Source organism: Streptomyces sp. NPDC059499, assembly GCF_042749285.1.
Lineage (GTDB): Bacteria > Actinomycetota > Actinomycetes > Streptomycetales > Streptomycetaceae > Streptomyces.
On sequence record NZ_JBHYTT010000004.1, the window covers coordinates 421,210 to 476,689 of the forward strand.

The 55,480-nt window shown below is 69.4% G+C and carries 56 protein-coding genes and 3 pseudogenes (2 of these 59 running past the window's edge); 33 read left to right on the top strand and 26 right to left on the bottom strand.

Annotated elements, in window-relative coordinates; all coding sequences use genetic code 11:
- A protein-coding gene (locus tag ACFW9O_RS13625; protein ID WP_384608652.1) for a metallophosphoesterase crosses the window boundary here: on the top strand, positions 1-238 show its 3' portion. It extends 503 nt beyond the left edge of the window; 238 of the gene's 741 nt are visible here — the last part of the coding sequence; the start codon falls outside the window, past its left edge; its stop codon occupies positions 236-238.
- A 94-nt stretch (positions 239-332) separates the two neighbouring features.
- On the opposite strand, the gene ACFW9O_RS13630 is transcribed toward ACFW9O_RS13625, so the two are convergent.
- The 3 genes from ACFW9O_RS13630 to ACFW9O_RS13640 form a co-directional block, all read right to left on the bottom strand.
- Positions 333-944, bottom strand: a complete 612-nt coding sequence (locus tag ACFW9O_RS13630; RefSeq protein WP_384608654.1) for a dihydrofolate reductase family protein — start codon at positions 942-944, stop codon at positions 333-335.
- A gap of 106 nt (positions 945-1,050) precedes the next feature.
- Complete coding sequence (locus tag ACFW9O_RS13635; protein ID WP_384608657.1) at positions 1,051-1,215, bottom strand: hypothetical protein; 165 nt, start codon at positions 1,213-1,215, stop codon at positions 1,051-1,053.
- Between the two features lie 62 nt (positions 1,216-1,277).
- The gene (locus tag ACFW9O_RS13640; protein WP_351168191.1) at positions 1,278-1,772 is read right to left on the bottom strand and encodes a PaaI family thioesterase; all 495 of its coding nucleotides are present in this window, start codon (positions 1,770-1,772) and stop codon (positions 1,278-1,280) included.
- A gap of 94 nt (positions 1,773-1,866) precedes the next feature.
- Here ACFW9O_RS13640 and ACFW9O_RS13645 point away from each other — a divergent pair, with 94 nt between their 5' ends.
- From ACFW9O_RS13645 to bla, 3 genes are all read left to right on the top strand, one after another.
- Positions 1,867-2,364 carry a winged helix-turn-helix transcriptional regulator gene (locus ACFW9O_RS13645; protein WP_384608660.1) on the top strand — a complete coding sequence of 166 codons (498 nt, stop codon included), beginning with the start codon at positions 1,867-1,869 and terminating at the stop codon, positions 2,362-2,364.
- A 178-nt stretch (positions 2,365-2,542) separates the two neighbouring features.
- Positions 2,543-3,733, top strand: a complete 1,191-nt coding sequence (locus ACFW9O_RS13650; protein WP_384608661.1) for an MFS transporter — start codon at positions 2,543-2,545, stop codon at positions 3,731-3,733.
- Positions 3,734-3,840: 107 nt separating this feature from the next.
- Positions 3,841-4,779 carry a class A beta-lactamase gene (gene bla / locus ACFW9O_RS13655; protein ID WP_384608664.1) on the top strand — a complete coding sequence of 313 codons (939 nt, stop codon included), beginning with the start codon at positions 3,841-3,843 and terminating at the stop codon, positions 4,777-4,779.
- Positions 4,780-4,846: 67 nt separating this feature from the next.
- Here the strand turns inward: bla and ACFW9O_RS13660 are convergent, their stop codons facing one another.
- Both ACFW9O_RS13660 and ACFW9O_RS13665 read right to left on the bottom strand, forming a co-directional pair.
- Entirely contained in the window at positions 4,847-5,560 is a 714-nt protein-coding gene (locus ACFW9O_RS13660) for a histone-like nucleoid-structuring protein Lsr2 (RefSeq protein WP_384608667.1), read from the bottom strand.
- A 225-nt stretch (positions 5,561-5,785) separates the two neighbouring features.
- A complete protein-coding gene (locus ACFW9O_RS13665) occupies positions 5,786-8,350 on the bottom strand; it encodes a polysaccharide lyase family 8 super-sandwich domain-containing protein (RefSeq protein ID WP_384608669.1) in 2,565 nt (854 codons plus the stop codon).
- Positions 8,351-8,742: 392 nt separating this feature from the next.
- Here ACFW9O_RS13665 and ACFW9O_RS13670 point away from each other — a divergent pair, with 392 nt between their 5' ends.
- The 4 genes and pseudogenes from ACFW9O_RS13670 to ACFW9O_RS13685 all read left to right on the top strand — a co-directional run bounded on the left by ACFW9O_RS13670 (position 8,743) and on the right by ACFW9O_RS13685 (position 13,135).
- On the top strand, positions 8,743-9,570 hold the full coding sequence (locus ACFW9O_RS13670; RefSeq protein ID WP_384608671.1) for an inositol monophosphatase family protein: 828 nt from the start codon (positions 8,743-8,745) through the stop codon (positions 9,568-9,570).
- 38 nt (positions 9,571-9,608) lie between these two features.
- Positions 9,609-10,019, top strand: a pseudogene (locus tag ACFW9O_RS13675) (DUF664 domain-containing protein); the annotation flags it as partial.
- Positions 10,020-10,496: 477 nt separating this feature from the next.
- Positions 10,497-11,207 carry an NPP1 family protein gene (locus ACFW9O_RS13680; protein WP_384608926.1) on the top strand — a complete coding sequence of 237 codons (711 nt, stop codon included), beginning with the start codon at positions 10,497-10,499 and terminating at the stop codon, positions 11,205-11,207.
- Between the two features lie 257 nt (positions 11,208-11,464).
- Entirely contained in the window at positions 11,465-13,135 is a 1,671-nt protein-coding gene (locus tag ACFW9O_RS13685) for a cellulase family glycosylhydrolase (protein WP_384608674.1), read from the top strand.
- A 131-nt stretch (positions 13,136-13,266) separates the two neighbouring features.
- Here ACFW9O_RS13685 and ACFW9O_RS13690 read toward each other — a convergent pair whose 3' ends face one another.
- Positions 13,267-14,217: an aminoglycoside phosphotransferase family protein gene (locus ACFW9O_RS13690; protein ID WP_384608676.1), complete on the bottom strand. Its 951-nt coding sequence runs from the start codon at positions 14,215-14,217 to the stop codon at positions 13,267-13,269.
- Positions 14,218-14,412: 195 nt separating this feature from the next.
- Here ACFW9O_RS13690 and ACFW9O_RS13695 point away from each other — a divergent pair, with 195 nt between their 5' ends.
- The 12 genes from ACFW9O_RS13695 (at position 14,413) to ACFW9O_RS13750 (ending at position 25,211) form a co-directional block, all read left to right on the top strand.
- Positions 14,413-15,042, top strand: coding sequence for an alpha-ketoglutarate-dependent dioxygenase AlkB (locus ACFW9O_RS13695; RefSeq protein WP_384608678.1), 630 nt, complete (start codon positions 14,413-14,415; stop codon positions 15,040-15,042).
- Positions 15,039-15,188 carry a hypothetical protein gene (locus ACFW9O_RS13700; RefSeq protein ID WP_384608680.1) on the top strand — a complete coding sequence of 50 codons (150 nt, stop codon included), beginning with the start codon at positions 15,039-15,041 and terminating at the stop codon, positions 15,186-15,188. The genes ACFW9O_RS13695 and ACFW9O_RS13700 overlap by 4 nt, the downstream gene beginning before the upstream one ends.
- A 108-nt stretch (positions 15,189-15,296) precedes the next feature.
- Positions 15,297-16,397, top strand: a complete 1,101-nt coding sequence (locus ACFW9O_RS13705; protein WP_384608683.1) for a M20 family metallopeptidase — start codon at positions 15,297-15,299, stop codon at positions 16,395-16,397.
- Between the two features lie 195 nt (positions 16,398-16,592).
- Positions 16,593-16,937: a hypothetical protein gene (locus tag ACFW9O_RS13710; protein ID WP_384608686.1), complete on the top strand. Its 345-nt coding sequence runs from the start codon at positions 16,593-16,595 to the stop codon at positions 16,935-16,937.
- A 302-nt stretch (positions 16,938-17,239) separates the two neighbouring features.
- The gene (locus ACFW9O_RS13715; protein WP_384608689.1) at positions 17,240-18,199 is read left to right on the top strand and encodes a DUF1152 domain-containing protein; all 960 of its coding nucleotides are present in this window, start codon (positions 17,240-17,242) and stop codon (positions 18,197-18,199) included.
- Between the two features lie 259 nt (positions 18,200-18,458).
- Positions 18,459-19,163, top strand: coding sequence for a DUF6000 family protein (locus tag ACFW9O_RS13720; RefSeq protein ID WP_384608692.1), 705 nt, complete (start codon positions 18,459-18,461; stop codon positions 19,161-19,163).
- Between the two features lie 192 nt (positions 19,164-19,355).
- Positions 19,356-19,835: a hypothetical protein gene (locus tag ACFW9O_RS13725; protein WP_351168219.1), complete on the top strand. Its 480-nt coding sequence runs from the start codon at positions 19,356-19,358 to the stop codon at positions 19,833-19,835.
- An 88-nt stretch (positions 19,836-19,923) separates the two neighbouring features.
- Positions 19,924-20,895, top strand: coding sequence for an SMI1/KNR4 family protein (locus ACFW9O_RS13730; protein WP_384608695.1), 972 nt, complete (start codon positions 19,924-19,926; stop codon positions 20,893-20,895).
- Between the two features lie 503 nt (positions 20,896-21,398).
- Positions 21,399-22,256, top strand: coding sequence for an aldo/keto reductase (locus ACFW9O_RS13735; protein WP_384608929.1), 858 nt, complete (start codon positions 21,399-21,401; stop codon positions 22,254-22,256).
- Between the two features lie 291 nt (positions 22,257-22,547).
- Complete coding sequence (locus tag ACFW9O_RS13740; RefSeq protein WP_351180029.1) at positions 22,548-22,922, top strand: PadR family transcriptional regulator; 375 nt, start codon at positions 22,548-22,550, stop codon at positions 22,920-22,922.
- Complete coding sequence (locus ACFW9O_RS13745; protein ID WP_384608698.1) at positions 22,919-23,515, top strand: HAAS signaling domain-containing protein; 597 nt, start codon at positions 22,919-22,921, stop codon at positions 23,513-23,515. Before ACFW9O_RS13740 ends, ACFW9O_RS13745 begins: the two co-directional genes overlap by 4 nt.
- 622 nt (positions 23,516-24,137) lie before the next feature.
- On the top strand, positions 24,138-25,211 hold the full coding sequence (locus ACFW9O_RS13750; protein WP_384608701.1) for a hypothetical protein: 1,074 nt from the start codon (positions 24,138-24,140) through the stop codon (positions 25,209-25,211).
- A gap of 291 nt (positions 25,212-25,502) precedes the next feature.
- Here ACFW9O_RS13750 and ACFW9O_RS13755 read toward each other — a convergent pair whose 3' ends face one another.
- Positions 25,503-25,907 (bottom strand): hypothetical protein, encoded by a 405-nt coding sequence (locus ACFW9O_RS13755; protein WP_384608703.1) that lies wholly within the window; start codon positions 25,905-25,907, stop codon positions 25,503-25,505.
- A gap of 99 nt (positions 25,908-26,006) precedes the next feature.
- On the opposite strand from ACFW9O_RS13755, the gene ACFW9O_RS13760 reads away from it, so the two are divergent.
- Positions 26,007-26,312, top strand: a complete 306-nt coding sequence (locus ACFW9O_RS13760) for a barstar family protein (RefSeq protein WP_384608706.1) — start codon at positions 26,007-26,009, stop codon at positions 26,310-26,312.
- A gap of 27 nt (positions 26,313-26,339) precedes the next feature.
- Here ACFW9O_RS13760 and ACFW9O_RS13765 read toward each other — a convergent pair.
- The 4 genes and pseudogenes from ACFW9O_RS13765 to ACFW9O_RS13780 all read right to left on the bottom strand — a co-directional run bounded on the left by ACFW9O_RS13765 (position 26,340) and on the right by ACFW9O_RS13780 (position 29,755).
- Positions 26,340-26,871: pseudogene (locus tag ACFW9O_RS13765) on the bottom strand (transposase).
- A gap of 40 nt (positions 26,872-26,911) precedes the next feature.
- Positions 26,912-27,418, bottom strand: coding sequence for a DinB family protein (locus ACFW9O_RS13770; protein ID WP_384608709.1), 507 nt, complete (start codon positions 27,416-27,418; stop codon positions 26,912-26,914).
- Between the two features lie 142 nt (positions 27,419-27,560).
- Positions 27,561-28,088 (bottom strand): GNAT family N-acetyltransferase, encoded by a 528-nt coding sequence (locus ACFW9O_RS13775; RefSeq protein ID WP_384608711.1) that lies wholly within the window; start codon positions 28,086-28,088, stop codon positions 27,561-27,563.
- Between the two features lie 143 nt (positions 28,089-28,231).
- Positions 28,232-29,755, bottom strand: coding sequence for a hypothetical protein (locus ACFW9O_RS13780; protein WP_384608932.1), 1,524 nt, complete (start codon positions 29,753-29,755; stop codon positions 28,232-28,234).
- Between the two features lie 291 nt (positions 29,756-30,046).
- On the opposite strand from ACFW9O_RS13780, the gene ACFW9O_RS13785 reads away from it, so the two are divergent.
- Both ACFW9O_RS13785 and ACFW9O_RS13790 read left to right on the top strand, forming a co-directional pair.
- Positions 30,047-30,679 (top strand): LysE family transporter, encoded by a 633-nt coding sequence (locus ACFW9O_RS13785; RefSeq protein ID WP_384608714.1) that lies wholly within the window; start codon positions 30,047-30,049, stop codon positions 30,677-30,679.
- Positions 30,680-30,833: 154 nt separating this feature from the next.
- Positions 30,834-31,016, top strand: a pseudogene (locus ACFW9O_RS13790) (DinB family protein); the annotation flags it as partial.
- A gap of 113 nt (positions 31,017-31,129) precedes the next feature.
- Here ACFW9O_RS13790 and ACFW9O_RS13795 read toward each other — a convergent pair.
- From ACFW9O_RS13795 to ACFW9O_RS13810, 4 genes are all read right to left on the bottom strand, one after another.
- Positions 31,130-32,437 (bottom strand): MFS transporter, encoded by a 1,308-nt coding sequence (locus ACFW9O_RS13795; protein ID WP_384608716.1) that lies wholly within the window; start codon positions 32,435-32,437, stop codon positions 31,130-31,132.
- Entirely contained in the window at positions 32,434-33,033 is a 600-nt protein-coding gene (locus ACFW9O_RS13800) for an ArsR/SmtB family transcription factor (RefSeq protein ID WP_384608717.1), read from the bottom strand. Before ACFW9O_RS13800 ends, ACFW9O_RS13795 begins: the two co-directional genes overlap by 4 nt.
- Before the next feature lie 463 nt (positions 33,034-33,496).
- Complete coding sequence (locus tag ACFW9O_RS13805) at positions 33,497-34,069, bottom strand: hypothetical protein (protein WP_384608720.1); 573 nt, start codon at positions 34,067-34,069, stop codon at positions 33,497-33,499.
- Between the two features lie 13 nt (positions 34,070-34,082).
- Positions 34,083-36,257 (bottom strand): DUF3289 family protein, encoded by a 2,175-nt coding sequence (locus ACFW9O_RS13810; RefSeq protein ID WP_384608723.1) that lies wholly within the window; start codon positions 36,255-36,257, stop codon positions 34,083-34,085.
- A gap of 120 nt (positions 36,258-36,377) precedes the next feature.
- Between ACFW9O_RS13810 and ACFW9O_RS13815 the strand changes: the two genes are divergently transcribed.
- Positions 36,378-36,665, top strand: a complete 288-nt coding sequence (locus ACFW9O_RS13815; protein ID WP_384608726.1) for a hypothetical protein — start codon at positions 36,378-36,380, stop codon at positions 36,663-36,665.
- Between the two features lie 54 nt (positions 36,666-36,719).
- Here the strand turns inward: ACFW9O_RS13815 and ACFW9O_RS13820 are convergent, their stop codons facing one another.
- The gene (locus tag ACFW9O_RS13820; RefSeq protein ID WP_384608729.1) at positions 36,720-37,358 is read right to left on the bottom strand and encodes a hypothetical protein; all 639 of its coding nucleotides are present in this window, start codon (positions 37,356-37,358) and stop codon (positions 36,720-36,722) included.
- Between the two features lie 167 nt (positions 37,359-37,525).
- Here ACFW9O_RS13820 and ACFW9O_RS13825 point away from each other — a divergent pair, with 167 nt between their 5' ends.
- Positions 37,526-37,762 (top strand): hypothetical protein, encoded by a 237-nt coding sequence (locus ACFW9O_RS13825; protein WP_384608730.1) that lies wholly within the window; start codon positions 37,526-37,528, stop codon positions 37,760-37,762.
- Positions 37,763-37,932: 170 nt separating this feature from the next.
- Here ACFW9O_RS13825 and ACFW9O_RS13830 read toward each other — a convergent pair whose 3' ends face one another.
- From ACFW9O_RS13830 to ACFW9O_RS13840, 3 genes are all read right to left on the bottom strand, one after another.
- Positions 37,933-38,895, bottom strand: coding sequence for an SDR family NAD(P)-dependent oxidoreductase (locus ACFW9O_RS13830; protein WP_384608733.1), 963 nt, complete (start codon positions 38,893-38,895; stop codon positions 37,933-37,935).
- Between the two features lie 81 nt (positions 38,896-38,976).
- The gene (locus tag ACFW9O_RS13835; RefSeq protein ID WP_384608736.1) at positions 38,977-39,900 is read right to left on the bottom strand and encodes an LLM class F420-dependent oxidoreductase; all 924 of its coding nucleotides are present in this window, start codon (positions 39,898-39,900) and stop codon (positions 38,977-38,979) included.
- Positions 39,901-40,197: 297 nt separating this feature from the next.
- On the bottom strand, positions 40,198-41,298 hold the full coding sequence (locus ACFW9O_RS13840) for a DUF4037 domain-containing protein (RefSeq protein WP_384608739.1): 1,101 nt from the start codon (positions 41,296-41,298) through the stop codon (positions 40,198-40,200).
- Between the two features lie 307 nt (positions 41,299-41,605).
- Between ACFW9O_RS13840 and ACFW9O_RS13845 the strand changes: the two genes are divergently transcribed.
- Positions 41,606-42,223, top strand: a complete 618-nt coding sequence (locus ACFW9O_RS13845; protein ID WP_384608740.1) for a TOPRIM nucleotidyl transferase/hydrolase domain-containing protein — start codon at positions 41,606-41,608, stop codon at positions 42,221-42,223.
- Between the two features lie 49 nt (positions 42,224-42,272).
- On the opposite strand, the gene ACFW9O_RS13850 is transcribed toward ACFW9O_RS13845, so the two are convergent.
- The 4 genes from ACFW9O_RS13850 to ACFW9O_RS13865 form a co-directional block, all read right to left on the bottom strand.
- Positions 42,273-42,737, bottom strand: coding sequence for a GNAT family N-acetyltransferase (locus ACFW9O_RS13850; protein WP_384608743.1), 465 nt, complete (start codon positions 42,735-42,737; stop codon positions 42,273-42,275).
- A 71-nt stretch (positions 42,738-42,808) separates the two neighbouring features.
- Positions 42,809-43,663 (bottom strand): hypothetical protein, encoded by an 855-nt coding sequence (locus tag ACFW9O_RS13855; RefSeq protein ID WP_384608746.1) that lies wholly within the window; start codon positions 43,661-43,663, stop codon positions 42,809-42,811.
- 547 nt (positions 43,664-44,210) lie between these two features.
- On the bottom strand, positions 44,211-44,606 hold the full coding sequence (locus ACFW9O_RS13860; RefSeq protein WP_384608749.1) for a DUF6355 family natural product biosynthesis protein: 396 nt from the start codon (positions 44,604-44,606) through the stop codon (positions 44,211-44,213).
- A gap of 226 nt (positions 44,607-44,832) precedes the next feature.
- Positions 44,833-45,876 carry a zinc-binding dehydrogenase gene (locus ACFW9O_RS13865; protein ID WP_384608935.1) on the bottom strand — a complete coding sequence of 348 codons (1,044 nt, stop codon included), beginning with the start codon at positions 45,874-45,876 and terminating at the stop codon, positions 44,833-44,835.
- A gap of 129 nt (positions 45,877-46,005) precedes the next feature.
- Here ACFW9O_RS13865 and ACFW9O_RS13870 point away from each other — a divergent pair, with 129 nt between their 5' ends.
- The 7 genes from ACFW9O_RS13870 to ACFW9O_RS13900 all read left to right on the top strand — a co-directional run bounded on the left by ACFW9O_RS13870 (position 46,006) and on the right by ACFW9O_RS13900 (position 52,538).
- Entirely contained in the window at positions 46,006-46,269 is a 264-nt protein-coding gene (locus tag ACFW9O_RS13870) for a hypothetical protein (RefSeq protein ID WP_384608751.1), read from the top strand.
- Positions 46,270-46,307: 38 nt separating this feature from the next.
- Entirely contained in the window at positions 46,308-46,739 is a 432-nt protein-coding gene (locus ACFW9O_RS13875; protein ID WP_384608754.1) for an ester cyclase, read from the top strand.
- 240 nt (positions 46,740-46,979) lie between these two features.
- On the top strand, positions 46,980-48,227 hold the full coding sequence (locus ACFW9O_RS13880; RefSeq protein WP_384608757.1) for an NAD(P)/FAD-dependent oxidoreductase: 1,248 nt from the start codon (positions 46,980-46,982) through the stop codon (positions 48,225-48,227).
- 60 nt (positions 48,228-48,287) lie between these two features.
- On the top strand, positions 48,288-49,040 hold the full coding sequence (locus ACFW9O_RS13885) for an SDR family NAD(P)-dependent oxidoreductase (protein WP_384608760.1): 753 nt from the start codon (positions 48,288-48,290) through the stop codon (positions 49,038-49,040).
- Positions 49,037-50,260, top strand: coding sequence for a lycopene cyclase family protein (locus tag ACFW9O_RS13890; RefSeq protein ID WP_384608763.1), 1,224 nt, complete (start codon positions 49,037-49,039; stop codon positions 50,258-50,260). The genes ACFW9O_RS13885 and ACFW9O_RS13890 overlap by 4 nt, the downstream gene beginning before the upstream one ends.
- Positions 50,257-50,988, top strand: a complete 732-nt coding sequence (locus tag ACFW9O_RS13895; RefSeq protein WP_384608766.1) for a class I SAM-dependent methyltransferase — start codon at positions 50,257-50,259, stop codon at positions 50,986-50,988. Before ACFW9O_RS13890 ends, ACFW9O_RS13895 begins: the two co-directional genes overlap by 4 nt.
- Complete coding sequence (locus ACFW9O_RS13900) at positions 50,985-52,538, top strand: FAD-dependent oxidoreductase (protein WP_384608769.1); 1,554 nt, start codon at positions 50,985-50,987, stop codon at positions 52,536-52,538. Before ACFW9O_RS13895 ends, ACFW9O_RS13900 begins: the two co-directional genes overlap by 4 nt.
- A gap of 13 nt (positions 52,539-52,551) precedes the next feature.
- Here ACFW9O_RS13900 and ACFW9O_RS13905 read toward each other — a convergent pair whose 3' ends face one another.
- The 3 genes in view from ACFW9O_RS13905 to crtI are tightly spaced (each overlapping or abutting the next) and all read right to left on the bottom strand, a layout consistent with a single transcriptional unit that may run on beyond the window.
- Positions 52,552-53,559 carry a DUF5914 domain-containing protein gene (locus ACFW9O_RS13905; RefSeq protein WP_384608772.1) on the bottom strand — a complete coding sequence of 336 codons (1,008 nt, stop codon included), beginning with the start codon at positions 53,557-53,559 and terminating at the stop codon, positions 52,552-52,554.
- Entirely contained in the window at positions 53,556-54,551 is a 996-nt protein-coding gene (locus ACFW9O_RS13910; protein WP_384608775.1) for a phytoene/squalene synthase family protein, read from the bottom strand. Before ACFW9O_RS13910 ends, ACFW9O_RS13905 begins: the two co-directional genes overlap by 4 nt.
- A protein-coding gene (gene crtI / locus ACFW9O_RS13915; RefSeq protein ID WP_384608778.1) for a phytoene desaturase family protein crosses the window boundary here: on the bottom strand, positions 54,538-55,480 show its 3' portion. Its footprint extends 629 nt past the window's final position; only the last 943 of its 1,572 coding nucleotides appear in the window; the start codon falls outside the window, past its right edge; its stop codon occupies positions 54,538-54,540. Before crtI ends, ACFW9O_RS13910 begins: the two co-directional genes overlap by 14 nt.

The following is a 55,480-nucleotide window of genomic DNA, read 5'->3' on the forward strand; positions in this document are numbered from 1 at the left end:
GGCCGACTTGCTCGGCCGGTACCCGCGGGTCGCCGCGGTTCTCACCGGCCACGCCCACACAGCCGCCGCCTCGACCTTCGCCGGGCTTCCGCTGATCGTCGCACCGGCCGTCACCTGGACCCTGCGCATGCCCTGGGAGGGAAGTGCCCCCGCGGACCACGAGCAGCCACCCGGCCTCGCCTTCCACGTCCTCGACGACCAGGCACGGCTGACCACGCACTTCCGCGTCGTGCTCTGAGCCCTCTGCCTGCCCGATCCACGGAGGAGCGACGGGCCTGTGCCGCATCCCGGCGTCACCGCAGGCCGTCGGGACCGGTGTTCGGCCGGGACCGCTACGCGTCGGCCCCGTACGTCCCGTACTCCGGCAGGCCTGTCGATTCGTACACGTGGATCGCCAGTCCGCCCGGAGTGGTCCGACTGCTCAGGAGCCGAAGGCCGACCGGGGCGCCGCCGTCCGGGAACAGGCGGCGGCCCGTGCCCACGACGACCGGGGCGATCGTGAGGCGCAGTTCGTCGACCAGCCCCGCGGCCAGCAGGGACTGACCCAGCCGACCGCTGCCGTGGATCTGCAGCTCGCGACCGGACTGCCGCTTGAGCTCGGCGACCTGGGCAGGAATGTCGCCGGACAGGATCGTGGTCGGGTTCCACGCGGCTTCGGCCAGGCTGTGGGAGGCGACGTACTTCGGGAGGCCGTTCAGGATGGCGGCGAACGGGTGCTCGGTCATCTGCGGCCAGTCCCGTGCGAAGTTCAGGTAGGTGCGACGGCCGAACAGGAACGCGTCCGCTGTACCGAGCCAGGTGCCGGCCTGCCGTTCGAACTCCTCGTCCATGTGCGGAACGAACCACCCGCCACGGGTGAACCCGTCGCTGGTGTCCTCGTCCGGCGACCCCGGTCCCTGGTAGACGCCGTCGAGCGACAGGAACTCCTGCAGTACCAATCTCATCGCGCACCACTCTCTCCTGGGTACCGGACGATTCCGAAGCTCCCCGCGAGACACCGTGCCGCCGCATAACTCATCGGTCCGAGCTCCGCATCCGCGGCGTCCCCCCTCACAGAACCAGATGACGGTGATGTTCGCCGTCACCGTCACGCGGACGGCTGACCGTGGTGTGGCTGCCGCTGCGGGGCGACGCTCCTGTACCGCCGCGCCGGTTCCTGAAGGCGAACGGCGCGAGGCCCCGGACGAGGGCGGCGAACACGTCCGTGGTCGCCACGGTATGCAGCCCGCCGCACCGCCACGGACGATCGCCCATGGGTGTCCCGTCGCGGACGCTGTTCAGGCAGCGGGCACGGGGAACAGCAGACAGCTGCTCGTCGCGTGGGCGAGCAGCCGGTCCCCGGCGTCGAGCAGCTCTGCCTCGGCGAGCGCGGTGCGGCGGCCGCTGCTCACGACTCTGCCCACAGCACGGACCCTGCCTGTCTCGACAGTGACCGGGCGCAGGAACTTCACGGTCAGGTCCAGGGAGGTGTATCCGGTGCCGCGCGGCAGCGTGGACTGGACGGCACAGCCGGCCGCGGAGTCGAGCAGGGTGGCGAAGATGCCGCCGTGCACGCTGCCGATGGGGTTGTAGTGCTCCTCTCCCGGGAGCAGTGAGAACACGGCGCGTCCGTGTTCGACCTCGTCCAGGGTGAAGTCCACGGTCGCTCCGACCGGGGGACCGGGGAGGCGGCCGGCCGCGATGTCACGGAGGAACTCCAGGCCGGTGCCCCGGCCGACAGCGCCCGCCGTGACCGCCGGGTCCTGCCATTCGTACGTGCGAGATCGCCCCACGGTGCTGCCCCTCCATCACTGACTATGTCAGATGAAGCTAGCCAGGTTCGTGGCTGACTGTCAATAATGAAGTCAAGCGGTCTATCATCGCCGGATGGAGTGGCTGGAGACGAGTACGGAGAACTGCCCGGTCCAGCGCACGCTCGACATCGTCGGCGAGAAATGGACGCTGCTGATCCTGCGTGACGCGGCCAACGGAGTACGGCGCTTCGACGACTTCCACCGTCATGTGGGGTTGTCCGAGGCGGTCCTCTCGGACCGGCTGCGCAAGCTGACGGTGGCCGGCATCATGCGCACGGTCCCGTACCGGGAACCGGGTCGACGCACCCGGCAGGAGTACCGCCTGACCCGGAAGGGCTGGGAGCTCTGGCCCGTCCTGGTGGCCTTGCGGCAGTGGGGCGAGGCCCACGCCGTGGACCCCGAGGTACCTGTGCTCGACCTTCGCCACGCCGCGTGCGGTGGGCCGGTGCGCGCGGTCGTCGAGTGCTCCGCGGAGCACCTGGCGCTCGACCCGTCCGACGTCGAGGTCACCTCCGGCCCCGCCGCGAGGCCCTCCACCTCAGGTGCAGCGAGGAACGCACACCGGGACTGATGAACAGCCTCCCCACCCGGATTTCACCGGCGAGGCAGGACTCCTGATCGCCGAAGGCCGCGACGCGTTGCGGGCGCGGCAACGAACCCGGGACCCCTCACCCTGCCTCTGAACCTTCACGTGACCGCCGGGCACGCCTGGCCGGTCCGGGGCGGCGCGTGGGGTTACGGTCGGCGGCATGGACGGTGATCGCCGAGGGTGGCGCCAGTGTTTCCTCAGCGGAGCGGTGTTCGCCGTGTGCATGGCAGGCACCACGCTGCCGACCCCCCTCTACGGCCTCTATCAGGACAAGTTCGGGTTCTCCGAGCTGACGGTGACCGTCGTGTACGCCGTCTATGCCTTCGGCGTCATCGGTGTGCTGCTGCTGGCCGGCAACGCCTCCGACGTCGTGGGCAGGCGGCCGGTGCTGCTCGCGGGCCTGGGGTTCGCGGCTGCGAGCGCCGTCTGCTTCCTGTGCGCCACCGGGCTGGGCTGGCTGTATGCCGGACGGTTGCTGTCCGGCCTGTCCGCCGGCCTGTTCACCGGGGCTGCCACCGCGTACGTGATGGAGCTGGCCCCGCACGGCGGCGCCTCCCGGGCCACGTTCGTGGCGACTGCCGCCAACATGGGCGGGCTGGGCTGCGGCCCGTTGCTGGCCGGGGTGCTCGCGCAGTACGCCCCCTGGCCCCTGTACCTGCCGTTCGCCGTGCATCTCACCCTGCTGGCCGTCTGTGTCGCGATCACGGTGTGGCTCCGCGAGACCGTACGGGAGCGACGGCCGCTGAGTACCGTACGGCCGCGGCGGCCCAGCCTGCCCCCGCAGGTGCGGTCGGTGTTCGCGCCGGCCGCGATCGCCTCGTTCGTCGGATTCGCGCTCTTCGGCGTGTTCACGTCGGTCAGCCCTGCGTTCCTCTCGGAATCCCTCGATGTGAACAACCACGCGGTGAGCGGACTGGTCGTCGCGCTGGCCTTCTTCGCCTCGACCGCCGGACAGTTGGCAGTCGGCAGGGTCGGCGTGGCGCGATCGCTGCCACTGGGCTGCGCGGGGCTTCTCGCCGGGCTGGCGCTTCTCGCGGGAGCACTGCGATGGGACCTGTTGCTCCTGGTGGTGCTGAGCGCGCTGGTCGGCGGGGTCGGACAGGGGCTGGCGTTCCGCGGGGCGCTGTCCGCGGTGGCCGGGGCGTCGCCCGAGGACCGGCGCGCGGCCGTGATCTCGACTCTGTTCGTGGTGGCGTACGCGGGTATCTCGGTGCCGGTGATCGGCGTGGGGGTGCTGTCGGGGCCCATCGGTCTGGAGGGTGCGGGGCTGGTGTTCATCGCGTGCATGGCCCTCCTGGTGTCGACCGCCGCCGTGTATCTGCTCCGGCGACCGGTGCGGGCGGGGATGTGAGGATGTCCGTAGGCGAGGGCGGACCCGGTGCCCGCGCCCCCGAACCGGGATGGACATGCCGCTCCATCCCCTATGTGCCCCGGTGGGGCGCCCAGGAGGTTTCGACCATGCGGGGCTCCGGTGCCCGACGCGCCGTATTCGGTGTGCTGGCCATGCTTCTGGTCGTCCCTTCGGCGGCCTGTGGCCAAGATGTTCCCCGGGCCTCGCCCAGGCCTCCGGCCCCGTCCGCTGCGACGGGGGAGGGGCCCGGACCGGATACGGGGGAGGCGGCCCGTGAATTCAAGGAGCTCGAGCGCAAGTTCGACGCCAGGCTGGGTGTCTACGCCATCGACACGGGCACAGGACGCGAAGTGGCGTACAAGGACGGGGAGCGGTTCGCCTACGCCTCCACGTTCAAGGTGCTGGCCGCCGGTGCAGTCCTGCGGAAGTACTCCCTGGACGGAATGGGACGGACAGTCAGGTACTCCCCGGACGAGCTGGTTCCTCCCTCGCCCGTGACGTCGAAGCATGCCGGGAGCGGGATGACCCTTGACGCCTTGTGTGACGCCGCCGTCCGCTTCGGCGACAACACCGCTGCCAATCTGCTGCTCGACCAGGTGGGCGGCCCTCGGGGTCTGGACGCCGAACTCCACAAGATCGGTGATGACGTGACGCGCATGGAGCGTTCCGAGCCGCAGCTGAACGACTGGACCCCCGGCGCCACGCGCGATACGAGCACGCCGCGGGCCCTGGCCGCGGACCTGCGAGCGTTCGTCCTCGGAGACGTCCTGGGAAAGGGCGAACGAGCACAGCTCACGGAGTGGCTGCGCACCAGCACCACCGGAGCCGGGCTCATCAGGGCCGGAGTGCCCGACGGCTGGGAGGTCGGTGACAAGTCGGGGGCCGGGACTACGTACGGCACCCGCAACGACATCGCTGTGGTGTGGCCGCCCGGCGCCGCCCCCGTCGTCATGGCCGTCATGTCGAACCGCACCGAGGACGGGGCCGAGTACGACGACCGGCTGATCGCGCAGGCGGCGTCCGTGGCCGCCGACTCGCTGTCGTAGCGAGCTGGGTCGTCATTCCAGGACTCGGCTACGCGCCTTGCCCTGTGCCGTGACGAGCTCGGTGTGATTACCTCCGTGACATCTCGTAAGCCTCGCGAATCTCCGCAGGGATCCGGCCACGGTCATTTACGAGATAGCCGTTGGTGCGTGCCCAGAGGCGTATCGGCTCGTCTGCCGGCCGGGCAGTGGGCCCGCGAGATCCAGCCGGACCGCCGGAGCCTCTCCAGTCTTCCGAGGCGACTCCTTCCAGCCGGTCCGCCACCACTTGGAAGAAGGCGAACAACGAGGCGTAGGCACCTTCCTCAGGACCGTGAGCTTCAGCCCACGTGCCGACGGTTCCGTTGCGCTTGTCCAGGAACGTCCCGCAGAGGCCGTCGCGTTCCGCGGCGATCGGGACCCACCCACGGCGCCAGAACGCGCAATTGGGGTCCGCGGACGGCTGCATCTCCTCCAAGCCCATCCGACTGAGGTAGACCCGCTCGATGTCCGTCAGACCAAGAAGGAGATGGTCGCCGGGGACGGCTGCCTCGCACCCGAGTGCCACCAGACCTGATCGTCCATCGGATTGCCTACCGGCATCGATGTCGGTAGCCAGGAGCCACTCCCGCAGCTCCGTCGGCAGTGTCAGGCCCATGCGCAGTTCGGCATCGTCGATCGCCGCCTGGTTCCCCGGGCCGCAGAGGACGGCGAAACCACTGGGGTCGTTCCGCTCGAGCCATGCGGCTACCCGGCCCCATGCCTCTCGTACGTCTCCCGCCTCGTACATCGGCGTCTCGCTCACGCGCGGTCTCCGTCCCCGCGGGGTGCACAGATGCGCGGAGCCTGCCCCACCGGGGCGCCGGCGCCGGGGGAGTGCTGCCCGGGCACCCGGACTGTGAGTCTGTCCATGTGAGGAAGCGGCAACCGCTGAGCATTCATGGGAGAACCGTATGCGGGACCACTGACAGTGAGTGCCTGCAGACCAGCACGGTGCAAGGGGAGAGAGACGAAGCCCCTGCCGGCGCCGTCAGCGCCGGCCCAGTGCGGCGGTGAAGCTGCGGCCATGGGCGTGATGGGTCGTGACGTCGAGGCGAGTGCCACCGGGGACGCGGCGGACGTGGACGCCGTCATCGGCCGAGAGGGCCCGCAAGGCCGGTCCGTGGACCGTGACCGAGACCGTGCTCCGCCGATTCGTGGGATCGGACACGGCGATCGAGCACGTTCCGTCGGGAGCCCGGCGAAGCATCACAGACGCCGGCCCGTCGATGGTGAGGCGTTCGACGCGGTGCCTGCCGGGGGCGAAGGAGTTGGCGGCGACCAACCCCAGGCGGGTGTGCGTGACAGCCTGCAGGCGGACGGTGTTGGCCAGTACGGAGAGCGGGCCGTGGGCGTAGGCGGCCAACTGCCGGGCCGAGGCGTTCGGCACGAGGACGTGCGCCATCGCGGCCGGCCGCTCCTCGGCGGCCTGCTCGTAGGAGAGCGTGAAGACCTGCTTGGTGACCGGGGTGTCGGGATTGGCCAGCCGCACGAGGCGCCGGCTGCGGGTGATTGTGTCGAGTGCGACAGCCGGTCGCGGGCCGGACAGGAAGACGTACCCGATCGCCGTCCCCTGTTCGGTATCGGCATAGCGCAGCCAGGCCAGCGGCGCGATTCCGGTGCCTTGCCAGGGCGTTCCGTCACGGAGTCTCCCGGTGAGGGCGACGGGTGCGGAGGGAGCGGCGACACGGCTGTCGACGGTGGTGGTCACCGCGCGGTCCGCGAGTCCGGCCACTCCCGCGGCGAGGACGACTATCTCGTCGTCGAGCATGAACCACGACTTGGTGGCACGGGCTCCCCGGTAGGCGACGAAGTCGTCGGGCAGTTCACCCGCCTGCTGGGCGGTGTACGCCGCATCGTCGGACTGGACGAGACCGGCCACACCGTAGGGGCCCAGACGGGCGCCGCCGGAGAAGGCGTTGCCGCCGCGGGGGAAGTAGACGTAGGCGTTCTGCGACTCGGACGATGCGGTGAATCCGCGCTCGGGGTTGTCGTACCAGAGCGTGCCGTAGAGCTCGGGGACGGTGCGGCGCGCCTCCACGGGAGCAGTGACGCCCGCCAGTCGGTACGGGGAGACGGCCGTGAAGTAGTCGATGCCGAACGACTGCCGTTGGTCCTGACCGGAGAGATAGAGGTAGTGCGCGCCGTCGCCCTGGAACCACGGCATCAGGTTCTCGCCGCTCATGTACTCGTACTTGCTGATGCGCGCGGAACTGCGGGTCAGGGCGAACGCGTAGCCGGGCCGCCGGTGGACGGTCCTGTCCATCGCGTTGAACGCGGTATGCGAGGCGGCTGGACCGAGATCCCTCGCGGGCGATGTGGACTTCAGGATGTCGGCGTAGCGGGCGATGCTGACGGGGGAGACGAAGGAGGCCGGGTCGAGGCCGGCCTTCGAGGTCTGCCCGACGTACTTGACGTAGCCCTCGAGCGCCTCGGTGTCACTGCCGGTGGTGTACGAGGCGAGGTCGACGACGGCCTCCACGACGGCGGCGACGTCCGCGTACCCCGTGCCGGTCCGTGAGACCGCGCGGCCCTTGACGATCTCCATCATCCAGCCTTCGAAGATCAGCGGGGCGAAGGCGTCGGTCACCCAGCCCCGTACGACACCGACGAGGCTGTCGCCGGGAACGTAGCCGGTTCCTTCGAGGATCTTTATCGTCTGGACGATGCGGGTGAGCAGGCCCTTTCCGTAGGAGCCCGTGTACGCGACGGAGCCGTGCTGGACGAAGGAACCGTCGGCGTAGAAACCGTCGGTGACACCGTGCTGCGGGTTGTACGGGTCGATCGTCGCGAAGACGGTCAGCTGGTCGGCGATGGCCTTCCCTATGCGGACCTCGTCGCCGAGAACGGCACCCTGGAGGATCCTGTTCGTGGTGATGTCGGCGAGATTGGCGCCGGTGTGGAACCGCGAGTCCAGATCGACGTCGCCGTCCTTGCCGTTGCGGAGGTAGGCGTCCATGGAGGACACGTAGGTCGCGGCGAGCTCGGGCCGGTACGCCGCGAGCTCGTCGCGCAGGAGGACGAGGGTCTTGCTGACGTGGGCGGAGATTCCGATCTCCCAGTGGAACCAGTTGCCGTAGTAGCCCTTCGACTGATCGCCGTAGTACGCGTCGTGGAGGTGGACCAGGCCGTCGATGACCCGTCGCCGGACCGCGCTGTTGTCGCGGAGGTCCGAGGCGCCGGTACCCGGCAGAACGGTGGCGAGGGCGATTTCGTACAGGTACTGGAAGGACAGGCTCAGGTTGGGGTCGCTGGTGCCGAGCGGGACGCCCGCGAAGAGCTCGCCCTGTCCGGCGCTGTCCATCGCGGCGAGCCTGGTGCGAGCTGTCGCCTGCAGGGCAGCGAGTTTCGGTGCGACCTCGGGGCGGGCGTTGGCTTCGGCGGTGCCGGCGAAGATCGCAACGGTGTTACGGACCAGGGCGTCATGATCGGCCACCGTGCGGCCGGACGCGTCCGGCTCGCGCAGGACCGCCGCCCGGGCTTGAAGCGTCTGTGCCATGGCCAGCAGGGTCACCGCCGGGATCATGGAAAGCACGGAACGACGCGAGAACTCCACCTGAACGCTCCAAAGTCCGGCCGGAAAGCGCTTGTCCTCAGCCAAGCAACGGGTTCTCACCCATGTCAACGGGCCGGACGGAGGGTTCGCCGGGGGAGTCGTGCTGTCACGGCGGCGCGGGCCGGAGGTATGGGCGGAAACCCGCCGATCGTCGTCCACCGGCTTCTCCGCCTCCATCGGCCGGCCCGTTGCCGGGCGGGAAACGCCCCGCGTCGGCCGGAGCGACCCGGTGCTTCGCATGCCCGGCGTGGGTTGGCCCGTCACGGTGCGCGAAACGGACCTCAGCCGTTCCGCCGCACCGACTCGGTGAACGCCACTCGTCCGCGCGGGAGGGCTTGTGCCGAGTCCGGCGAGATCCGTCGCGTCGACGGGGCCGTGGATACCCTGGCCACATGCTGATCATGAACACGGAAGACGATGCGCAACTGGCCCTGGCGGCAGCACGGGCAGGAGCTGCCGTGGTCCGCGACATGTACGGCGAATCCCTGGAGCGGTTCGCCAAGTCCGACGGAGACTTCGCGACAGGCGCCGACCTCGCGGCGGAGAAAGCGATCCTCGGCATCCTGAGAACCGCCCGACCCCATGACGCCGTGACAGGAGAGGAGAGCGGGCACAGCGGCGCCGACGGAGCGGAGCGCAGATGGCTCGTCGACCCGTTGTGCGGGACGCTGAACTACGCCGTACACACCATGCTGGCCTCGGTGAACGTGGCCCTGCGGGTGGGGCCCCACATCACCGTGTCCGCGGCAGCCGACCCGTTCAGCGGTGAGGTCTTCTGGACCGACGGCAAGCGCGCCCGTCTCCGAAGGGACGATGTCGACGAAGAACTCGCACCCTCGGCCGCGTCCCGGCTGGTCGACGTCAACCTCGACCCGCCCTTCCCCAACGCACCGGACTTCCGGGCCGCACTCCTCCTCGCCGCCCCAGGGTTCACCGACCACTTCCGGCCCCGCGTCGTCTCCACCACCCTGGCCGTGGCTTGGGTCGCCGCCGGCCGAAGAGCTGCCTACGTCACCGATGGCGACCTGCGCGACTCCGTGCATTTCGCCGCCGGTATCGCCCTGTGCGAAGCCGCCGGGTGCGTGGTGACCGGCATTCACGGCCAACCACTGCACACCGGCGCAGGCGGACTGATTGCGGCGGCCGACCAGCGGACCCACACCACGTTGCTGGAGATGGTCCGGAACCAGGTTGCGGCTTCCCCGACCGCTACGGGCTGACGCTTCGGCAACCGCCATCGAGAGCCGGTGTCGTCCACGGAGGGGATCGCGGGCGCCCGTTCTTCGATGAGCCGCCGTCCTGGTACGGAGGGGACGCCGAACCGGGCGCGGACATGTGGGCCACCCCGGACGAGTCGCGCGACAGGGTCGTGGGGCTGTACCGCCGGGCCTGGGAGCACGCGGGCACCACGATCGCCACGCTCGGTCTCGATGCTGTCGGCCGCGTCCCGTGGTGGCCGGAGGAGCGAAGCGGCGTGACGCTGCACCACGTGCTGGTACGCGTGCTCGGCGACACCCAGCGGCACGCCGGGCACGCCGATACCGTCAGGGAACTCATCGATGGGGCCGTCGGGATGGCGAAGGGGAACGACAGCATGCCGCCCGGTGATCAGTCGTCGTGGGAGAGCTGCCGCGGTCGGCTGGAGCGTGCCGCGCAGGACGCAGGCCGCGGCCGATCCCTCCGCCGATGCCGGGGTGGGCGCGTCCGGGTCGACGTGCGGGGGAGTTGCGCGGACAGGTACGGCCCCGCTCGTGTCCAGGCGGACACCTCGGGGCCCGTGCGAACTCTGCGCTCTGCCGCCTGAGCACCGATCCCGCGTGCCGCCCGTATCCCGCACTTCCTTACGCGACATGGGCGAGGCCGGGACGCGTCGCGATCGCCCTGGCCCGCGACGGCCCCTGGTTTCAGGAGCGTGCGGGATCCGGCTGCCGACCGACGGGGCCGGTTCGCTGCTCGTGTGTTGGCCGAGCCTTCATCACCTCGACACCAGGTGGTGTTCGGTCCGTGTGCCGCGGGATTCAACATGGTTGCGATGGGCATGTCAATCGTAGCCGCGTGACCCCCGACACGCGTCGACCAGGAGGCAGCAGTGAAGAGCAGAGCACGAGTCCGCAGGGTGTCACTCGTGGTGGGCAGCGCCCTGGCCATGGTCATCGCGTCCTCCGGCAGCGCGTACGCCGCCCCGCCCGGTGCTCTGCCGCTCAACGCCGATGGATTGGAGCAGTCGTTCCAGCCTGCCTACGACTACGACACGGACGGCTGCTACCCCACTCCGGCCATCGGGCCGGACGGTGCCATAGCCCCTGGACTCAACACCACCGGGGCCGTCAACGGAAGTTGCCGTGACGCCTCGGACCTGGACAACACCAACGGGTACGCCCGCTACAAGTGCAACAACGGCTGGTGCGCGATCATCTACGGGCTCTACTTCGAGAAGGACCAGGCCGTGGCCGGCAGCGGGCTCGGCGGGCACCGGCACGACTGGGAGCATGTCGTGGTGTGGGTGCAGAACAACGAGGCCCGCTACGTATCCACGTCCGCTCACGGCAACTTCGACGTCTACAGCCGCGATCAGATCCGGTGGGACGGAACGCATCCCAAGATCGTGTACCACAAGGACGGGGTGAGCACGCACTGCTTCCGTCCCGCGAATTCCAACGACGAGCCGCCCGAGAACCACTATCACGGATGGCAGTTCCCCAGGCTCGTCGGCTGGAACGGCTACCCGGCGGGTCTGCGGGACAAGCTGACGCAGGCCAACTTCGGAAGCGCCGTCTTCGGGCTCAAGGACGGCAACTTCAACCCTCACCTCGAGAAGGCCAAGCCGGCCGGTATCCCGTTCGACCCGCACGCCTGACGAGCCGTTCGGTGCCGGGAGGCGGGCGTGCGGCCGGGAAGTCCGCACGCCCGCCTCGCCCGCCCTGCGGTCCGGCAGGTTTTGCCGGGTGATGTCCGTGTCATCCGTTTCGCGTACACCGGATTCGCGCCTGTGCGACGGCCGTTCACATGTCGGAGCGTGCGCGATGTCTTGACGTGCCCCTGGCGTAATGGCTTTATGGGAGCGCTCCCACCTTCTTGGCTGATGTTTCCTGGCGCTCACCCTCTGGAGTCGTGATGAGAACAACTGGACGTACGAAACGTAAGAGCCCGGTCACCGTTGTGCTGACGGCTCTGGCCGCCTTACTCGGACTCGTCGTCGTAGGGGCCCCGGGCCCGGCCGCCGCCCAGGCCCGCGAAGCCGGCGCGCTCGCCACCGGTCTCCATATCGGCGACGGCCGCCTGCTCGAGGCCAACGGCAACGACTTCGTCATGCGCGGCGTCAACCACGCCCACACCTGGTACCCCGGCGAGACGCAGTCTCTGGCCGACATCAAGGCCACGGGCGCCAACACGGTCCGCGTGGTTCTCTCCGACGGACACCGCTGGAGCAAGAACAGCCCCGCGGACGTGGCGAGCATCGTCGACCAGTGCAAGACGAACCGTCTCATCTGTGTGCTCGAGGTGCACGACACCACCGGTTACGGCGAGGACGCGGCGGCCGGAACGCTCGACCACGCCGCTGACTACTGGCTCGGCCTGCAGAGCGTACTCACCGGTGAAGAGAACTACGTCATCATCAACATCGGCAACGAGCCCTGGGGCAACACCAATCCCGAGGGCTGGACCGCGCCCACCATCTCCGCCGTCAAGAAGCTGCGCACCGCGGGGTTCGGGCACACGATCATGGTGGACGCGCCGAACTGGGGCCAGGACTGGCAGGGCGTCATGCGCGCCAACGCCCAGACCGTCTACGACGCCGACCCCACCGGCAACCTGATCTTCTCGATCCACATGTACAGCGTCTACAACACCGCCGACAAGGTCACCGACTACCTGAACGCGTTCGTGGACGCCGGCCTGCCGATCCTGATCGGCGAGTTCGGGGGCCCCGCCGACCAGTACGGCGACCCGGACGAGAACACCATGATGGCCACCGCCCAACAGCTCAAGCTCGGCTACCTGGCTTGGTCCTGGAGCGGTAACACCGACCCGATCCTCGACCTGACGATCGACTTCGACCCCACCCGGCTCAGCTCCTGGGGCGAGCGCATCTTCAACGGCGTCAACGGAATCGCCCAGACGTCCCGGGAGGCCACCGTCTTCGGCGGCGGCGAACCGGGCGACACCGAGGCACCCCGAGCCCCCGGCACGCCGACCGCCTCGGCCGTGACGGCCACCTCCGCCACCCTCAGCTGGACCGCCGCCACCGACAACGTCGGCGTCGCCGGCTACGACGTCGTCCGCATCAGCGGCGGATCCGAGACCACGGTCGCCGCCTCCTCCACCAACAGCGTCACGGTGAGCGGCCTCACCGCCGAGACGTCGTACACCTTCGCCGTCTACGCCCGCGACGCGGCCGGGAACCGTTCGGCCCGCTCGGCGACGGTGGCTGTCGTCACCGACAAGGGCACCGGCACACCCGGAGCGGCCTGCTCCGTCGGCTACCGAGTGGTCGGTGACTGGCCCGGCGGCTTCCAGGGCGAGATCATCATCCGTAACACCGCCACCACCGCGATCAACGGCTGGACACTGGGCTTCTCCTTCGCCGACGGCCAGAAGGTGAGCCACGCCTGGGGCGGGTCCTTCACGCAGAACGGCGGCGCGGTGACGGTGGTCCCCGCCTCGTACACCTCCGCCATACCCGCCGGCGGTTCGGTCACCGTCGGCTTCAACGGCACCCGGGGCGCGACCAACACCGCCCCGACCGGGTTCACCCTGAGCGGGACCGCCTGCGCCACCGCTTGATCAGGGGTCCCGACCAACGGCTGACCGGCGTGGCGCACCCTGCCCGCGCCGGTCAGTACGCCGTGGCGGGTGAGGCCGCGGACACACCGTCCTGCGGGCCGTCGCGAGGTGCTCCCCGGGACGCCCTCGCCTCAGCCGGGCGACAGGCCGTGTCCGCTCCTCGTGAGCAGTGTCGCCAGGAGGTCGGCGAATTCGGTGACCCGGTCCGGTCGAGGCCCGGTGCGGGCCCCGCGGAATCCGTGGCGCCGACCCCAGAACGCGGCCTGGACGGCATGGAACTGAGCCCATCGCCGGACGCGTACGCGATCGAGCTCCGCTGCCTCGGCGAAGGCATCCAGAGCGCGGTGGACGGACCGGCCCAGGTCGTCCGCTCCGAGCATCGTCAGTGCGCGCGATTTGAGCAGCGTGCCGCCGTCGTAGGCGGGATCTCCCGCGTACCCCTTCGGATCGACCGCCAGCCACGGCTCACGGTCGGCGCGCAGGATGTTGCCGCCGTGCAGGTCGCCGTGGACGAGGGTGTCGGGCTGGACCCGGCCCAGTTCCCGGACGGTCGCCACTGCCGCGTCGACCACGTGGGGCGACAGCGCGTGCGTCAGCTCCTCGGCATCCCGGCGCAGCTGCTCCTCCCAGGATTCGGCCTGCTCCCGCAGCCGCGGCAGGCCGGGCGGCGCGGGGACCGCCAGCCGACGGTTGATCCTTCCGGCGACCGTCACCACCTCGTCGTCGTCCTCGACCTCCGCAAGTGTCGACGCCCGGACCCGCTCCAGCAGCATGGCGAAGGACTCGTCGTGCCGCTCGTGCAGCAGTACGGCTCCGCGCCCGCCCCACGCCGCGAACGCGTCCGGCTCGTGGACGTTTCCGGGGTGGGGGAAGGACACCTTCAGCACGGCGGTCCCGCCGTCCCGCCGCAGTACGGGAACGATGATCCCGACGCCTCCGTGCATCACTTCGCCGTCCGGCACGCAGTCCCAGCGTGCCAGCAACTCGTCGACGACGGTGGGCAGGACGGCGAGCCATGCCGCCCCGGCATCTCCCTCGCGCGCGAGGGTGCTCCGCGAGAACGCCTCTGGTGTCCCGATCATCCAGGCACCCTACGCGCCCGGTCGGCACTCGGATCCGGTACGCCCGGACGACCGGTGCCTCTGCTGGGAGGACATGTCCCTCCCTCTGCCTGGGTGGCGTTCCCCAGCTGCGATGTGGCCGCGACCGTTCGGGCGACAGAGGCGTGCGGGCGACCGTAATGGTTCATGTGTTCGAATGCGGGGTAAGGTGGAGGCATGTCAGCGCACCAGGTCCAGGGGTCCCTGTTCGATCAGAGTGAGGACGTGTGTCTACGTCCGCTGGACGGGCTGCGCAGGACCGCACTCGGAGACGGCGCCTGGATCGCCCTGCTGCCCGGCTGGCTGAGTGGCGCCGACATCCTGTTCGAACAGCTGGCCACCGATGTGCCGTGGAAGGCCGAGCGCCGGCAGATGTACGAGCGGCTCGTCGACGTTCCGCGCCTGCTCGCCTTCTACCGCTCGGGCGAACCGCTGCCGCACCCCGTGCTCGACGAAGCACGCCAGGCCCTGTCCACGCACTACACCGCCGAGCTCGGTGAACCCTTCACGACGGCCGGCCTGTGCCACTACCGCGACGGGCGCGACAGTGTGGCCTGGCACGGTGACCGCATCGGCCGGGGTGCGAGCGAGGACACGATGGTCGCCATCCTGTCCGTGGGAGCGCCCCGCGACCTGCTGCTGCGCCCGCGCCGCGGCGGTCCTGTCGTCCGACGCCCTCTCGGGCACGGCGATCTGATCGTGATGGGCGGTTCCTGCCAGCGGACCTGGGAGCACTCCGTCCCCAAAACCACGCGGGCCGCGGGAGGGCGTATCAGCATCCAGTTCCGGCCCCACGGGGTGCAGTGAACGGGAAGGCGCCGGGCCCCGGCGGCCGCTCGGTCGGCCCCGACGTCCGCCACGACGACTTCTTCGCCCCGGAACCCGCCGACCCTGCGGCCCGCGTCACTGCCGGCAGGGAAGCAGCCGGCTTCTTCCTGCATCGCCTGAGCTGACCCCGCGGGAAACGAGGCCTCCACCACTGTCCGACGCACGTCCTGCTGACGGGGCGGCCTCCACCACCCGGGCCCGAGCAGCGGCTGCCTCGCCAGTAGCCTTGCGAAATGACCATGCACAAGACCGTCGGCGCGAGCGTCGACGCGATGATCGAGGACCTCAGGACACTCGTGGAGATCGAGTCCCCGTCGCGCGATGCCGACGCCCTGCGGGACTCGGCCAAAGCTGTCGCAGCCGTCCTCGAAAGCCGCCTCGGTGGACATGCCGTCCTGGTCGAGAGCGCTGCGGGGCCCCACGTCCACTGGTCGGCCGGTGGCGATCCGAAGGTCCTGATCCTGGGTCACCACGACACGGTGTTTCCGCTCGGCACCCTTGAACGCCGCCCGTTCACGGTCCAGGACGGCCGTGCGACCGGGCCCGGGGTCTTTGACATGCTGGGCGGTCTGGTGCAGGCCGTCCACGGCGTGGCGACGCTCGACGACCGGTCAGGCGTCGAGATCCTCGTGACCGCCGACGAAGAGGTCGGCTCGCGCTCCTCCCGAGCCCTGATCGAGGAACGAGCCCTCGCTTGCGGCGCCGTCCTCGTCGTCGAAGGCGCCGCCGACGGGGGAGGCCTGAAGACCGGGCGCAAGGGCTGCGGCACTTTCCAGATCTCTGTGACGGGCCGGGCGTCGCATGCGGGCCTTGAGCCCGCAGCCGGAGTCAACGCCCTGATCGAGGCAGCACATCAGGTGCTGGACATCGCAGCGCTGAGCCGACCCGACATCGGCACGACAGTCACCCCGACCGTCGCCTCCGCAGGAACCCTGGACAACGTCGTTCCCGCCGAGGCGACCGTCATCGTCGACGTGCGGGTCGAGTCGGCCGATGAGAAGGAACGCATCGAGTCCGCGTTCGCGGCGCTGTCTGCGCATCTCGACGAGGCGGAGATCTCGGTCCAGGGAGCTGTCGGTCGTCCCCCGATGCCCGAGTCGACATCGACCGAACTCTTCGCGGTGGCGCAGCGGCTCCTTCCCGGCATCGAAGGCAAGTCGGTCGGCGGCGGAAGCGACGGCAACTTCACCTCCGCACTGGGGGTACCGACACTCGATGGCCTCGGTGCGGTGGGGGGTGGCGCCCACGCGGACCACGAGTACCTGGTGATCGCCGCCATGACGGAGCGGGCGAACCTTGTTGCCGGACTGGTGAACGCGATTCAGAACACCTAGGAGAACTGAACGGGTGCGGGTGCACGGCCGGCGAACGTTCCACGGGCCACCTCACGTGCCGGAAAGCTCCCGGGCCCGGCGAGCCACGGATGCCGGACGGCGGCAAAGAGCGCGAAGTCGCTTCGTCACGGGGTCCTCGTTCCTATGATCGATTCTGTCTCCCGGACGCCCGGGAGGTCGACAGGAGGAGGGGCCGTGTCGGAGATATCAAGACGCAAGCTGCTGGGGTACTCGGGGACTGCCGCGGCGGGGGCCGTGTTCGCGTCCACAGCGGCGGCCGAGGCCGCGGAGACGGACGAGGCGACGGCGACGGTCGAGTTCATGGACGGAACCGAGTTCCGGGCGGACGCGAGTATGGCCGAGAGTGACCTGATGATGGACATGAGCTTCAAGGTGCGCGTCGACAAGCCGAACGGCTATCCGTCCGCTCAGGACATCACGCCCCTGGAGGTGGCCCAGGCGCTGTCCGCGCTTGCCGAGTCCAAGGGCTGGCCGCCGCTCACCTTCTACGGCACGCCGCCTCCTGTCGCACTGAACTGACCCTGCGGGACGCCGGGCTGTTGACGAGGGGTACGACCGAGTCCCGGCGGCCCGGCGGAGCCCGAGGGGCTGATGTCGGCCCTGGGGCCCGCTTTCGCCGGATGGGCATCGCGAAGCCTGGAAGCTCATTCGGCGACGGCCCGCGGCGAGGAGCGTAGCTGCGCAGCAGAGGCGCTCTTCGCGGGGGGAGCCGATGGGACGGGCCGCCGTCGCCCTTGGAGGGGTATCCGGTTACTCGGTGGCTTCGTCTCAGGGCGAGAAATCGGGGGCGCTCGGGGGTGGGGGTCCGGACAATGGTCATCATGACGCTCCTCCACTCCAACCCACTCTTCACCCGGCTCGCCGATGCCGAACGGATCCTTGTCGCGGGTGCGGGCGGCGGCTTCGACATCTACTCCGGCCTGCCGTTGGCTCTCTCCCTGCTGCATCAAGGCAAGCAGGTACATCTCGCGAACCTTTCATTCAGCGCACTCGCCGGTCTCCCGCTCGAAGACTGGGTCGTTCCTGATCTGGCCGCTGTCACACCCGACTCTGGTTTGCACCAGAGCTATTTCCCGGAACGGACCCTCGCGCAGTGGCTGCGTCTGCACGGCTACGCCTCGACCGTGTACGCCTTCCCCCAGACCGGGGTACGCCCCCTGCGTGCCGCCTACGAGGCGCTGATCGAGTTGCACGATGTCGACGCCGTGGTGCTGGTCGACGGTGGGACGGACATTCTGATGCGCGGCGACGAAGCCGGGCTCGGGACTCCTGAGGAGGACCTCGCCAGCGTGGCGGCGCTCGCAGGTCTGGACGGCATACCGACCCGGCTCGTCGTGTCGGTCGGCTTCGGAGTAGACGCCTACCACGGGGTCAACCACGTGCAGGTATTGGAGAATATCGCCGCTCTGGACCGCGACGGTGCCTACCTCGGCGCGTTCTCGATACCGCGCGCCACCCGTGAGGGCGCCCTCTACCTTGACGCGGTGGCGCACGCGCAGCACCACACCCCGGAGCATCCCAGCATTGTGAACGGTTCGATCGCGGCAGCCGTGCGCGGGTCGTTCGGCGATGTCCGGTTCACCGACCGCACCCGGGGCAGCGAGTTGTTCGTGAATCCGCTGATGTCCCTGTACTTCGCCTTCGACCTCCCGGGCTTGGCGGACCGCTGTCTCTACCTGGATCGCATCGAGGATACGTACCTGATGCGCCAAGTCCATTCGCGGATAGCAGAGTTCCGGGAAACCGTATCGACTCGCCCGCCTCGCCGCTTCCCGCACTAGGCGTGCTGGACGGTCGCCGCGACTGCCGACTCAAGACGAAGTGGTCCGCCGCGCCTTGGGCGACATCGGTCGCATGCCCGACCTCGTCCTCGCCGGATGGGCGTCAGTTCCGCGGTGTCCCCTGGATGATGCGGGCGATGACGGCAGAGGCCTTGTTCCGGCCCCAGAGTGTTTGCCCGCGCCGCACCTCCCCCGTGAGGCGGCTCGACAGAGCATTGGTGACACATGGGCCCATGCCGTAGAGGCTCCGGTTCATGGTGTGGCGGTCGCCAGGCCCGGCTCCGGGGAGCGGGCGGGCCAGGAGGGCCTCGAGGCCGGGACTGCTGGTGTCCCCGGACGCTTTGAACGGGAAGATGTCGTCATGCGCTTTCCTCGTTCCTCGGATCCCGAGCTGCTCGACGTCATCGATCGCTATGTCAATCCCACCATCAACGGCACCGGACGCTATCTCCACCTCCTCCACGGCAACTTCATGCACGACGACGAGGACGAACGCGCACCCTTCCTGCAGTCTCTGCGATCAGCCGCCCGGACGATCACCGACGACGAACTTGAGATCCTCTTGGAGGGCGATTGGCGCTCCCGCCTCACCGCCGCCTGGTTGATCGGCGCGGGCCGCCGTGAGTACTTCCGAGATGTGCTCGGGGACATGCTGCTGGCCAGTCGGCTGTGCTTCTCCGGTCAGGGCTACTGCTTCGCGCTCGCACGCTTCTGCACGGAGGAAGATGCCCTGCACCTGGCGGCCTATTTGGAGCGCTTTCTCCAACGGCCTGACTGCCAGTACGACCAGCTCTGGGCAATCAGTGCGCTCCTCCACATCGACAGCGGAGCGGGAACCGAATACGCCACCCGCTTCCTCACGCCGGGCGGCATGTGGCAGCAGTGGAACGAAGTCCAGTTCAAGCCCTCGGTGCCGAGCCGGTTCATCGATGAGCTGTGCGCGTTGACGGACTGGTCCAGTTAGGGCGCTTCATCCTGGCGGGGGTGTTCGGCAAGGGCTGTCCCGTATCGTGCCGACCACCGATGCGGTGATCCACCGAGGCTGGTGTGGTCATGGCCTCCTGGCCATCGTGCCCGCCCGCTTCGCCAAGGATGGTGCTGCCTCCGCAGCGGGACCCCCTGGTCCTGGCGGGCCGGTTCGGACAAGCTGCTGCACATGAACTGGATGCCTCTGCTCTCCACACTGGCCGGTGCCGTCATCGGCATCTCGGCCACTCTGATCGCGGATCGTAATCGGTGGCAGCGGGAGGGGGTCAGGCAGGCGCTGGAACTACGGCGCGAGGTATACAGCGAGTTCGTTTCCGCCCTCAAGACCGCAGGTGAAGAGATACGCGCTGTCGCCTTGGGTGACCACATGTCCGACTCGGCGCGTGACGTCGCCGTGCGGGAGGCCTTCCGTGGCACCGGTATCTACACAGCGAGTGAGCGCCTCTGGCTTGTGGGTCCGCCCCAGGTCGTGGCGGCAGGTAATGAGGCGTTTCACAGCTGGCGGACGATACGTGACGCCTACGCCCGGGGGATAGCTGTCGGATCCGCCGAGGAAGAACCCCTCATCGCGCAACGGCGCACGGCCATGGCTCAGATGCGTCGCCGCATGCGTGAGGACCTGGGCATCGGTCCCCTCGAGATCGAGTGAGGTGAAGAGTCCACAGGGTGGCGGCTGACGTCGTAACAGAACGCGCCCCGCGGTACGACCGAGCCATACGCAAGGAGCATGCTTCCCAGTGACCGTCAATGTCGACCTGCCCGACCACCTACGAGCTCGCTGCACCGAGCTCGGCGACGGTGTCCTGTACGCGGTCAAGACCCTGGCCCGGCAGTTGGCCGACGATCCGCGCCTGGGCGAGCGTGTCGGCCGGCTCGGCCTGTACGCGGCGACGATCGACAGTGACGCCTTTGATGCATGCCCACCCCTGATCGTGCGCTACGCCTATGGTCCGCCCCTGCTGGCCATGGACCGGATCGAGATCCGAGACATCGAGGCGACCGGGCCACTCCCCGACGCCGGCGACGAGCGGGCCCCCGCGGCCGCACCGGATCCCCGCGTGCAGCAGCTCGCCGCGCGACAGGTGACCGCGGCATGGCGGCGGATCACCAGCTGGCTTGAGCAGCACGCGCTCGCCTCCTGCGCGGCGCTGCTGCCCGGTGCGTCCACGTACGAGATCGCCGCGCTGGAGCAGGCACTTGGGGTGCGTGTGCCCGTGGAGCTACGGGCGTTGTGGCTGCTGTGCGCGGGGGCCAAGGACACTCCAGGAGCGGGTGTCATTCCCGAACACGGCTGGGCGTTGATGCCGCTGGGCACGGTGGCAACGTCCTACCAGTGGCAGAGGGACAACCAGCGGCAACTGGGGCTCGGGTGGAGCGCCGAACACGAGATGGTGTGGAAGCCGTCATGGATTCCGCTCTGCTCATGGTCGGTGACCGACACCAGCTATGGCCTGTTCGTCGACGCCGAGACGGGCAAGGTCGGGCACTGGGACGACACGTGCGTGCGCACTGTCGGGGACCAGACGTTGAGCATGCTGCTGGAGGAGACGGCCGACAAGTTGGAGAATCCGCAGGCGGCGACCGGCTACCTACCAGGACTGATCGGCGACAGGTTGGTGTGGGGGCCGCCGCTCGCCGCGGATGAGGCTGCCCTGTGGAAGCGGTTCACTGGCCGACGTACAGGCACGCGGAAGGGGGTGGACCCGTGACGATCTGTCCACCCCAGTCAGGATTTGTTGCCAAGTGCTGTCCTTGGCCCACCGCCGGAAGCGATGGAAGACCGTCATCCAGGGCAAGGGCTATGACTACGGCCGCCTTCGTCGGCGGCTCCACCGTCCCACGAACGCAAGGCCGATACCACCTCCTCGCCTCGCTGGGACGCGGCCCACATGAGCTACCGTCGACCTAGTTGCCCCCGGCCCAACTACGGGCCACAGGTTGGCTGCACCTTCTGTGTGCTGCCTGCGGGTGATCGGACAATCCCCGGGCAACCAGTGCTGCTCGCGCAGAAGACTGATGCCCGGCACCCGGTGGTGGCGTTGACCGACCGTACTCCGTTGGGTCGCAAGGCTCACGATCAACTTGCTCCATCGGGACTGCCCTGCACCGAGTAGGGAGGGCGACCTCCGCCGGAGCGCCCCCTTTCCCACATTGGCGGGGACTGTCAACTGCACTGCTAGCGTGACCAGTTGAATGAGGGGTGGAACCTGCGGTGGTATCGAATACGTTTCACATCGGTGGGGACCTGGGCGTTCGACGGCTCGGCTTTGGGGCCATGCACCTGCCGACCGAGCCCGCCTCGGGACGCGCGATGTCTGTCGCAGTAGCCCGGCGGGCCGTCGAACTCGGCGTCACCCTGATGGACACCGCGCACATGTACGGCGGGGGAGCGAATGAGGAGCTCCTCGCCGAGGCCCTGCACCCTTACCCGGACGGGCTGCTCATCACCACGAAAGTCGGCGTCGCCCGGTCGCCCGAGTCGGGCGAGTGGAGGCTGGACGGCCGACCGGCCACTCTGCGCGCACAAGTCGAACAGGGCCTGCGCCGACTGCGCGTCGAACGGATCGAGCTGCTGCAACTGCACCGCATCGATCCGGAAACACCTCTCGCCGACCAGCTCGGCACGCTACGAGAGCTGCAGACCGAGGGGAAGATCGGGCGGATCGGGCTGTCCGAGGTCACCACTGCCGAACTCGACCGGGCTCTGGAGATCATCGAAGTCTCAAGCGTCCAGAACCGCTACAACCTGCTCGACCGCGAGCACGAGTCCGTGCTCGCGGCTTGTGAGGCGGCGGGGATCGCCTTTCTGCCCTGGCGGACCGTCGCGTGGGGAGCGTCGGGCCAGAGGGCCGAAATTGCCGCAGTGGCAGCCGAGACCGGCGGCACCCCCACACAGGTCGCCCTCGCTTGGCTTCTCGGGCACTCTCCGGTCATTCTCCCGATCCCGGGTACCGCCCGCATCGACCACCTGGAGGAGAATCTTGCGGCGGCAGACCTCAACCTGACGTCAGATCAGCGATACCGCCTCAACCGGCTTTCGGAGAAGCCCGATCGCACTGCTGGGCCTTGAGTCTCCGTTCCACGGGCACCACGAGCCGGCGAATGCGTCACTGAACATCTCGGACTCCGCAGCGCAGGCCCGGCTGGTCCGCAGCCGACCCCCGTCCCGCACGCATGGCAGGCCGACTACGTCCTGCGCGAGGTTGCTTCCGATCCGCGGGTCTTGCTGCGGTCCCCGCCTGATCGCGGCCTGGTGACGACCCAGCAGGTCGTCGGCACCGGCACCTCCAGACCGATGGGTCCAGGGGATCTGCGGGCCCTCCTTTCTCATTTACTTGCCCCACCAGGTATCTTGCATCGCATGGAACCAGGTGATTCGGCCAGGCAGGCCAGGGCAGCCGCCCAGCTACGCAAGGGAGTCCTGGAGTACTGCGTACTCGCCCTGATGCGGGACCGCCCCCGCTACGGCGTCGAACTCCTCCACGCCCTGCAGAACTCCGGTGCCCTGGCCACCAGTCAGGGCACGGTCTACCCGCTGCTCTCCCGGCTACGCCGTGACGACCTAGTCACCACCACCTGGCAGGAGTCCGCCTCCGGACCACCCCGCCGCTACTACGCGCTCACTGACAGCGGCCGGGCCGCACTCGACGAGTTCACCCGCGTCTGGCCCGGCTTCCGCGACGCCGTCGACGCCTTCCTGACCACCTCGCACCCCTCCACCGGAGACACCGAATGAAGACCTCTGCCGATCCCGTACGCGACTACCTCTCCGCCGTCGAGCGCGAGACCTCCGCGCTCCCCGCCGAACGTCGCCAGGAACTCCTCGCCGACCTCGCCGAACACATCGAGGTGACACGCGCCGAACGCCCGGATACCTCCGTCGGAGAGGTCCTGGCGGAGCTGGGGGACCCCCGCACGATCGCGGCGACCGCGCTGGCCGAGTCGGGGAACGCGGCCGCCGGGACCACGGGCGGAGACGGTTCCGGTGCACCCACCCGACGGGGCAAGGTGCACCCCCTGGTCCCGCTCCTGATGCTCACTCTCTCGCTGCCCTTCATGATGGTCTTCCCCGACCTTCCCGGGCCGGTGATCGGCGTCCTGTTCCGCATCACCGGCGCGGTACTTCTCTGCACCTCGGTGCACTGGGCCGCCGTCCAGAAGACCACCGGCGTACTGCTTGCAGCCGTCCTGCCGAGTGCCGTCATAGTCACGTGGAACCTGTCCAGCGGCGGCCCGTCGGGCGACGGCCCGGCCCTCCTTGCCAACCTGGCGACACTGGTTCTGCTGGCCGGCACGGCAGCATGGCTCTGGCGGGTCCGTCGCGCCTGAGACGTTGCTTCCGGTCTGAGGACTTGTCAGGAGGCTTTGGTTTGCGAGGCAGTGACGGAGCGTGGCCGTTCTGCAGGTGCTGTGGCGGGCCACGAGGGTGAGGACCTACGCCAACTGAGTTACGGCACCGCGAGGGCGCTCCCCGCACAGTGGGCGGGGAGCCACCTCTCCGTCTACGGTACGTCCCTGCAGCAAGCTTCCTCAGTCACCTGCCGTCAGCGGATTTTTACCAGGTGTCAGAAGCCGTTGTCCTATCGGCCTTGAGTGCGGTGTGATCGAAAGCGACTGCCGGATCGGATGAATCTGCTCGTGTCCGCGCATGAGGACAGGACCTCAGGTGCAGTTCGGCGTTGCTGGGCCACCGAGCACGACGAACCGCTCCCGGACCAACTCCCGCGCTACGCAGCTCGGCAAGAAGCAGGTCGGTTTCCTGACGCGTCCCCGCAACGCGCCTCCGGCGCCCGATTCCGCTCCTCCAGCAAACCGACCGTCCCCATATCGAGGTGCGCGATATCCGGTCGCAGGCGCACAATGCGAGCCCAGCCCCGGGGCGCGGTTCCACGGGTGGACACGACGTGCGGCGCGGACGACAACCGCAGCGCGCCCAGAGGAGCTCCGACGCATGTCACGCAGCGAAGACGCCGACTGTCAGAACAGTCCCGTCGGCCACGGAAACGGGGCGCGCCCTGATACGAGCCCCGCGAAGCTCCACTCCTTCGTCCTCTGCAAGTACGACGAGGCCAGACGCCGCGGTGACATCGACGACTGGACCGACCGTTCCGACATCGGCGCGTCCTTCGACGGGCACATCCTGACGGCTGAGGAGTATCAACGGACCGAGGACCGCTACATTGCGGCTGCCGACGTCCTCGCGAAAGCGGCCGGCGCCTCGCACTTCACCCTGCGAAACGTCTTCCTGCACAGCCCTCCGCCGGCCTGGCTCGGTGAGGTGTACGAGGGCCGAATCCTCGACAAGACCTCAGCCCTGCGGATGCTCAGAGGGCACATGTCCGGAGGCACTCCCGCTGCCTGGTTCGAGAGCGAGAAGATGTGCATGATGATGGGCTTCGACTTCTACATGCACGTACAGATCCCTGAGCGAGCCCTCCCGTCTCTCGACGAAATCGAGGAGATGGGCCTTTTCGTCCTGGAATACCAGGAGCAGGACGAAGACGAGGAAGCGCACGTCGCGCGGCACGCCGACGACGCCTTCTGGACAGAGGTGGCCGAGGGGCTGGCCGTCAGGTCGTCCGCACAGCAGCAGGAAGCCCGGACGCTTGTCGTGGAGCGCTGGGCCGACGGAATGCTCGGTCGCCGGTTGTGGCTGGTGGCAGCCGACGACCTCTCTTCGGTGGCCGCATCGGTGAAACGTCAGGCCCTGATCTCCGCCTTCATCGATCCGGAGATCCACGCGACCTCTCGAGGCGAGGTCGCGCGTGCCGTGGAGGCCGCACGACGGGCCCATTCGGACGATGACGACGCAGACGTGGTGATCTTCCCGCTGCCCGGCGACAGGGAACTCCGCACCGTCACCGTGAGATGGGATGACCCCTTGCCGTACGACGGTGCCCTACCCCCAGGACAGGAGTTCGGGCTCTTCCTGTGGCCGGCAGAGGACGCGGTGTGCCTCGAGGCGGTCGTGCCTGGAGACGACGGTTGTGTCACCGCCCGTTGGGTGGCATCTTCGATGTCGTGATGCTGCCGCCCGCAGGACCTTCACCCTTTGCCGAGCGGCGCGTTCACGCTCCTTCAGCAACCCCATCACCGACGGCATCCCGGCACCCTCACACCCCACAGACAACACACAGGTCGCGGCGGCCCGGGAATTCTTGATCCAGTTGGTGGTGCGCTCGACCTCCCGCTAAGGCAAGCGGGCCTACGTTTACCACGGCACAGTCACCGCGTTACCGCAGCAGCGATCCGCCTTTGGTTCCGTCCCTGATCCGTGCAGCAGGAGAACCAGAGGTTTCCATCAGGGCAGACTCGCTCAAAGCGCGCCGAGTGCCGCCTCGAATGCTTCCGCCGTGGGGATCACGACAAGGGCCCTCCACTGAAGGTCCGCTGGAAGATGAAGGCGATCGTTTTCATGGAAGATCAGCGGGTCTCCGTCCTGGGGCACGATCGAGGCCCCGAGGGCCGCCGCCAGCCGGACAATCACGCCGCTCATCGCGCCACGTGCGAAGTGCGTCGCCGTCACACATGACATGCCCTCTTCGCCACGAATCGCGTGGTAGAGATCCGCCTCGCCCCCGTCTTCCGCGCGAAGCTGGGAGAAGTCTTCCTCCTGGCTGCCCTCGACCACGTACGGCGCTGTCGCCTGCCGGAACCGTTCAATGTCCAGGGCGACGACCTCACCCTCCACAAACCGGAGCAGGTAGATGCTGTAACTCATGATCGCACTCTGCCATCATCATGATCCGCCCGGTCAGGCCCAAGAGCCTCTCTCCTTGGATCCCTGCCCCGTTGGGTGAGGGTTGGTTACTCTGCTGCGATGGCCAAGAAGACAGAGTCGGAGCTGGTGGTTGACCTGCGGGGGCGGTCGATCGAGACGCTCGATGGCTTCTGGGACGCCGTCGCCGAGCCCTGTGGACTGCCGGAGTGGTTCGGCCGGAACATCGAGGCCTGGCGGGACACCATTCAGTCCCGAGGCATCTCCGAAGTCATCGACAGCTACGACGTCCTGGTGGTTCACGTGGAGAAGCAAGGAGTCTTCGCTGATCGGAACCGTGAGGCCCGGGCCCTGCGAAGCACGTTTGCGGGGCGGCAGTCGCGACTGGTCGTGCACGAGCCGTCCTGATCGCCGCGTGTGGCCGTTCCTCCCGACTCAGCGGCGGGCCCAGATCAAGATGGCCGCCAGATGCAGGGCCGCCCTGTAGGCCAGGGCAAGCTTGTCGGTGCGCATCGCCAAACCTCGCCATTGTTCCAGGGCGGTTGATGTGCCACTCGACGGCGTTGCGCTGTTTGTATGCCTCAGCATCGAAACCCGGTGGACGGCCTCTGAGGGTTCGGACCGACCGGGAGCTCCCCTTTCCTGGCACCGGCAGCTTGCTGGTGAGCCCGTCAGACGGGGGAGTCCACGGAGACGGTCCAGTCCACCTCGTCATCGGCGTCCGCTGCGGCAAGGACGACGCCGAAGATCCGTTCCCAAGCGCCGTCGACAGCCCATCTGATCAGGTGCTCGTGAGCGGTCTGAAATGACCCGAGCTCCTCGGACAGATCGCGCCAGGGCGAGCACATTCGGTACTTTCACGCGATGGCGTCAAGGGTCCGATGGTGGTCGGCCCACCGCCGTCCACGGACCGGATCGGCCGGCATATGCGGCTCGATCCGGGACCACATGCATCACTGATCACCAACCGGACCGATCAACTGACCGACCCATCAAAGAGACACGATCTAGTCACCGGTCGTGCCGTCGAGCATTTCGCGCAGGATGTCCAGGTGTCCGTTGTGACGGGCTGTCTCCTCGGTGAGGTGGTGGAGGATCCAGCACAGATCGACGTGGAGGCCGTTGCGGACAGCTCGCTCGGCCTTGGTGCCCAGGCTGTTCCCGGCGACCAGTTCACGGTAGCGGGAACTCTGTTCGGCGTATTCGTCGAGCAACTGCGTGAGCGGGAACTCGACGGCGATACGCATCTCGCGGTCGGGGTCCTCCTCGGTCCAGGGGCCCCGGTCCTCCTCGCCGAGGAAGACCACCTGGAACCAGTAGTACTCGACCCAGCGGAGATGGTTGATCACTCCGCTCATGGTCATCAGCGGTGAGCCCGGCAGGACCGCCCTGTGGGCGTTCTCGGCGGAGACGCCGTCGCACTTGGCGCGCGCGGTGTCACGTGTGTAGTCAAGGAACGTGGTGAGCTGGGTGCGCTCGTCCCACGCAGGCGGTGTGTCGTCGATTCTGGTCATCGCGCGAAGCGTCTCCGATCACCACGATCGATGTCGAGGTATTTATCGCCGGGCTCAATCGGTTCCACCCAGCTCCTGGTCCGGCGGGTCGACACAGCGATTCAACGTCGCGATGGGCCCGGCACGATCCGCCGCACGGGCCCTAGTCGCCGAGGATCCGCTCCCACAGCAGCCCGTCCCGCCAGCTTCCATCGAGGAAGATCGAGGAGTGCGCGACGCCGTATGGACTGAATCCATTGCGGCGCAGCACCCGCTGCGACGGCAGATTCTCCAGATTGGTGGACGCCTCGGCGCGGTGCAACCCGAGTTCGTCCGTCATCACCTGGAGTACAAGTCCGACGGCGTGTCCGGCGTGCCCTTGATTCTGGGCGATGCCGGCGATCCAGTATCCGACGGATCCGCGGCGCAGGTGCGGCTGCGGGAGGATGCCTCCGACCGTGACCTGCCCGATCACCTGGTCGTCGGCGAGCACCACACCCGGCCAGATCGTACCGGCCCGGTATCCGGCCAGCAGGTTGTCGATGCGCTTTGCCTGGCCCTCCGGGGTGAAGAAGTCGGCCGATTGGGTCGGTTCCCACGGTCGGAAGGCCTCGAAGTCCCGCACTCGATGCGCAGCGATCGGAGCGGCGTCCGTGGGCTCGATCAGGCGGATCCTGGTGCTGCTGCCCATGGACTGATCCTTGTCGCGTTACGTCGGATGTGACAGTCAGCCTATGCGAGGCTGTTCGCTCCGCGCCCGCTGGGTGATCGAGTGGTTCTTCGCTTGGTGATTCTCCAACTCGCTTGAAGCATCGTCTCTTGTGACTCCGTATCTCATGAGACGCCCTGGGGCAGTAGTTCCGCCATCACGGCGAGCGGCAACGACGGGTTGGCTGCCGCCGCTTCGGCCACCTGACCGTCCCGGTCGGTCAGCAGCTCGGCGACAACCAGAGGCGGAAGTGCCGGATGACCGGCGGCTATCGGCTTCGCCTGATGGTCCGCCAAGCAGGCGACCAGCGCCGGTGCCGTCGCGTTGGGGTGCCGTGCGATCTCGCGGAATGCCTTCTGTACCGGTGGTTCGTGTCGGGTCAGGTACTCCAGCAGGGCCGGAGTCGCGTCCGGGTTGGCCGCCACTTTGGCGATGACCCGGACTCCGTGCCGGACGACCATGGCGCGCAGCTGCGATTCGAGGAGGCCGGGGTGCGGAGCAACGGACTTGACCACTTTCGCGTCGGGGTCGGTGGCCAGCGAATCGCGGATCTCGGCTGGCAGGTCCCGTCGTTGGGCCACGAGCATTCGCGCGGCCGGGTTCGGCGACTGAGCCAGCTCCCTGACCTCGGTGGGCGAGGCGGACGCGATCCGCGGCAGCAGGGTGGAGCCGACGGTGGTCATGCCTGCAAGCCGGGTCAGCACGTCGAGCGGTACGTGTGGGTTGTGCGCGAGCTGTCGCCGCACGGTGTGGTCATCGTCGTCGGCCAGGGCGCGGATCAGGTCGTCGCCGATCGAGGGATTCGCGGCGAGGTCGGCGCGGACACCGGGAACGGGATCTACGGCGATCCGTGCGTACACTTCTGGGGGCAGGCCGGGGCGGGCGGCAAGTGCCCAGCGCAGGAGCATCGAAGGATGGTCGGCGAAGCCGACGACGGCTTTCACGGGCGTGGCCGGGTTCTGCAGTGCCGCATGCAGCAAGTTGTGCACGGTGGATTCGTGCGAGCCGTCGCAGGAGGCGCCCGGCAGCAGATCGCAGTCCAGCCGTGAGCATTGCGGATCATGTACGAACGGCGGATCTTCGCGGTCGCAGACCAGGCACTGCTGCGCGGGAGGCAGCCCCTTGCCGCTGATGAGCGCCGCCAGTACGGCGGGGGGCGTCGCCTCATTGGCCGCCACAGCGCGGCGGACCTCGGCATGCGGATGTCCCGCAAGCCTGGCGGTCACATCAGGCGTGGTCCACAGCGCGAACTCCGCGACGACGCGCACGTCCGAGTCCGTGGCGAGCATCTCCACCACATCGGGCGGGAGGTCGGGGCAGGCGGCCAGCTTCTCCCGATGCCCGACAACGGGATCGGCCGCAAGGAGACGAGCCCATTCCGGTCCACCGGCGCCCTCTTCGAGCAGGGCGAGGGCGGCGCGAGGCTGTGCCGCGGGATCAACGTCGGCGGCGGTCAGCCTGCCCTCGTACGCAAGCCGCACAGCACTCTCTTCGACGGCCGAGGCCAGCGCGACCGCCTGCGCGGGGCTGAGGTCCGGGCGACCGGCGAGGTCCGCGGCGATATCGGCGTCCGCGACCGCGATCAGCCGGTCGACCAGCTCGGACGGCAGAGCCGCATTGGCAGCGAGCCCGCACAGGACATGGTTCACAGAAGGCATGATGCATGGACCTTGACCGGAGGGCTCGTGGATTTCGAGGCCAGCAGGCGGCCGGCAGCGCTCAGTGACGGTCACCGACCACCCTGCAGGGGCCTTGTTTGCAGTGGCCGCGGCCCTGGCTGTGAAGCGGACGGAAAATGACTTGAAAGACCGCCCGCGCTACCGACAACATCCGCCCATGACTACGACGACCACCGCTGCCATGCTCCTGATCTCCACCGCCCGAGCGGTGCGAGCTCAGCAGCAGCCTGGCCGACTGCGAGGGCCTGTGCTCCCGCACTCGTGAGCGCCGTTCTGGTCGCGGGGCTCCTTGCCGGCTTCGGCATCGCCATGCCGGTGGGAGCGGTCGGGACATACCTGGTGGCCCTGACAGCCCGTACGTCTCCCAAGATCGGTGCGTTCGCCGCTCTGGGAGTCGCAACCGCTGACGGCCTCTATGCGTTGATCGCCGTGGCCGGGGGCTCCACCATCGCTCCCCTCGTCGAGCCGGTCATGCTTCCCCTGCAGTGGGCCTCTGCCTCGGTCCTCATGGTGCTGGCACTCTGGGGCGGCGCCACGGGCATCCGCCAGTACCGGAAACGGCAGATGGCGACCCGAACAGGAACGACGCCCCTCACTCCCGTGCGTGCCTACGCGGCGTTGCTGGCGATCACGATGATGAACCCCATGACCGTGATCTACTTCGCGGCGCTCGTGCTCGGCAGCGATATCGCGGTGGATGCCCACCACATGGAAAAGGCGGTATTCGTCCTCGCCGCGTTCGTGGCCTCCACCAGCTGGCAACTGTTGCTCGTCGGCGGCGGAGCACTGCTGGGCCGAACGTTGACCGGCAGCCGCGGGCGACTCATCACCGCTTTGCTCTCGAGCGGCCTGATCACCGCACTCGCCGCTCACCTCTTCATCTCGGCGTCCTGAGACGCTTCGACTGCTGAGAAGACCTCTCAGTGGCCTGCTGCACCGCTTCGCTTCCAGGTGAGGAAACGAGTCGCGCTCCGTGAGGCGGTCCGCTGGTTTCCCCCCGAGCGCAGCGGGATACGCGACGCGACGGCGAGGGCAGCCGGGTACGGCGATCGAGGGCGCACGGACCGACCGCCTGGGCGTACTGCTCGACCAGTTCGACCAAGCCCGGGAGACGGCTCAGGTAAGGCCGGCAGGCCGCGGCGAGGAGGAGCACCTGTGGGAATCCGTGCCCGGTTGCTGGTCGGTCCGGCGCCGGGGCGAGACGGCGACACCCAGGGCGTACGGGCCGGGGTAGCGGGTGCTCGACCAAGGCGCCCCCCGCCACACGACTCCCGGGTACGACGGACGCGCCAAGAAGGTCTTCAGCTGTTCCCGGCCGTCGGTACGGCAGACGGATCGCCCCCGCTACCCGGCTCTGCTCGGCTCGCCGTCACCCCGCGCCGAAGCCACGTCGTCGGCAGCCAGGGAGTGGATGCGCGGTATGGGCGAAGAGAGCAGCCAGAGCAACGACAGGGCTCCGCCGACGGCCCCGACGAGCAGCGCCGTCCGCAGGTCGAAGACAGTGGCGAGCAGGCCGCCGACGATGGCCCCGGCAGGGCGTAAGCCGTAGTTGAGCGTGCTGTACGCACCTGCCACGCGGCTGCGCATGCCGTCGGGGATCACGCTGGTCTGCAGGGAGTTGAGATTCACGTCGAAGAGCATGACGCCGACTCCGGAGAGGAACTTCGCTGCGGCCAGCGCTCCGGCACACACCCAGAGCGGGCCGCCCGCGCACGCCGCGATGGCGATGGGCGCCGGGAACAGCACCGCTCCCACCACGATGCTGCGGCCCACACCGATACGGCGCGAGACCCGCGGGGCTATCACGGCACCGAGGAGAGCGCCGGTTGAGCCGATGCCCATCGCCAGGCCGATGACTCCGGCGGACAGGCCGAGCACACGGCTGGCGAACAGGACCATCAGCCCGCTGCCCGCAACAAAGGTGAAGAAGTTGACGGTTGCTGCACAACCGAGCCCCGCACGCAGTACCGGGTGCCGCCCGACGAAGGCCAGCCCTTCCCTGGCACGCCGGAGCAATGAAGGAACCGCGGTCTCGTCGGTGTCGGCGCGAAGTTCAGCGAGCGGGATCCGCCCGATCAGGAACGCGGATGCCAGATACGACAGGGCATCGACGACGACAGCGACGGGAGCGGTCAACGCCTGCACGAGACCGCCGCCCACCGCCGGCCCGACCACGTACGACACCGACCGGCTGGTACTGAGCTTGCTGTTGGCCTCGACGTAGGACGAGCGAGGCACGAGCTGAACGAAGAAGGGCGGATAGGCGGTGCTGAACAACACGGCTGCCGCGCCGGTCAGCAACGCCACCGCGTACAGCTGACCGAGGCTCACGGCATCGAGCAGGTACGCGACGGGCAGGCTGAGCAGCACCGCACCGCGCACCAGATCGGCGAGAACCATCAGACGTCGTTTGTGGACGCGTCGGTCGACCCAGGCCCCCAGGAGGATGCCGAGAAGGTTCGGCGTCCAGATGAGCGCGGTCAGCCATGCCACCTGGTTGGCCGAGGCGCCGAGCGCCGTCACCGCGACCAACGGCAGTGCCAGTTCGGTGATCCGGTCACCGAACTCCGATATCGACTGTCCCGCCCAGAACCGGCGGAAGCGCGGGTTGCGCCACAGGGATGTCGGAGCGTCCGTCGCCGGGGCGCTCACGGGCGACCGTCCGTCCGCCCCTCGTCCTGCTCCGGCAGTGCGTAGCGCATCAGCCGGACGCCGCGGCTTCCCGCCGGACGCTCGGCAGGGTCGCGTGTCACGTAAGGCGCGAGCACCCGCTCGATCCCGTCCTGAATCGCCGCGAGTTCCTCCGCCGAAACGACCACACGGGTGTTGGCAAGTCCACCGGCCCGCCGCCAGGAGGGCTCCAGGCCGGGCTCGACCTCGGCCAGCCATCTGTCCGGCAGATCCCCGTAGCGCACGAACATCTCCCGGGTCAGGACCTGCGCGGCCGACCTGCCGTCCTCGTCCTCCGGCGCCTCGAAGCGGAAACCACGGGCTGCCGCCTCCCACCGCCGTTGCCGACGGTCCGCCCCGGCTTCGGCATCACGGACCAGTCCAAAACCCGCCAGGTGCCGCAGATGCCAACTGGTCACCGAGGGAGTTGCTCCCACCTCGGGCGCGAGTTGCGTTGCCGTCGCCGGCCCGTGCCGTAGCAGACGATCGAGGATCGCCAGCCTCACAGGATGCGCCAACGCCCGCATCGCCTGCGGATCGGTGATCTCGATATCGCCCAGCCGGTTCCTGGAGTCCATGATGTGAGAGTCTCCTCTCACATTATGTGAGAGTCAACTCTCATATCTGGGTGTACTCAGGTGGAGTGTGTTTCGTGGCTGGCAGGTCTCGCTGCGGAGTAGTGCTCCCGGCCCGCGCCCACTGTTCGGGCCGAGTTGGGGCCTTCCACCGCCCAAGGCAGGCGCCCGGACAGCGGCCATGACCCCCGCGAGGGCCGGTGCCTCCCCGGCTCGGCCTGCGGTGCCCTGGAGGGCGAGGGGCGGATCTGTCCGTCGCAGGCGAGTGTGGAGCTCCGGCTGGACAGGTCTGCTGAGCCGTCGAACAGCGACACCCTCACAGCCGTACCCGGAACTCACAGGGTGAGCAGCGTGTGCTCGTGCCTCTCCCCACCGGGTGCTGTGCAGGACGTGCCGAGAGACCGTTGAGGCGGCCCGGCCGAGGACTCGTCGTGCTGCTGCTCCTGGAAGCGTTCCGTGCGCCCACCTACGGGAACTGCTTTTCCTCGCGGCCGATGTCGTCGATCGGGCCGAGGATCGTCCAGCCGGGCCCGAGGGGGCGGGTGGAGCGGAAGCCGTGGGCGTCCGCGTACTCCTCGGCATCCTCAGCGGTTTCCTCGGGGGCGCGCATGATCGTGTAGCGCGGGGGGTCCTCGTGGTAGAAGCGGTAGAACGTGCGGCCCTCGTCCTTGGGCTGGTAGAGGATCACGCTGACGCCCCAGAGGGCGTCGTACACCTTCTGGTCGCGCGGGGGCGTCGTCGTGCACGTGTCGGAGGGGCGGCCGGGCTCGCGGACGCAGGTCCGGTACCGGCTCCAGTCGATGCGTTCGGCGCGGGGGTGTTCCGCGATCAGCTTCCGCATCCGGGCGTCGGCCCGGGCGAAGGCGTCCTCGCGGCGGTCGTACTCCTGCTGCAGCCGGTTGAAGCGCTGCTCGTCGAAGCCGCTGCCGAAGTGGGCCTCCAGGCCCGCGAAGACGGCGACCCGCCAGGCCAGGTACCCGGCCGTCACGACGAGCAGCGTGACGACCAGGACCCGGCCCGGCGAGCGCCTGTGGGGCATCAGGTCGGCGAGGTCAGAACGTGCCGCTGATGGGGATCTCGATGTCCGCCTGCGCGATCGGCGGGGGGTACTTCCCGTCGAACCGGTCATAGTGCTGGAGCGTAAACCAGTCGATGAAGCCGTACTCCCTGATCTCGTCGTCCGGGTCGAGACCGAAGTGGTCGTAGGAGTGGAAGACGAGCTTGCCGGAGAAGGAGTTGCCCTCGACCTTGTAGTCCTTCAGCGCGATCGTGTGACCGTGGAACTGGTGGATCGCGATGGAGAGGGCGCGCTGGTTGGCGTCCCAGAGCGAGAAGTCGTACACCGGGTACTTCACGTCCTGGCGGAGGAACTCCTGGAAGAGGATGTTCTGGGAGAGGTCCTCCTGGACCTTGAGCTGATCGGTGCGGCCCTCGTTGTCGATGAGGGACTGCTTGATGATCTGGCCGGCCTTGTCGGTGTACGCCTTCTCCTGCGGTGAGGCGCCGACGGCGCGGGAGAGGGCCGTGCCGGAGCCGCGGTAGAGGAAGCGGCCGGGGTCGAAGTTGTCGTCGACGGTGACCGCGCCCGCGCTCTGGCCGTCGCGGCCGTAGCGGAAGGCGTTGCGGAGGTCGTCGACGGACTGGGCGTAGTCGGCGTCGGCGCCGAGCTTGCCGAAGTTCATGATGTCGTTGAACTCGGCCCACATCCAGGACTCGGGCGTGATGCGGGCGACCCAGAACTCCAAGCCGAGGTCGGTGAGTTCGTCGAAGTTGTAGTCGTTGAACGTGAGGTCGTCGGCGACGCGTGCGTCGGCCGGGACGGGCGGGTGCTGAGGGTCGGGGGCTTTGCGGCGGCCCTCGCGGAAGGACGACTGGTGGATCAGCATGTCGGTCGGGGGCGGGTCGCCCGGGTCACCCGGGTCTCCGCCGTCGCCGGGGTCGTCGGAGAGGATTCGCTTGCCAGGGGCCTTGGGGCCTGCCTTGTCGAAGGCGTGGCTGTCGAGGACGACGTACTTGGCGGAGCCGTCGGCCGTGGCGGTGGCGGTGATCGTGCTGCCGCTGCGCTGCTGGCCCGACTGCTTGACGAGGTGGCGGGCCTTCTCGTCGTAGCGGTAGAGGGCCGGTGCGGTGCCCTCCGTACGGTCGGGGTCGAGGCGGAAGGTGAGCCTTGCGGCGCCGTCCGCGGGGGCGGAGACCTGGAAGCCGTTGCCGAGGTAGCCCGGAGTGGACTCCGGGAACTCCCGCTGCATGGCAGGGAGCCTGGTGATCTGGAAGGTGCCGACCTGCTGGGCGCGCAGGCCTTTGAGCCTGGCCTCGGCGGCGGTGGCGCCGCCGTCCGCGCGGCGGGTCACGTCGAAGGCGGAGTTCTTGGCGCGGGGGGAGGCGTTGAGCCTCGTCTCCTCGCCGTCCTGGACGCCGTCGCCGTCGGTGTCGGCCTTGGTGGGCTCCGTGCGGAGCTTCAGCTCGCGGGCGTCCGCGAGGCCGTCCTGGTCGGTGTCGGCGCGCGTGGGCGTGGTGCGGAGCTTGAGCTCGCGCGCAGTCGTGAGGCCGTCCTTGTCGGGGTCCTCGGCGCCGTCCTTGATGCCGTCGCCGTCGGTGTCGGCCTTGAGCGGGGTGCTGAAGCGGTAGCCGAGCTCGGCGAAGTCGGAGAGGCCGTCGCCGTCGGTGTCCTCGGACTTGGGGTCGAGCTTGGCGCGCACCTCCAGGTCGTCGGGGAGGCGGTCGCCGTCGGTGTCCTCCGTCGGCGAGATGCCGTGCTTGGCGAAGGACGCCCAGGTCGGGGTATCGGCAGTGGCGCCGGGCTCGGCGCAGTACCAGACGGTTTCGGTCCTGCCCGGCTGGAGGGTGTTCGTGGGGCCGACGCCCTGGAGCGTCGTGCGCGCGTCCTGAGGGGCGGCGAGCTTCGCGGCGGAGGTGTCCGTGATGCGGTCAGAGAGCTCGAAGGTCAGCGACCATTTGGAGACGGGGTGATCGGAGACGTTCTCGAGCTGGAGCCGGGCGATGTACGAGCCCTCCGTCGCTCTGCCGCGGAGGGCGGCCGGGACCTGGCTCCACGCCGCGTCGCCGGGGGCGACCTGGCGGTAGGAGACGTCGACCGTGTTGTCGCTGTAGAGCGTCGCCCCTTCGGTGGCCGCGCCGTCGCCGGGGGTTCCCGCGGCGGCGGGCACGGCCGTGCCGAGGAGCAGGAGTAAGGCCGCGCCGAGGGGCACGGCGGCGCTTCTGTTCATGGGGCCTCCCATGTCTGAAGCCATGTCTGAAGACATGTCTGTTGTCTCGAAGCCGCCGTTGTGTCACGGCAGTTCGGAATCGAACGGGGAAGCTAGCAGACGTGGGGGATGGTTCCCAAGGTGGTGGAGGCGAAATTGAGACGTTTGGGAGTGGTAAGCCCTGTTCCGCTTGTGTCCCTGCTCTGCCTGGGCACCGGCTTTGCGACCAAGGAGGAGCTCGCGGCCAACGGAGGCTACGTGCTTTTCCCGAGCAATCCGACTTTCGAGTCCCACAACGTGATCCCCTCCGGTGGCGTGGTCACGCGGGCCGCGGTGGTCAGCGTCGTCATCACCCTGGTCGGCACGGTGCTCAGCCTGTTCTGCACGGTGGCCCTGGCGTACAGCCCTGTCCTCCCGAAGCTGCCGTGAAGTGACAAGTAGTTCTCTGGAGCAAAGCGGGGTGGGCTTGACCGCCATGAATGGTCACCGGCCGGTGGATGACCGTCCCAGCGCGGTCTGCGCATCGATTGCCGCGAGCACGATGTCAGCCAGTTCCTTGGCGGACTGTCCACCACCCGCGTCGATGCGAGCCAGGCCAAGCCTGTCGATGGCCTCGATCATCAGTGTCTGGTAGCGCTCCGTGCGGGCCAGGAACTTGTCCATCAGGACCCGTTCCTCGTCTGCGGCTGCTTCATAGCAGCCCGCAGCGTGAACGCGGGCGCGTACTTGGGTGTCGTCGGTGGTGAGCCACGCGGCGGTCGTGTGCGGGACCTGTAGCCGTGCGACGCGGACGGGCCAGAGTGCCGACCCCTCCAGGACCAGTCCCGTACTGCCTCGGTCGCCGGCCGCACGGGCCGTGATCAGCTCTTCGATGCGGGGCCAGAGCCGTTCGTAGTGGTCGAACACAGACGTGATGAGTTCGTTCACCGTTAGTGATCCGTAGTGCTCAGCAACGTGCGCCGGCACCTCCCACTCCGAGGTTCTCCAGGGTCGCCCAGGGTGCCGGGCCATCGCGTCAGTACTCAGGCACTCGAAGCCGAGTTTTTTCGCCACCACTTGGGCGATGGTCGACTTTCCGACGTTCGACGTCCCGCCGATCAGAACCACTCGTACATCACGCACACCGGCGACCCTACTGATCCCTCTGGGACGGTGCCTGCAGTCAGCCAGGCAAAGGTGCGCTCGACAACCCACCGGGTCTTTCCCAGGCCGAGCCATGGGCGACTCGACGTACGATGCGGCTTTCGATCGGTTTGGGCGTGCCCCTTGGGGCACAGAGTGGCGGGCACATGACTACCAGGTACGCCATCGAGCGCTACCGCAAGGGTGAGGATCGCCCCGACGGGGAAACGGACGTGACCGCCGTCGACAGTCGGTCCCTGGCGGAGCTCTTCGGCTGTTCCCTTGACCAGTTCGCCGACGTCTACGCGGTCGAACCGAAGCACGCCGAAGCGCTGGCCACCTTGACGGGGCTGGGTTTCGACCTCAGCGGGTACGACTACTTCCTGTCCATCACCGCCGATTAGAGCTTGTCGTACCTGGTGAGGCGGCGGCAGCCATGGCTGCCGCCGCCTGCACCGGTTGCGGGCATGGCCTGCCCGCTCGGGGATGGTGTGGGCGATTCCGTGCCGCCTGAGCCAGGTGCGGATCGCCCTCGACCTGTGCGATCCCGTTGAGGACCTTGCGGTCGTCCCTTCTACGTGGCCGCCGCGAAAGCGTTGACCCCTGTGAGGCCGGCCGACAGCGCCCACAGGCGCGCGGCCTGCTCGGGGTCGGTCGCGTGTGCGTGCACACCGCCCTCCGAGCCGCCGCCGGCCGGCTCGGCCACATCGCAGTCCTCGCAGTACACGCCGCCCAGGCCGGCGAGCTGGGGGGAGGTCGCCGCCCACACCTGCGTCGCCGCGCCCTGCTCGGGCGTCTTGAAGGTGGGATCGGTCGGGTTGCCACTCTCGTCGATCCAGCCCGCCTCGACCATCTCCGACTTGGCGAGATGGCGCTGCAGCGGGGTGAGGATGCTGCCCGGATGCACCGCGAACGCCCTGACTCCGGAGTCCCGGCCGAGCGCATCGAGATGTACGGCGAACAGCACGTTCGCCGCCTTCGCCTGCCCGTACGCCTGCCACCTGTCGTAACCGCGCTCGAACTGCACGTCGTCCCAGCGCACTCCGGTGATTCCGTGGGCGCCGGAGGACATGGCGATGACGCGCGCGCCACCGCGCGCGATCGCCGGCCAGAGATGGTTGACCAGCGCGTAGTGACCCAGGTGGTTGGTGGCGAACTGCGCTTCCCACCCCGGGCCGACACGCGTTTCGGGGCAGGCCATGATCCCGGCGTTGTTGATCACGATGTCGAGCTCGCGACCGGAGGCCAGGAACCGTTCGGCGAATCCGCGGACGCTGTCGAGGTCGGACAGGTCGAGGTCGTCGGTCTCGACGCCGTCGATGCCCTTGACCGCCTCCTCGGCGGCCGCCCGTCGCCGAGCGGGGACGATGACGCGGGCTCCGGCACCCGCCAGGGCGCGGGTGGTCTCCAGACCGAGTCCCGAGTAGCCACCGGTGACGATCGCGGTGCTGCCGGACAGGTCGACCCCGCTCAGTACGTCGTCCGTGGTGCTCCGGGCACCGAAGCCCGATCCGATCTTGTGCTGAGGTGTCGTCATGGCCGTGACGCTAGGTGCTGGAGAGCACTCCAAGTCAAGGGCCGGTGACGAACAGCCATGTCGGGCGGATCCGGGGGCCGTCTACTCCGCAAGCCGGCCGAGCAGATCCCAGGTACGGCGGCGGTCGGTGTCCCCGGCGATGTCCGTCCCTGAGAACACCACTTCCGTGGCCCCCGCGTCCCGATAGCGTCGCACCTCGTCGGCCACGGTGCGCTCGTCGCCGATCACCGCCACGTCGGCAGCCCGTTTGCCGCCGGAGAGCTCGATGGCCCGCGCATACGACGGGAACTGCTCGTAGAACGCCAGCTGTTCCGCTGCCTTTGCGCGTACGGCGTCGGCGTCATCGGTGACCACGCCGTACACCAGAGCCACAATTCTCGGCGCAGGGCGGCCCGCCGCCTCCGCCGCCGCGGTCACGGCCGGCACGATGTGCTCGGACAGGGCGCGGGGTCCGGCGAGGTAGGGGAGGATCCCGTCCGCCAACTGCCCACTGACACGCAGTGCTTGAGGCCCCATCGCGGCGACGAGGATCGGCACACCGGCTTCGGCCCCTGGTACGCGTGCCGGGAACGGTGTGGTCGCGGTGAGCAGTTCACCGTGGAAGTCGGCGTTTCCGGTTTCGGTCAACTGCCGCAGAGCGGTGAGGAACTCCCGCAAGCGAGCAATGGGCCGCTCGTAGGGAATGCCGAAACCCGTCTCGGTCAGAAGCTTGGTGCCGAGTGCCAGCCCGAGGTGATACCGGCCGTGGGTCGCCGCCTGCGCGGTCTGGGCCTGGCTGGAGACGAGCAACGGATGGCGGCCGAAGACGGGGATCGCGGACGTGCCCACCTGGAGGGCCGGTACTTCACGCCCGACGATCGCCGCGAGCTGCGGCGAATCGGCGCCGAAGGTCTGCCCGAACCACGCGGAGCGGAGCCCCGCGGCCGCCGCTTCGGCGGCAAGCCGCACGGTGGCATCGATCTGGTTGCCGGGGCCGGATGCTTGGAGTGCTACTCCTACAGTCATGTCAGTTCGAACCAGAAGCCGCCGGACACGCATTCCGGTTCCTGTGTGACAACTTCTTGTCCGCAGTGTGTACGCGAACCTCCGCCGCATTTCCCGCGCTCGACGCGGCCTGTGTTCGCGCTCGTCGGCGCAGTGTGCCCACTCGGTCAGCAGTCGGCGTGCTCCCTGCGGCGACGGCGCTGCCCAGTGCGCGTTCCGCCCGGACCGGCTCAGGCCTGCCTCTCCGCGGACTGATCCTCGCAAGAGTCCGCCCGCGTCAGAGATCCTGAGCCGCTCACCCCACCCTCACCCTCACTCTCACCCGAGAGCGTTGATCGCCGCACGCACCGGACCTTGCTGCCCAAGAAAGTCGGTGTTGTCCGCCCACTGGTCCACGCTCCCGGACAGGGGCAGGCCCCGCAGAACCTGGTCGGTGATCGTCCGTTCCAGAGCCTGCGCGAAGCGTTCTGCGTGCAGCACCTGGAACGGGCGGCTGTGGTACCGCCGCCGTGTCGGGTCCACGTACTCGGTGAGCCCCGCGTCGTTCTGCAGAGCGGCCACGAGCTCGTACGCGTCACAGAGGTGCTGCTCACGCGCCGCGTACTCCGTTGCCGTCACCGCGCCGCGCAGCGACGGCATCAGGGCCTCGGCGACCGGCAGCCGACCGAACGCACTCCCCAGCCACTTGCTGTAGGGCGCGTACGTTCGTCCGAGGAGCAGACACAATCGCATCAGGTCACGCACGAGCCGCCCGGTGACCACGGCCGATCCGAGATCGTCCCCCACCTCGGCGCAGCGTCCGACGAACGCTTCCTCCTGGGAGATCCGCTGCCACTGGCACGCCAACTGGTACCGCCACACCTCATCGGGGTACCAGGCCAGCTTCCGCCGCGCCGCCGTGAGCGTGCCGAGCCCGTCGTGGAACACCGCGCCCCCGGTGACCTCGGCGAGCCGCTGCTGCGGCATCGCCAGCCAGTCACCCACCGTCGGTTCGCCGGACACCGAACCGGGGCCGAGCCGACCGGCCAGCCACGTGCTGACGTCGTTCACCGCGACGCGGTGGTTCACCGGGCCGTCCGTGCGCTCCATGAGACCCACCGGGTCGGCCGGGTCGACATGACGGAAGTGGGTCGGCCAGCCCCGCACGTCCTTCGGCAGCCTTTCCCGCAGGAGTTCGTGCAGGTCGGCTCCGTACTCGGCAGTCTCCTTCGGCGCGAGGAAGAGATCCAGGCGCGGGCCCCAGTCGTGATCCGCCGACCGTGCGGTATCGAATCCGAGCACCTCGGATCCGGCACCGACCCTCGCGGCGGCGTACTGAAGTCCTGGATACACCTCATCGAGAATCGGCCGCACCGCCTCCTCGTAGAGGATCCGCGACAGCTCGAGACCGGGCAGGAACTCGGGAACGGGAGTCGTCATGCGATCACTCTGCGAGGGAAGGACCACGAATGCCACCGGGTATCGCCATCCGCTCCTCCCGTGATCGGAACCGCGCCGGGGTGCGCTGCCCCCGGTATGGGCATCGGGCGCGGCGGGGGAGCGGCGAGAACCTCCCAGCGCCGCAATACACCCGCTCCTGATCGAGGGCCACGGTCCCGACCCCGCCGCTGCGCGACCGGATCCGCGAACCATGGGTTTCCGCCGGACGGGCCGACTGCCCGCCACCGGCCGGGGCGTCGGCAGAAATTCCCTACCGTGGCAGCCGGAAAGGGCGGAGACTCGTCCCATGGCTGACATGGGATCGTTCCGGGAGGCGGTCACCGCGTGGGCGGCCGGTGGTACCGGCGACCCCGCGCGCGAACTCGCCACGGAACTGGGCGTCCGGGCAGCCGTCCTGCTCGAAGGGCCGAGCGACGTCGCGGCGGTCAGCGCTCTGGCTGCGAGCCGCGGCCGGAACCTGGCGGCCGAAGGAGTCTGCGTACTGTCGATGGGCGGTGCGATGAGCGTTGGGCGTTTCGCACACATCCTCGGGCCACCGGGCCTGGGCCTCCGCCTCACCGGACTGTGTGACGAGGCCGAGGCCCGCTACTACGCGCGGGGCTTGGAGCGAGCCGGTGCGGCACATGAAGGGTTCTTCGTCTGCGCGGCGGATCTGGAGGACGAGCTCATCCGCGCACTGGGTGTCGGACGGGTGGAGGAACTCGTCCGGGAGGAGGGCGACCTGCGCGCCCTGCAGACCTTTCTGCACCAGCCCGCACAGCAGGGCCGCACCTCGCAGCAGCAGTTCCGGCGCTTCCTCGGCACGAAGAAGGGACGCAAGATCCGTTACGGCCACGTCCTCGTCGAGGCCCTCGAGCCCGACCGCGTACCCGCACCACTCGACGACCTGCTCGCCGGTCTCTGACCAACTCGGCGTTTGGACGCTTCCGCCGTCAACCGTTCGGAGGTTCCTGTCACGGGCGAGCAGCGGCCGGTTCCCGTGGGCAGAGGTAGAACAGCTCGGGGTCGCCCTCGTCCAAGCCGTGGAGCAGGCCGACCGGGCTCCAACCGGCCCGCTGAAGCAGCCGCTGCATCGGCTGGTTGGACACGTTCGTCGAGGTGAACAGCTTCGGGGTGGTGCGTGATGCCGCCGCGTGGGCGTGCAGGCGCGCCCCCACGCCTCGGCCACGGGCGGCGGGCGCCACCATGAGCATCGTGACGAAACCCTGCTCGAAGAACGTGTACTCCACCACGCAGTAGCCCAGGGCGCCCGACGCATCCTCGGCCATGGCGACCAGGCCCCGTCGGCACCACCGGCGGATGCTCATGTGCCGCTCGTCGTCGCCATCCCTCGCCACAGAGTCGATCTGAAGCAGCGCGTCCGCATCCCACTCGCGTGCGCGGCGCACCGCGAACTTCCCCAGATCCACTGCAGTCATGAGGACCATGCTGCCAGCCCCCCGCCGCCCACCCGCTCGGCTCTCGTGGACTGTGGTGTCGGTGGTCGGCGTCAGATGACGGAGTTCTGCTTCAGGACCGACACAGCGGCTACGGTCCGGTATCCGCGCCACTCGAGGGCGGCGGCAGGCGAGTAACTGGCGAAATCGACCAACCAACCACCGTCCTCCTGCTGTTCGGCGGCCAACCGGCTCAACTCGCTTTCGATGACGCCCGCGTCGTACAGCGTGCGAGCGGGACGACCAGGAGCGGGAGCGATGTCGAGTGGCCGGATGACCTCGTCCGAGGAACCGCCTTCGACAGGCAGCAGACCACTGCCGGGGATGAACCGGCGGAGGCGATCGAGCAGGGCCACGGCCTCCGGGCGGGTCTCGGACGCGGCGTCGAGGAAACGCAACGCGAACGACAATTCGATCGCGTGCGGTCTGTCGCCGATGTCTTCAATTGCGGTCAGGCAGTACTGCGTCGCCCGGTCGAGCCAGGGGTGGGCGGCGACGGCGGAGTCGTACGCGGCCACCCGCAGGGCGCTGCCGACTGCGAACGAGGTGCTCTGCAGCGTGGAGACCTTCGGGTCGGCCTGCGCCCAGAACGGTGCGCAGCCACTCGCGTCCTCGACAGGCAGAGCCAAGGGCAGGCCGCCGTCGGGTAGCGAGACCGACGCCAGCCAGTCACACAGCTGCACCGCGTGTGGCGTTGTGGCCGGAGCGATGTCCTGGAACACCTCGAACGCGTGCAGCGCGCCGGCGGGCTGGCTCTCGGGCGCACGCAGGTCCGGTTCGAGCCCCCAGCCGTACCCGCCGTCCTGATTGCGGTAGCCGTCGACGGCCGCGAGTACGGAGCCGGCGTCGGCTTGGCCGAGGATCATCTCGAGTCGTCGACGATCGAGAACTCGGGCATGCGCGGCCATGAACGAGGAGGCTGCCGAGAGGTCTGCATTCATACATGCACCATGGCACCGTCGCAGGTGTTCGGCTGGAATGTTCGGACACGTCTCGCTTCGGCAGCCCGGACGGGCTACCGAAGCCGTCGGACAGATGGGCCGTCTGTCGCCCGCTGTAGAGAGTCCCCGCAATTCTGGCGGCTTTCGGAGCAGGCGCGAGCTCGGCCGGAGTCCGGTCGAGGCCGTGACGTCATGGGAGTCGCCGGTCGAAGGAATTGCCCCAACGACTACGTGCTCGTCCGTCACACGAATTCGTCGGTGGTCTTCCCCAGCGATGTTTCGCGCATGGGTGCCGCGAACCCGACGGTCGGTCAGTCAGTCTGGCACGTGGGCCGGGTGACCGGATACCGCTGCGGCACAGTCACGGCGGTGAACGTCACGGTCAACCACCCCGAGGCTTCGTGGAGGGGCTGTCGGTGTACGGCCTGGCCCTCTACCGGATTGCCGATGGAACAGGTGCGGAGCCGGACTCGGGTCGGCGCACAGTGCTTCCGGCGTAACCGGCACATCCGCCTCAGTGGGGGGTGTGGCCGGTGCGGTCTCCGCTCCGGCACCCGGCACCGCCGATGTAGTACGCGTTGAGGTAGTTCGGACCCGCACCCGGCAGTTGCGTGGATCCGGGGCCGACGCAGAGATGATAGTCGTTACCGCTGCCGCCCCCTCTGACATCGACATGGATCAACACCGTGGTCTCGCCGCAGTGGTTGTATGCGGCGAACCGGGACTCTCGGACGCTGTACCGGAAGAAGCCGCACTGTGGGGCAGCGCTCGCAGCGGTCTGCCGCACTTCCGGACCGCGGGTGGATTCGGCGAACGAAGGGCCCGTGGACGTCACCATCGCCGTGGCGATGAGCGCGCTCGACGCCAGGGCGACGGCGACCCGAGGGGATGTGGGCAGAGTGATCTTCATGAACATTCCTTACGGTGAGCCATGACGACGGGCGACGAGCTGACTGCGTTCGCCGGCGCCACGACGCCGACTGCGCGGCCACTCACCGACAGCAACACCATAACGCTATGTGAGATTTGCGTGGCTGTATGTCACTGAATCGAGTGGTGGGGCGAGCCCAGACCAGCGAGACTCCCAGCACGCTCTTCGTCGAACGGTCCGGCAGGGTGGCCGGGCCCGACGAACCTCACGGAGTGACGGTGATCTTTCCTACGTGTGTGCCGCGCCGGAATTCCTCCTGGGCGGCGTGGAGTTCGCCAAGCCGATAGTTGCCGGCGATGCGGGGTCGTACGGTGCCGGCGCGAGCCATGTCCGCCAGGGAGGTGAAGTGCGTGCGGGTGTGCATCGAGGATCCGATGAGACTGAGGTTGTGCAGGTACAGACGACGTAGGTCGAAGGTGACGACCGGCCCGGCGACAGCTCCGGCGATGACCCAGCGAGCACCATCGCGCAGCACGGGCAGGAGCTGCTCGAGCCACGGTCCGCCGGCCACGTCCGCGACGGCATCCAGGCCTTCTGGCGCCAACTCCCTCAGTCGGTCCCGCAGCTCTGCCGGCTCTGCCTCCCGGAAGACGACAGCTGCAGCGCCTGCCTCCCGCAGTGCGGCCTCTTTGGAGGTACTGGTGAGCGCCACCACCCGTGTGCCGCGAGCGGCGGCGAGCTGGACGAGCGCGAGTCCGACCCCGCCGGAAGCGCCGGTCACCAGCACTGTCTCCCCGCTCCTGATGCGGGAGCGTTCCAACATGCCCATAGCCGTGCCGTAAGCCACCGGAAGGGCGGCGAGTTCCTGGTCCGAGAGCGGTGAGGCGCTCATGTCGTGGACACGATCGGCATCGACCGCCACGTAGGAGGCGAAGCCGCCGTCCGCTTCGCTGCCGAGCAGTCCGACGGGCACGGCGTCGTCGCGCGCATCCGCGTAGAAGGCGGGATCGACCAGGACCCGGCGACCCAGCCACGCGTCGGGCACGTCCTGGGCCGTTTCGCTGATGATGCCCGCGATGTCGCCGCCCTGGATGCGGGGGAAGTCCAGTGGTCCGCGCCAGCCGGCCTTCGCCGCGGGGCGGCCGGGCAGCCCGTACGCGCCTTCCCTGGTCCACACGTCGGTGTTGTTGACTGCCGCCGCGCCCACCCGCACGAGCACTTGACCGGGCCCGATGCTCGGTAGCGGCCAGTCCGCTCGAAGTTCGAGTGCCTCCGGACCGCCGTGCCGGAACAGAACGGCGGCAGTCATCACGGTGTCGTTCACCCGCCTATTTTGCGGGCACGGATCACGCCCGCCGAGGGTTGACCGAGCGGGTGTCGCTCGTCGCGTCGCTGAATACCTCCCGCGACCGACCCTCGTGGGCAGGGGGCTAGCGAGGTGTCACCGTGCCTCGTCTCGGCAGGCGTCGTCGAGAACGGCGGCGATCTCGTCGAGTACGTCCAGGGGCGGGGTGTGGGGCACGCGCACATGGTGGACGAGGGTGGCGTCGGCTGCGGGCGCTGCCTCACGCCTACCGTCCTCGACGGCGTGCCCGCCCTGCGAGCCGCCTTCAGCAACTGGCAGACCACCGAAGCCGACGTCCGCAGGGTAGCCACAGCGCTGCGGGCCGCGATGTCCACGACAGCCCCCGCCGCCGAATGAGCCGTCATGCCCCGAGACGAGGAGGGATGTCACCGCCGATGAACAGCAATGCCAAGAACACAGTCCGCCAGTTCTTCCTGCAAGTGCGCTCGGGGCTGCACCCTGACCGGGCCGCTCACTTCATGGCCGACCGGGTCCGAGCCCACCAGATCGTCTCGGAAGCACCGGCGGTCGTGGAGCGGACGCCGCAGCAGTACACCGAGCACGTGCGGGAGATGCTCGACGCATATGGTCCCTTCACGCTGACCGTGGACGAGCTCATCGCCGAAGGAGACCGGGTCTACGCACGCTGGACCCAGAGCGGGCGGCACGTCGGCCCGGTGGACCACCACCCGCCGACCGGTGCGCCCGTCACCGCGATGACCAGCGCGGTCTATCGCGTCACGCAAGGACGCATCGTCGAGTACTGGATCCAGATCGATCGGCAGGGAATCACCGCGCAGCTGAAGCGAACGGCAACCGAGCCCTGATCCCTGCCCATGGCCCGGTCATCCGGGGTGAGGCGGCGTCGCCGGTCGACACGCGGTCGAAGTGGCGGCTGGTTCCACCGGACGGAACGTGTTCGAGTGGACACTGAAAGTGTTTGGGCCTCCGTGCCCCATCGTCCGGCACACGACGCGCCGCAGACGACGGGTTCCTCCTCGTGGTCAGCGTGTGCGGGACGGAACTCAACTCGTGACGGACAGAGGTTCGCGTCGAAGGAAGAGGTCATGACCGCTCGACATCGTCGCTCTCCGCTCACCGTCGTGGTCGGCGCGGGCTTGGCCGGCCTGGCCTGTGCCCTGGATCTGTGCCGCTCCGGTCAACAGGTGGCGTTGCTGGAGTCGTCCGACGGGGTGGGCGGCCGGATGCGCACGGACCGGCGGGACGGGTTCCTGCTGGACCGCGGATTCCAGGTGTTCAACACGTCCTATCCCCAGGTGAAGCGGCGCCTGGACCTGCCCGGCCTGCGGCTGAGGCCGTTCATTCCGGGGTTCATCGCGCACACGTCGAAAGGGCCTGTCCGCCTCGCCGATCCGACCCGGCAGCCGAGGAGGGCGGGCGCGCTGTTGCCCGGGCGGGCTCTGTCGGCCCGGGACCTGGCAGCCATGGCTGCCCTTACCGTGCGGGACGCCGTCCTCCCCGTCGGTCCCCTCAAACGACGTCCGGACCGCTCCACCGCCGCGACCCTGTCTCGTGCCGGGCTGTCGGACGAGGCGGTCACGGAGATCCTGCGGCCCTTCCTGGCCGGTGTGTTCCTGGAGGACAGGCTGGAGACCTCCGCCCGCTTCTTCCACCTGGTCTGGCGGAGCATGGTCAGAGGAACGCTCTGTCTGCCCGCGGACGGCATCGGTGCCGTGCCTGCCCAGCTGGCCCGCGGCCTGCCCGACGGCGTCCTGCGGCTGGAGTCACCCGTCGCCGAGGTCACCGCATCAGGGGTGCTCCTGGCGGACGGACGCGAGCTGTCGGCCACGTCCGTCGTCGTGGCGACGGACGCCGTCTCCGCGGCCCGTCTGATGCCGGGTTCGGCCGTGCCGGACGGCCGTACGGTCACCACGTATTACCACGCGGCCGGACGAACACCGCTGGCTGAGCCGACCCTGGTGGTGGACAGCTCCGGAGCGCTGCTGAACACCTGCGTACTCACCGAGGTCGCGCCCACGTACGCGCCGCCCGGCACCGCGCTGATCTCCAGCTCCGTGCTGGGCCGCGACCGACCCGGCACGGACAGTGCGGTGCTCCGGCGGCTTGCCGAGCTGTACGGCACCGACACGAGTGGCTGGCAGCAGGTCGGGGTGTACACGGTAGAGGGCGCTCTGCCGGTCATGGAGCCGCCCTGGCCGCTGAGCCGCACCACGCGTTTCGGCCCGGGCAGGTACGTCTGCGGCGACCATCGTGCGACCGGTTCCGTGCAGGGTGCCATGGCGTCGGGCACGCGGGCCGCCCGGGAGGTGATGAGCGATCTGGTGCGTCTTTGAATCCGGCCGGACCGCGTCCGCCGCACCCACCGCAGGCCGGCCCACAGAACAGACAAGGCGGTGCGGAAGCAGCCTGCCCGGACCGGCGAACGGGAGTGGGACGTGAACCTTGACGGCGCGCGCGTGCTGGTGGCCGGTGCTACCGGCGTCCTCGGTGGTGCCCTCACCACCGAGCTGGCCGGCCGGGGAGCACACCCGGCGCTCGCAGGCCGGGACCCCGCCCGCCTCGCCCGGGCCGCCACGGCACATCCGGGCGCTCCGACCCTCCTGTTCGACGCGTACGACCCCGCCTCCTGCGCCCGGGCCGTACACGGCGCGGTCGCCGGCCTGGGGGGACTGGACGCGGTCGTGACGGCTTTCGGGACGGTGGCCTTCGGCCGGGCGACGGAGGTCGGTGACGAGGTCGCGGAGTATCTGACGGCCGTCAACGTCCTCGCGCCCGCCGCGTTCTTCCGTGCCGCGCTCGGCATCATGTCTCCCGGTTCGGTGATCGTCGCCTTCACCGGCGTGGTGGCGGAACGCCCGCAGCCGGGGATGGCCGACTACAGCGCTTCCAAGGCCGCATTGAGTGCCTGGCTCGGCGCCGCGCGCCGCGAGGCACGGGCCTCCGGAATCCGTGTCCTGGAGGTCCGGCCCGGACACCTGGACACCGGCTTCGCCGACCGGGCGGTCGCGGGCACCGCCCCTGCGATGCCGCCGGGAGGCGACCCGCACCAGGTCGTCGGTGCGGTCGCCGACGCGATGGAGGCGGATGCCGAGCTGCTGCGCACGACCCCGGACGGAACGCCCGTCATCGAACGGCGTGCCCGATGAGCGGACTTTCCGACCCCTCGGCCGGGACGTCCGATGTGGTCATCGTCGGTGGCGGCGCGTCCGGGCTCAGCCTCGCGCATCGCCTGACGGCGCTGGGTGCCCCCACCGTGACCCTGGTGGAAGCACCGGACGGCCCACGACGACCGCCCGAACGGACCTGGTGCTACTGGGACCGGGGAACCGGCGACCTCGGCGAAGCCATCACCGCCTCCTGGTCCCGGCTGCGGATCCACGCCACCGACGGCAGCGAGGTCACCGTCGACCCGTCCCCGCTGCGCTACCACATGCTCCGGTCCACGGCCTTCGAGCGGCTCGTGCACTCCCGGCTGGCGCTGTCCCCCGGAGGACGCCTCCTGCGCGCGACGGCCGACACGGTACGCAACACACGCGACGGCGCGGAGGTCCGCTGCACGGCGGCGGACGGCCGGACGCTCACACTTCGTGCCCGCCACGTGTTCGACTCCCGCCCGCGGCGCGCCCTGCCACCGGCCCGCACACAACTGATGCAGCACTTCCGCGGATGGCTCGTGCACACGGACGCGGACCGGTTCGACCCCACGGTCGCCGACCTGATGGACTTCCGTGTGCCCCAGTCGGTCCACGGGCTCGCCTTCGGCTACGTACTGCCCCTGGCGCCGGACCGGGCCCTCGTCGAGTACACCGAGTTCTCCCGGACTCCGCTGACCACATCCGCGTACGAGACGGCGCTGGCCCACTACAGCCGCGACATCCTGAAACTCGGTGCGTTCACCGTGGAATCGGCGGAACAGGGCGTCATCCCCATGACGGACGGCCGCTTCGCCCGCCGGGTCGGGCCCGCTGTCTTCCGGATCGGGACCGCGGGCGGCGCCACCCGCCCGGCGACCGGATACACCTTCGCCGCTGTCCAGCGGCAGAGCCGCGCCGTCGCCGAAGCCCTCCACGACGGACGAGCCATCGTGCCACCGCCCCACGGGCGGCGCGCCCTGGCCATGGACGCGGTACTGCTGCGGGCCCTGGACACCGGACGGATCGACGGCCCCGACTTCTTCACCGGCCTGTTCCGCCGCATCCCGCCGGAACGGCTGCTGCGTTTCCTCGACGGCGCCACCTCGCCCTGGGAGGAATGGGGCATCGGCATGCGCACCCCCATCGGCCCCATGCTCCGAACGGCCGTCGAACTTCCCTTCCTACGCCGCCGTTCCCACCCCGCCCCCCGATCCGGAGGCAACCACCGATGACCCTGCTGCGGGACCACGACCTGGCACGCGCCTTCGACCACGCGTCGCACACCTACGACCTCCTCACGGCCCTCAACCCCGGATACCGCACCGATCTCCTGCGCTCGGCCCGACGGCTCCGGCTGCCCCGCGCCGGGGAAGGCCTGCACGTCCTCGACCTCGGCTGCGGCACGGGTGCCTCCACCCGTGCCCTCCTGCGGGCCGCGCCCCGTGCCCGGATCACGGCCGTCGACGCCTCGTCGGGGATGCTGGGGCGCGCCATGGCGAAGCCGTGGCCGGCCCGGGTGCAGTTCGAGCACCGGACCGCCGAAGAAGTGGCCTCGCACGGTGAGCGAACCTACGACGCGGTATTCGCCGCCTACCTGTTCCGCAACGTCGCCGACCCGGACGGCGTCCTGACGGCAGTCCGGTCCCTGCTGCGACCGGGCGGCCGGCTCGCCGTTCACGAGTACAGCCTCAGCGGCTCGGCCGCCCACCGAGCCCTGTGGACGGCCGTGTGCCAAGGGGTGATCATTCCCGCGGGCACGCTCAGCGGCGACCGCGCCCTGTACCGGTACCTGTGGCGAAGCGTTCTCGACTTCGACACCGCGCCCGCCTTCACCGCCCGTCTCGCGGCCGCCGGATTCACGGGCGTGCGCGCCGCCCCCGTCGCGGGATGGCAGACCGGCATCGTGCACACCTTCCTCGCCCGCAACGGTGCCCCCGCGACAGCGGAGTACGCCCGATGAGCGTTCCGCAGCGCGCCGCCCGGCGAGGCCGGGACCGTAAGGCCGAAATGCTCCTGCCCGTCCCCGGGCGGGACGGCTTCGAACGTGCGGACGCTCCCGGCGTCGCCGTGATCGGCGGAGGCATCGCAGGTCTCGCCGCAGCCACCCTGCTCGCCGAACGAGGCGCCCGCGTCACCCTCTACGAACGGGAGGAGGGGCTCGGTGGCCGTCTCGCGGGTTGGCGCACCAGCCTCACGGACGGCTCCGAGGTGACCATGAGCCGCGGTTTCCACGCCTTCTTCCGTCAGTACTACAACCTGCGTGGATTGCTGCGGCGGACCGATCCCGGACTCGACCGCCTCCGTCCGCTGCCCGACTACCCGCTGCGCCACAGCGGCGGGCTGATCGACAGCTTCGCCCGCATCCCCCGTACCCCCCCGCTCAGCGCGCTCGGGTTCGTCGCCCTGAGCCCCACCTTCGGCTGGCGCGATCTCGCCGCCATGGACGCCCGGGCTGCGCTGCCACTCCTCGACGTCCGCGTGCCCGAGGTCTACGAACGCTTCGATTCGGTCAGCGCGACGCGCTTCCTGGAACGCGTCCGCTTTCCCGAAGCCGCGCACCACCTGGCATTCGAGGTGTTCTCACGCAGCTTCTTCGCCGATCCACGTGAACTGTCCGCGGCGGAACTGCTGCTGATGTTCCACATCTACTTCCTCGGTTCCTCCGAGGGCCTGCTGTTCGACGTGCCGAACGAGCCCTTCCCCCAGGCACTGTGGGAGCCGCTGGGCGACTACCTCCAGCGCCTCGGGGCGGATGTGCGCACCGGCACACCGGTGCGCGGTGTCAACCCGTGCGAGGGCGGGGGAGTGGACGTGCGGACCGATGCCGCCGCGGACAGGCACGACGCGGTGGTACTCGCCCTCGATCCCGGGGCACTGCGCGGGGTTGTCGCTGCGTCCCCCGGTCTCGGCACCCCCCTCTGGCGCGACGACATCGCCGCCCTGCGCACCGCCCCTCCGTACCTCGTCTCCCGGCTCTGGCTGGACCGACCGGTCCGCTCCGACCGTGCCGGGTTCCTCGGCACCAGCGGATACGACGGCCTCGACAACATCAGCATCCTGGAACGCTACGAGGGTGAGGCCGCCCGCTGGGCGGCGCGCACCGGCGGCTCCGTGGTGGAGCTGCACGCCTACGCGGTCGCCGCCGGAGCGAAACCGGAGACGGTGCAGAACCGCCTCGTCGACAGCCTGCACCGGGTCTACCCGGAGACACGGCAGGCGCGGGTCGTGGACGCACGGCACGCATGGCACTCCGACTGCCCCCTCTTCACCGTCGGCTCGTACTCCCGGCGGCCCACCGTGTCGACGCCCCACCCCCAGGTGACGCTGGCCGGTGACGCGATCCGTTGCGATCTTCCCGTGGCTCTGATGGAACGCGCCGCCACCACCGGATTCCTGGCAGCAGGCGTCCTGCTCGCCGGCTGGGGCGTCCGGGGACAGACCCTGTGGACGGTTCCCCGGGCGGGCCGTTCACCTCTGCTGCGAGCCCTCGGCACGGTCGGTACGCGCTGACTCTCCCCTGCCGTCAGCCCGGGAACCGTCCGCTGCTGCGCAGACTCCAGCGCCGCTCCGCGTACGCCAGGTCGTCGCGCCACAGCCGGCCCGACGTACGGCGCATCAGTGGCCGCAGCGCCGGCGCGGCTGCCCGTGCCAGTGCGAAACCCCGCCGGTCCGAGGCGGCGACGACCGCCTCGATCACCGCGGTCCGCGGCCTTCCGGCCGCTTTGCGGGACAGCGGCGTGGCATGGGTCTCCACCACGGACGTGGCACCCTCGCCCCCGGTGATGCGCATGACGACCGTGCGCGGACCGGGCGCGGTGAACTCCGCCCGGACCGGGACCACCAGACTTCCCGTCACGCGGAAGGACACGTCGACGACAAAGGCGTCGTCATCCCCGCCCCGCGGTTCCCGGTCCACGGTCAGGTCGACGAACGAGTACGGATGGAACCACGAACCGTGCCACGGGTCGAGCCGGTTGGCGACCACGTCCTGCGGTTCGCACCGCCCCACCACAGTGAACACGGCATCCACCCCACTGCCCGCCGCCGGCCGGACCGGCACCACCGGACGCTCCGAGGGCTCCTCGCCCCCGACGGCGTCCAGCCGGACCCACACCAGAATCCCGTCGTCATGGACCGGGTACGGATCCCAGCCGGCGAACGACCCACCGTCCAGGGCCAGTCCGTGCCAATGGCACACCAGGGTGCCGCACACCACCCGGCTGTCGCGCAGGGGGGCACCGAGGTGCGGACAGGCGCCGGGCCCCGCGTGGAGCTCACCCGTGTCGGACCGCCACAGTACGACCTCGACGCCGCCCACCGTTCTGCCGCAGGGGCGGCCACCGACGCGCACATCCCGGGAGGCCCCGACGACGAACCAGTTGCCGGAGGGACGGGCGGAAGCCCGCTCGAGCGCGTCGGCGATGAGCGCCGGGCGTGCCTGACGCCACGTCGGTGTCTGTGTCGCCCAGCTCGACCGGCGGCGTCGCCGCAGAGGCGGTGTCCAACCGGTCCGGTCCGCTCGGTCGCTCACCGCACCGGTCCTTTCACCCGTAGCGCCGTGCCACCCGCCCGGAGCGCCCGTCGCGCGGTCCGGGCGCGCCACCGCGCGCCCGCGATGTGCACGACTCCCGCGGCGGCCGTGGCGGCACGGCGCCCGCGCGACACCACCGCACGGCGGTGCAGCACCGTGTACCCCTGGTCCGCGATCGCGTCGAGGATGCCGCTGTACAGCGTGAACGCGGTGCGGATGCAGGGGCGCACCCGCGGGTCGAGCATGGCGATGCCCGGTTCCGCCGACCGGTACACGTCCCTGGTCATGGCCTCGGCGGCGACGAGCGCCGCACGGATCCGCGGGTCGCCGCGCCCCGTGCGGCGGCTCCACTCCAGCAGACCCCCGTCCACGCCGTGGGCGGTGAGCAGGTCCGTCGGCAGGTACACCCGGCCCCGGTCCAGGTCTTCGCCGACGTCACGCAGGAAGTTGGTGAGCTGAAAGGCCACGCCGAGGGCCGCGGCGTGCGGCTCAGCCTCCTCGCGCGGAGTGACCGTGCCGAGCACGGGCAGCATCTGCAGTCCGATCACCGCGGCCGATCCGTGCATGTAGTCCCTCAGATCGGCGTAGGTCGGATAGTCCGTGACGTGCAGGTCGCTGCGCATCGAGGCCAGGAAGTCGGTGAACAGCGTGTGGTCGATGCCGTAACGGTCCGCGGTGTCGGCCACGGCCCGGACAACGGGCTCGTCCCCGCCGCCGGTGAGCAGCCCGAGTGCGAGGTCGCTCTCCAGGCGTCGCAGCTGTTCGTCCCGCTCCTCAGGCGTCCGGGGCCGGTCGAGGTCGTCCACGATGTCGTCCGCCCAGCGGGCGAAGCCGTACAGCGCGTGCACGGCGGAGCGGCGTTCCACCGGGAGTAGGCGGGTGGCCAGGAAGTAGGTCCGGCCGTGGCGGGCGTTGAGCCGCCGGCATCGGGTGTAGGCGGCGCGCAGGGCGGGGCCGGTGATCCCGGCGGCGTCCAGTTCACGACGGGTCATGGGCGTCCTCCTCGGTCGGGGCCGCCGCCACACGCGTGACCCGCGATGCCGGTCGGGTACGGAGGGGGCCGCCGCGGACGCCGCCGGTGACACGCGCGGCGGCGAGTTTGCCGCTGAGGAGAACCGTCGGCACGCCGACACCGGGGGTCGTCCCGCAGCCGCTCAACACGACGTTCTCGAGGCCGCGTACGAGGTTGCGCGGGCGGAACGGGCCGGTCTGGGCGAAGGTGTGGGACACGGAGAACGGGCTGCCCGCCGCATGCCCTTGCGCAGCCCAGTCCAGCGGCGTCACCAGCAGCTCCTCCTGGACGCTGTCCGTGAACCCGTTCAGGCCACGCCGCTCCAGCTCGGCGACCAGGTCGTCGCGGTAGCGCGGTCCCAGGTCCTGCCAGGCCGCGGGGGAGGGGCCGACGTCGGTGTTCGGACAGGGCGCCAGCACGTAGTGGAGATGCCTGCCCGGCGGCGCCAAGGAAGGGTCGTGCGCCGTCGGCCGGGTGATCAGCAGGGACGGGTCGCTCATCAGCTGCCCCGAACGGGTCAGTTCTTCGAAGGTGCGCTCCCAGGCCCCGCCGAACGAGAGGGTGTGGTGGGCGAGTCCGGGCCAGGTACGGTCGGTCCCTGCGTGCAGGACCACCGCGGACGGCGAGTGACGAAGCCGTACCGGACGCCGGGGGGCGCGCCCCAGCAGACCGTGCGCGGCGGGCAGCTCACAGGTCAGCACGACCGCGTCGCAGGCGATCCGTTCGCCCGAGGCCAGACGTACGGCACGTACCCGGCCGGCCGAGCGTTCCAGTTTCGTCGCCTCGGCCGACCAGCGGAAGTCGGCACCCGCGCCGGCCGCCGCGTTCGCCATGCCGCGGGGCAGCGCGTGCATCCCGCCCTTGGGGAACCAGACGCCGGCCACGGTGTCCATGTAGGCGATCACCGCA

Bases quoted from the DNA above. Each gene is read 5' to 3' on its own strand.
- ACFW9O_RS13630 (WP_384608654.1), bottom strand. From the start codon at position 944: ATGAGATTGGTACTGCAGGAGTTCCTGTCGCTCGACGGCGTCTACCAG.
- ACFW9O_RS13645 (WP_384608660.1), top strand. From the start codon at position 1,867: ATGGAGTGGCTGGAGACGAGTACGGAGAACTGCCCGGTCCAGCGCACG.
- ACFW9O_RS13650 (WP_384608661.1), top strand. From the start codon at position 2,543: ATGGACGGTGATCGCCGAGGGTGGCGCCAGTGTTTCCTCAGCGGAGCG.
- bla (WP_384608664.1), top strand. From the start codon at position 3,841: ATGCGGGGCTCCGGTGCCCGACGCGCCGTATTCGGTGTGCTGGCCATG.
- ACFW9O_RS13670 (WP_384608671.1), top strand. From the start codon at position 8,743: ATGCTGATCATGAACACGGAAGACGATGCGCAACTGGCCCTGGCGGCA.
- ACFW9O_RS13680 (WP_384608926.1), top strand. From the start codon at position 10,497: ATGGTCATCGCGTCCTCCGGCAGCGCGTACGCCGCCCCGCCCGGTGCT.
- ACFW9O_RS13685 (WP_384608674.1), top strand. From the start codon at position 11,465: ATGAGAACAACTGGACGTACGAAACGTAAGAGCCCGGTCACCGTTGTG.
- ACFW9O_RS13690 (WP_384608676.1), bottom strand. From the start codon at position 14,217: ATGATCGGGACACCAGAGGCGTTCTCGCGGAGCACCCTCGCGCGCGAG.
- ACFW9O_RS13695 (WP_384608678.1), top strand. From the start codon at position 14,413: ATGTCAGCGCACCAGGTCCAGGGGTCCCTGTTCGATCAGAGTGAGGAC.
- ACFW9O_RS13705 (WP_384608683.1), top strand. From the start codon at position 15,297: ATGACCATGCACAAGACCGTCGGCGCGAGCGTCGACGCGATGATCGAG.
- ACFW9O_RS13715 (WP_384608689.1), top strand. From the start codon at position 17,240: ATGACGCTCCTCCACTCCAACCCACTCTTCACCCGGCTCGCCGATGCC.
- ACFW9O_RS13725 (WP_351168219.1), top strand. From the start codon at position 19,356: ATGAACTGGATGCCTCTGCTCTCCACACTGGCCGGTGCCGTCATCGGC.
- ACFW9O_RS13740 (WP_351180029.1), top strand. From the start codon at position 22,548: ATGGAACCAGGTGATTCGGCCAGGCAGGCCAGGGCAGCCGCCCAGCTA.
- ACFW9O_RS13745 (WP_384608698.1), top strand. From the start codon at position 22,919: ATGAAGACCTCTGCCGATCCCGTACGCGACTACCTCTCCGCCGTCGAG.
- ACFW9O_RS13750 (WP_384608701.1), top strand. From the start codon at position 24,138: ATGTCACGCAGCGAAGACGCCGACTGTCAGAACAGTCCCGTCGGCCAC.
- ACFW9O_RS13755 (WP_384608703.1), bottom strand. From the start codon at position 25,907: ATGAGTTACAGCATCTACCTGCTCCGGTTTGTGGAGGGTGAGGTCGTC.
- ACFW9O_RS13760 (WP_384608706.1), top strand. From the start codon at position 26,007: ATGGCCAAGAAGACAGAGTCGGAGCTGGTGGTTGACCTGCGGGGGCGG.
- ACFW9O_RS13770 (WP_384608709.1), bottom strand. From the start codon at position 27,418: ATGACCAGAATCGACGACACACCGCCTGCGTGGGACGAGCGCACCCAG.
- ACFW9O_RS13775 (WP_384608711.1), bottom strand. From the start codon at position 28,088: ATGGGCAGCAGCACCAGGATCCGCCTGATCGAGCCCACGGACGCCGCT.
- ACFW9O_RS13800 (WP_384608717.1), bottom strand. From the start codon at position 33,033: ATGGACTCCAGGAACCGGCTGGGCGATATCGAGATCACCGATCCGCAG.
- ACFW9O_RS13805 (WP_384608720.1), bottom strand. From the start codon at position 34,069: ATGCCCCACAGGCGCTCGCCGGGCCGGGTCCTGGTCGTCACGCTGCTC.
- ACFW9O_RS13810 (WP_384608723.1), bottom strand. From the start codon at position 36,257: ATGAACAGAAGCGCCGCCGTGCCCCTCGGCGCGGCCTTACTCCTGCTC.
- ACFW9O_RS13825 (WP_384608730.1), top strand. From the start codon at position 37,526: ATGACTACCAGGTACGCCATCGAGCGCTACCGCAAGGGTGAGGATCGC.
- ACFW9O_RS13830 (WP_384608733.1), bottom strand. From the start codon at position 38,895: ATGACGACACCTCAGCACAAGATCGGATCGGGCTTCGGTGCCCGGAGC.
- ACFW9O_RS13835 (WP_384608736.1), bottom strand. From the start codon at position 39,900: ATGACTGTAGGAGTAGCACTCCAAGCATCCGGCCCCGGCAACCAGATC.
- ACFW9O_RS13840 (WP_384608739.1), bottom strand. From the start codon at position 41,298: ATGACGACTCCCGTTCCCGAGTTCCTGCCCGGTCTCGAGCTGTCGCGG.
- ACFW9O_RS13845 (WP_384608740.1), top strand. From the start codon at position 41,606: ATGGCTGACATGGGATCGTTCCGGGAGGCGGTCACCGCGTGGGCGGCC.
- ACFW9O_RS13850 (WP_384608743.1), bottom strand. From the start codon at position 42,737: ATGACTGCAGTGGATCTGGGGAAGTTCGCGGTGCGCCGCGCACGCGAG.
- ACFW9O_RS13855 (WP_384608746.1), bottom strand. From the start codon at position 43,663: ATGGCCGCGCATGCCCGAGTTCTCGATCGTCGACGACTCGAGATGATC.
- ACFW9O_RS13860 (WP_384608749.1), bottom strand. From the start codon at position 44,606: ATGAAGATCACTCTGCCCACATCCCCTCGGGTCGCCGTCGCCCTGGCG.
- ACFW9O_RS13865 (WP_384608935.1), bottom strand. From the start codon at position 45,876: ATGACTGCCGCCGTTCTGTTCCGGCACGGCGGTCCGGAGGCACTCGAA.
- ACFW9O_RS13875 (WP_384608754.1), top strand. From the start codon at position 46,308: ATGAACAGCAATGCCAAGAACACAGTCCGCCAGTTCTTCCTGCAAGTG.
- ACFW9O_RS13880 (WP_384608757.1), top strand. From the start codon at position 46,980: ATGACCGCTCGACATCGTCGCTCTCCGCTCACCGTCGTGGTCGGCGCG.
- ACFW9O_RS13890 (WP_384608763.1), top strand. From the start codon at position 49,037: ATGAGCGGACTTTCCGACCCCTCGGCCGGGACGTCCGATGTGGTCATC.
- ACFW9O_RS13895 (WP_384608766.1), top strand. From the start codon at position 50,257: ATGACCCTGCTGCGGGACCACGACCTGGCACGCGCCTTCGACCACGCG.
- ACFW9O_RS13900 (WP_384608769.1), top strand. From the start codon at position 50,985: ATGAGCGTTCCGCAGCGCGCCGCCCGGCGAGGCCGGGACCGTAAGGCC.
- ACFW9O_RS13910 (WP_384608775.1), bottom strand. From the start codon at position 54,551: ATGACCCGTCGTGAACTGGACGCCGCCGGGATCACCGGCCCCGCCCTG.